At 67.9% G+C, this 54,350-nt stretch carries 58 protein-coding genes, 1 tRNA gene, 2 pseudogenes and 1 other annotated feature (2 of these 62 cut by a window edge); of the genes and pseudogenes, 27 read left to right on the forward strand and 34 right to left on the reverse strand.

The genetic code is table 11. The features are described 5' to 3' along the window. Nucleotides 1-634: the 5' portion of a M1 family metallopeptidase gene (locus GGR89_RS06055; protein WP_167712790.1), read on the reverse strand. 1,244 nt of this gene lie to the left of the window's left edge; only the first 634 of its 1,878 coding nucleotides appear in the window; its start codon is at nucleotides 632-634; its stop codon lies off the left edge, out of view. Between the two features lie 111 nt (nucleotides 635-745). Between GGR89_RS06055 and GGR89_RS06060 the strand changes: the two genes are divergently transcribed. Further along, nucleotides 746-1,729, forward strand: coding sequence for a methyltransferase (locus GGR89_RS06060; RefSeq protein ID WP_245201598.1), 984 nt, complete (start codon nucleotides 746-748; stop codon nucleotides 1,727-1,729). A gap of 118 nt (nucleotides 1,730-1,847) precedes the next feature. Here the strand turns inward: GGR89_RS06060 and aroB are convergent, their stop codons facing one another. Next, complete coding sequence (gene aroB / locus GGR89_RS06065; RefSeq protein ID WP_125978322.1) at nucleotides 1,848-2,945, reverse strand: 3-dehydroquinate synthase; 1,098 nt, start codon at nucleotides 2,943-2,945, stop codon at nucleotides 1,848-1,850. Continuing rightward, nucleotides 2,942-3,481 (reverse strand): shikimate kinase, encoded by a 540-nt coding sequence (locus GGR89_RS06070; protein ID WP_125978324.1) that lies wholly within the window; start codon nucleotides 3,479-3,481, stop codon nucleotides 2,942-2,944. The genes aroB and GGR89_RS06070 overlap by 4 nt, the downstream gene beginning before the upstream one ends. Before the next feature lie 74 nt (nucleotides 3,482-3,555). Between GGR89_RS06070 and GGR89_RS06075 the strand changes: the two genes are divergently transcribed. The 4 genes from GGR89_RS06075 (at nucleotide 3,556) to GGR89_RS06090 (ending at nucleotide 7,417) form a co-directional block, all read left to right on the forward strand. Continuing rightward, on the forward strand, nucleotides 3,556-3,693 hold the full coding sequence (locus tag GGR89_RS06075; protein ID WP_164521922.1) for a hypothetical protein: 138 nt from the start codon (nucleotides 3,556-3,558) through the stop codon (nucleotides 3,691-3,693). Further along, complete coding sequence (locus GGR89_RS06080; RefSeq protein WP_241218085.1) at nucleotides 3,674-5,497, forward strand: hypothetical protein; 1,824 nt, start codon at nucleotides 3,674-3,676, stop codon at nucleotides 5,495-5,497. The genes GGR89_RS06075 and GGR89_RS06080 overlap by 20 nt, the downstream gene beginning before the upstream one ends. Further along, complete coding sequence (locus GGR89_RS06085; protein WP_167712792.1) at nucleotides 5,494-6,405, forward strand: tyrosine-type recombinase/integrase; 912 nt, start codon at nucleotides 5,494-5,496, stop codon at nucleotides 6,403-6,405. The genes GGR89_RS06080 and GGR89_RS06085 overlap by 4 nt, the downstream gene beginning before the upstream one ends. A 64-nt stretch (nucleotides 6,406-6,469) precedes the next feature. After that, nucleotides 6,470-7,417, forward strand: a complete 948-nt coding sequence (locus GGR89_RS06090; protein ID WP_125973539.1) for an acetyl-CoA carboxylase carboxyltransferase subunit alpha — start codon at nucleotides 6,470-6,472, stop codon at nucleotides 7,415-7,417. 62 nt (nucleotides 7,418-7,479) lie between these two features. On the opposite strand, the gene GGR89_RS06095 is transcribed toward GGR89_RS06090, so the two are convergent. The 3 genes from GGR89_RS06095 to GGR89_RS06105 all read right to left on the reverse strand — a co-directional run bounded on the left by GGR89_RS06095 (nucleotide 7,480) and on the right by GGR89_RS06105 (nucleotide 8,206). Next, on the reverse strand, nucleotides 7,480-7,647 hold the full coding sequence (locus GGR89_RS06095) for a Flp family type IVb pilin (RefSeq protein WP_125973537.1): 168 nt from the start codon (nucleotides 7,645-7,647) through the stop codon (nucleotides 7,480-7,482). Nucleotides 7,648-7,726: 79 nt separating this feature from the next. Next, complete coding sequence (locus GGR89_RS06100; RefSeq protein ID WP_125973535.1) at nucleotides 7,727-7,894, reverse strand: Flp family type IVb pilin; 168 nt, start codon at nucleotides 7,892-7,894, stop codon at nucleotides 7,727-7,729. 126 nt (nucleotides 7,895-8,020) lie between these two features. Then, entirely contained in the window at nucleotides 8,021-8,206 is a 186-nt protein-coding gene (locus GGR89_RS06105; protein ID WP_125973533.1) for a Flp family type IVb pilin, read from the reverse strand. Nucleotides 8,207-8,300: 94 nt separating this feature from the next. Between GGR89_RS06105 and GGR89_RS06110 the strand changes: the two genes are divergently transcribed. Next, nucleotides 8,301-8,705 carry a (deoxy)nucleoside triphosphate pyrophosphohydrolase gene (locus GGR89_RS06110; protein WP_125973566.1) on the forward strand — a complete coding sequence of 135 codons (405 nt, stop codon included), beginning with the start codon at nucleotides 8,301-8,303 and terminating at the stop codon, nucleotides 8,703-8,705. A gap of 460 nt (nucleotides 8,706-9,165) precedes the next feature. Beyond that, the gene (locus GGR89_RS06115; protein WP_164542624.1) at nucleotides 9,166-10,305 is read left to right on the forward strand and encodes an amidohydrolase family protein; all 1,140 of its coding nucleotides are present in this window, start codon (nucleotides 9,166-9,168) and stop codon (nucleotides 10,303-10,305) included. A 358-nt stretch (nucleotides 10,306-10,663) separates the two neighbouring features. On the opposite strand, the gene GGR89_RS06120 is transcribed toward GGR89_RS06115, so the two are convergent. Beyond that, the gene (locus GGR89_RS06120; protein WP_241217831.1) at nucleotides 10,664-11,248 is read right to left on the reverse strand and encodes a class I SAM-dependent methyltransferase; all 585 of its coding nucleotides are present in this window, start codon (nucleotides 11,246-11,248) and stop codon (nucleotides 10,664-10,666) included. Nucleotides 11,249-11,265: 17 nt separating this feature from the next. Continuing rightward, nucleotides 11,266-12,093, reverse strand: a complete 828-nt coding sequence (locus tag GGR89_RS06125) for a methyltransferase domain-containing protein (protein ID WP_125973529.1) — start codon at nucleotides 12,091-12,093, stop codon at nucleotides 11,266-11,268. Between the two features lie 42 nt (nucleotides 12,094-12,135). Between GGR89_RS06125 and GGR89_RS06130 the strand changes: the two genes are divergently transcribed. The 9 genes from GGR89_RS06130 to GGR89_RS06170 all read left to right on the forward strand — a co-directional run bounded on the left by GGR89_RS06130 (nucleotide 12,136) and on the right by GGR89_RS06170 (nucleotide 19,336). Next, nucleotides 12,136-12,867, forward strand: a complete 732-nt coding sequence (locus GGR89_RS06130) for a ComF family protein (protein ID WP_125973527.1) — start codon at nucleotides 12,136-12,138, stop codon at nucleotides 12,865-12,867. Nucleotides 12,868-12,902: 35 nt separating this feature from the next. Beyond that, nucleotides 12,903-13,160: a glutaredoxin 3 gene (grxC, locus tag GGR89_RS06135; protein WP_125973525.1), complete on the forward strand. Its 258-nt coding sequence runs from the start codon at nucleotides 12,903-12,905 to the stop codon at nucleotides 13,158-13,160. Next, entirely contained in the window at nucleotides 13,157-13,981 is an 825-nt protein-coding gene (locus GGR89_RS06140) for a carbon-nitrogen hydrolase family protein (RefSeq protein WP_125973523.1), read from the forward strand. Before grxC ends, GGR89_RS06140 begins: the two co-directional genes overlap by 4 nt. Continuing rightward, nucleotides 13,978-14,415 carry a DUF1178 family protein gene (locus GGR89_RS06145; protein ID WP_125973521.1) on the forward strand — a complete coding sequence of 146 codons (438 nt, stop codon included), beginning with the start codon at nucleotides 13,978-13,980 and terminating at the stop codon, nucleotides 14,413-14,415. The genes GGR89_RS06140 and GGR89_RS06145 overlap by 4 nt, the downstream gene beginning before the upstream one ends. Nucleotides 14,416-14,449: 34 nt before the next feature. Continuing rightward, a tRNA-Arg gene (locus GGR89_RS06150) sits at nucleotides 14,450-14,526 on the forward strand. Nucleotides 14,527-14,899: 373 nt separating this feature from the next. Then, on the forward strand, nucleotides 14,900-15,190 hold the full coding sequence (locus tag GGR89_RS06155; protein ID WP_125973519.1) for a hypothetical protein: 291 nt from the start codon (nucleotides 14,900-14,902) through the stop codon (nucleotides 15,188-15,190). Between the two features lie 305 nt (nucleotides 15,191-15,495). Then, on the forward strand, nucleotides 15,496-16,461 hold the full coding sequence (locus GGR89_RS06160) for a serine hydrolase (protein ID WP_125973562.1): 966 nt from the start codon (nucleotides 15,496-15,498) through the stop codon (nucleotides 16,459-16,461). Nucleotides 16,462-16,533: 72 nt separating this feature from the next. After that, nucleotides 16,534-18,099: a DUF389 domain-containing protein gene (locus tag GGR89_RS06165; RefSeq protein WP_206434265.1), complete on the forward strand. Its 1,566-nt coding sequence runs from the start codon at nucleotides 16,534-16,536 to the stop codon at nucleotides 18,097-18,099. Between the two features lie 76 nt (nucleotides 18,100-18,175). Then, nucleotides 18,176-19,336: a cation:proton antiporter gene (locus tag GGR89_RS06170; protein ID WP_342449836.1), complete on the forward strand. Its 1,161-nt coding sequence runs from the start codon at nucleotides 18,176-18,178 to the stop codon at nucleotides 19,334-19,336. 1 nt (nucleotide 19,337) lies between these two features. On the opposite strand, the gene GGR89_RS06175 is transcribed toward GGR89_RS06170, so the two are convergent. From GGR89_RS06175 to GGR89_RS06205, 8 genes and pseudogenes are all read right to left on the reverse strand, one after another. After that, the gene (locus tag GGR89_RS06175; RefSeq protein WP_241217830.1) at nucleotides 19,338-20,378 is read right to left on the reverse strand and encodes a L,D-transpeptidase family protein; all 1,041 of its coding nucleotides are present in this window, start codon (nucleotides 20,376-20,378) and stop codon (nucleotides 19,338-19,340) included. Nucleotides 20,379-20,482: 104 nt separating this feature from the next. Then, nucleotides 20,483-20,896: pseudogene (locus tag GGR89_RS22765) on the reverse strand (L,D-transpeptidase scaffold domain-containing protein); the annotation flags it as partial. A gap of 37 nt (nucleotides 20,897-20,933) precedes the next feature. Next, a complete protein-coding gene (locus GGR89_RS06180) occupies nucleotides 20,934-22,841 on the reverse strand; it encodes a BCCT family transporter (protein WP_125973517.1) in 1,908 nt (635 codons plus the stop codon). Between the two features lie 69 nt (nucleotides 22,842-22,910). After that, nucleotides 22,911-24,407 (reverse strand): SulP family inorganic anion transporter, encoded by a 1,497-nt coding sequence (locus tag GGR89_RS06185; RefSeq protein ID WP_125973515.1) that lies wholly within the window; start codon nucleotides 24,405-24,407, stop codon nucleotides 22,911-22,913. 57 nt (nucleotides 24,408-24,464) lie between these two features. After that, nucleotides 24,465-24,520, reverse strand: a sequence feature (sul1 is cis-regulatory element that is thought to sense ions involved in sulfur or methionine metabolism; They are found in Alphaproteobacteria). A 243-nt stretch (nucleotides 24,521-24,763) separates the two neighbouring features. Beyond that, nucleotides 24,764-25,846, reverse strand: coding sequence for a YeiH family protein (locus GGR89_RS06190; RefSeq protein WP_241213296.1), 1,083 nt, complete (start codon nucleotides 25,844-25,846; stop codon nucleotides 24,764-24,766). 205 nt (nucleotides 25,847-26,051) lie between these two features. Next, nucleotides 26,052-26,942, reverse strand: a complete 891-nt coding sequence (locus GGR89_RS06195) for a LysR substrate-binding domain-containing protein (RefSeq protein WP_125973513.1) — start codon at nucleotides 26,940-26,942, stop codon at nucleotides 26,052-26,054. Then, the gene (locus GGR89_RS06200; protein ID WP_125973511.1) at nucleotides 26,939-27,541 is read right to left on the reverse strand and encodes a cytochrome b; all 603 of its coding nucleotides are present in this window, start codon (nucleotides 27,539-27,541) and stop codon (nucleotides 26,939-26,941) included. Before GGR89_RS06200 ends, GGR89_RS06195 begins: the two co-directional genes overlap by 4 nt. Then, on the reverse strand, nucleotides 27,538-28,611 hold the full coding sequence (locus tag GGR89_RS06205) for a catalase family peroxidase (RefSeq protein WP_241217829.1): 1,074 nt from the start codon (nucleotides 28,609-28,611) through the stop codon (nucleotides 27,538-27,540). Before GGR89_RS06205 ends, GGR89_RS06200 begins: the two co-directional genes overlap by 4 nt. 210 nt (nucleotides 28,612-28,821) lie before the next feature. Here GGR89_RS06205 and GGR89_RS22225 point away from each other — a divergent pair. From GGR89_RS22225 to GGR89_RS06220, 3 genes and pseudogenes are all read left to right on the forward strand, one after another. Beyond that, nucleotides 28,822-28,920, forward strand: a pseudogene (locus tag GGR89_RS22225) (hypothetical protein); the annotation flags it as partial. Between the two features lie 188 nt (nucleotides 28,921-29,108). Further along, nucleotides 29,109-29,261: a sigma factor-like helix-turn-helix DNA-binding protein gene (locus GGR89_RS22230; protein WP_167712794.1), complete on the forward strand. Its 153-nt coding sequence runs from the start codon at nucleotides 29,109-29,111 to the stop codon at nucleotides 29,259-29,261. 520 nt (nucleotides 29,262-29,781) lie between these two features. Next, nucleotides 29,782-31,005: a glycosyltransferase family 4 protein gene (locus GGR89_RS06220; protein WP_125973507.1), complete on the forward strand. Its 1,224-nt coding sequence runs from the start codon at nucleotides 29,782-29,784 to the stop codon at nucleotides 31,003-31,005. 2 nt (nucleotides 31,006-31,007) lie between these two features. Here the strand turns inward: GGR89_RS06220 and GGR89_RS06225 are convergent, their stop codons facing one another. Together GGR89_RS06225 and GGR89_RS06230 are read right to left on the reverse strand one after the other, a co-directional pair. Next, entirely contained in the window at nucleotides 31,008-32,063 is a 1,056-nt protein-coding gene (locus GGR89_RS06225; protein ID WP_125973505.1) for a hypothetical protein, read from the reverse strand. Between the two features lie 207 nt (nucleotides 32,064-32,270). After that, nucleotides 32,271-32,642 (reverse strand): acyltransferase, encoded by a 372-nt coding sequence (locus GGR89_RS06230; protein WP_125973503.1) that lies wholly within the window; start codon nucleotides 32,640-32,642, stop codon nucleotides 32,271-32,273. A gap of 84 nt (nucleotides 32,643-32,726) precedes the next feature. On the opposite strand from GGR89_RS06230, the gene GGR89_RS22610 reads away from it, so the two are divergent. Beyond that, on the forward strand, nucleotides 32,727-33,281 hold the full coding sequence (locus GGR89_RS22610) for a DapH/DapD/GlmU-related protein (protein ID WP_125973501.1): 555 nt from the start codon (nucleotides 32,727-32,729) through the stop codon (nucleotides 33,279-33,281). A gap of 28 nt (nucleotides 33,282-33,309) precedes the next feature. Here GGR89_RS22610 and GGR89_RS06240 read toward each other — a convergent pair whose 3' ends face one another. Then, entirely contained in the window at nucleotides 33,310-33,984 is a 675-nt protein-coding gene (locus GGR89_RS06240; protein ID WP_125973499.1) for an OmpW/AlkL family protein, read from the reverse strand. A 259-nt stretch (nucleotides 33,985-34,243) separates the two neighbouring features. Here GGR89_RS06240 and GGR89_RS06245 point away from each other — a divergent pair, with 259 nt between their 5' ends. Together GGR89_RS06245 and GGR89_RS06250 are read left to right on the forward strand one after the other, a co-directional pair. Beyond that, nucleotides 34,244-34,897: a Crp/Fnr family transcriptional regulator gene (locus tag GGR89_RS06245; RefSeq protein ID WP_241213293.1), complete on the forward strand. Its 654-nt coding sequence runs from the start codon at nucleotides 34,244-34,246 to the stop codon at nucleotides 34,895-34,897. Between the two features lie 79 nt (nucleotides 34,898-34,976). Continuing rightward, nucleotides 34,977-35,777, forward strand: a complete 801-nt coding sequence (locus GGR89_RS06250) for a universal stress protein (RefSeq protein WP_164542622.1) — start codon at nucleotides 34,977-34,979, stop codon at nucleotides 35,775-35,777. A gap of 115 nt (nucleotides 35,778-35,892) precedes the next feature. On the opposite strand, the gene GGR89_RS06255 is transcribed toward GGR89_RS06250, so the two are convergent. Together GGR89_RS06255 and GGR89_RS06260 are read right to left on the reverse strand one after the other, a co-directional pair. Then, a complete protein-coding gene (locus GGR89_RS06255) occupies nucleotides 35,893-36,150 on the reverse strand; it encodes an SWIB/MDM2 domain-containing protein (RefSeq protein WP_125973493.1) in 258 nt (85 codons plus the stop codon). Between the two features lie 261 nt (nucleotides 36,151-36,411). After that, on the reverse strand, nucleotides 36,412-36,807 hold the full coding sequence (locus GGR89_RS06260) for a BLUF domain-containing protein (protein WP_125973491.1): 396 nt from the start codon (nucleotides 36,805-36,807) through the stop codon (nucleotides 36,412-36,414). Between the two features lie 283 nt (nucleotides 36,808-37,090). Here GGR89_RS06260 and leuA point away from each other — a divergent pair, with 283 nt between their 5' ends. Next, nucleotides 37,091-38,749: a 2-isopropylmalate synthase gene (gene leuA, locus GGR89_RS06265; RefSeq protein ID WP_125973489.1), complete on the forward strand. Its 1,659-nt coding sequence runs from the start codon at nucleotides 37,091-37,093 to the stop codon at nucleotides 38,747-38,749. 45 nt (nucleotides 38,750-38,794) lie between these two features. On the opposite strand, the gene GGR89_RS06270 is transcribed toward leuA, so the two are convergent. The 10 genes from GGR89_RS06270 to miaA all read right to left on the reverse strand — a co-directional run bounded on the left by GGR89_RS06270 (nucleotide 38,795) and on the right by miaA (nucleotide 48,253). Then, entirely contained in the window at nucleotides 38,795-40,519 is a 1,725-nt protein-coding gene (locus GGR89_RS06270) for a methyl-accepting chemotaxis protein (protein WP_241213292.1), read from the reverse strand. Nucleotides 40,520-40,667: 148 nt separating this feature from the next. Next, on the reverse strand, nucleotides 40,668-41,033 hold the full coding sequence (locus tag GGR89_RS06275) for a dihydroneopterin aldolase (RefSeq protein WP_125973485.1): 366 nt from the start codon (nucleotides 41,031-41,033) through the stop codon (nucleotides 40,668-40,670). Beyond that, nucleotides 41,026-41,799, reverse strand: coding sequence for an SDR family oxidoreductase (locus tag GGR89_RS06280; RefSeq protein ID WP_125973483.1), 774 nt, complete (start codon nucleotides 41,797-41,799; stop codon nucleotides 41,026-41,028). Before GGR89_RS06280 ends, GGR89_RS06275 begins: the two co-directional genes overlap by 8 nt. Continuing rightward, nucleotides 41,799-42,419 (reverse strand): GTP cyclohydrolase I FolE, encoded by a 621-nt coding sequence (gene folE, locus GGR89_RS06285; protein WP_125973481.1) that lies wholly within the window; start codon nucleotides 42,417-42,419, stop codon nucleotides 41,799-41,801. The genes GGR89_RS06280 and folE overlap by 1 nt, the downstream gene beginning before the upstream one ends. Nucleotides 42,420-42,495: 76 nt before the next feature. Then, entirely contained in the window at nucleotides 42,496-43,095 is a 600-nt protein-coding gene (locus tag GGR89_RS06290) for a TMEM175 family protein (protein ID WP_125973479.1), read from the reverse strand. 64 nt (nucleotides 43,096-43,159) lie between these two features. Next, nucleotides 43,160-43,759, reverse strand: coding sequence for a YceI family protein (locus tag GGR89_RS06295; RefSeq protein WP_125973477.1), 600 nt, complete (start codon nucleotides 43,757-43,759; stop codon nucleotides 43,160-43,162). A 96-nt stretch (nucleotides 43,760-43,855) separates the two neighbouring features. After that, a complete protein-coding gene (ilvC, locus tag GGR89_RS06300) occupies nucleotides 43,856-44,875 on the reverse strand; it encodes a ketol-acid reductoisomerase (RefSeq protein ID WP_125973475.1) in 1,020 nt (339 codons plus the stop codon). Between the two features lie 50 nt (nucleotides 44,876-44,925). Continuing rightward, complete coding sequence (ilvN, locus tag GGR89_RS06305) at nucleotides 44,926-45,441, reverse strand: acetolactate synthase small subunit (protein ID WP_064309708.1); 516 nt, start codon at nucleotides 45,439-45,441, stop codon at nucleotides 44,926-44,928. A 46-nt stretch (nucleotides 45,442-45,487) separates the two neighbouring features. Next, nucleotides 45,488-47,233: an acetolactate synthase 3 large subunit gene (locus tag GGR89_RS06310; protein ID WP_125973473.1), complete on the reverse strand. Its 1,746-nt coding sequence runs from the start codon at nucleotides 47,231-47,233 to the stop codon at nucleotides 45,488-45,490. Nucleotides 47,234-47,326: 93 nt separating this feature from the next. Beyond that, on the reverse strand, nucleotides 47,327-48,253 hold the full coding sequence (gene miaA / locus GGR89_RS06315) for a tRNA (adenosine(37)-N6)-dimethylallyltransferase MiaA (RefSeq protein ID WP_425338747.1): 927 nt from the start codon (nucleotides 48,251-48,253) through the stop codon (nucleotides 47,327-47,329). On the opposite strand from miaA, the gene serB reads away from it, so the two are divergent. Then, the gene (gene serB / locus GGR89_RS06320; RefSeq protein ID WP_125973469.1) at nucleotides 48,252-49,130 is read left to right on the forward strand and encodes a phosphoserine phosphatase SerB; all 879 of its coding nucleotides are present in this window, start codon (nucleotides 48,252-48,254) and stop codon (nucleotides 49,128-49,130) included. The genes miaA and serB overlap by 2 nt on opposite strands. A 4-nt stretch (nucleotides 49,131-49,134) precedes the next feature. Here the strand turns inward: serB and GGR89_RS06325 are convergent, their stop codons facing one another. Both GGR89_RS06325 and GGR89_RS06330 read right to left on the reverse strand, forming a co-directional pair. Beyond that, nucleotides 49,135-49,929, reverse strand: coding sequence for a MipA/OmpV family protein (locus GGR89_RS06325; protein ID WP_125973467.1), 795 nt, complete (start codon nucleotides 49,927-49,929; stop codon nucleotides 49,135-49,137). A gap of 14 nt (nucleotides 49,930-49,943) precedes the next feature. Then, nucleotides 49,944-50,840 carry an SPOR domain-containing protein gene (locus GGR89_RS06330; protein ID WP_125973465.1) on the reverse strand — a complete coding sequence of 299 codons (897 nt, stop codon included), beginning with the start codon at nucleotides 50,838-50,840 and terminating at the stop codon, nucleotides 49,944-49,946. A 133-nt stretch (nucleotides 50,841-50,973) separates the two neighbouring features. Here GGR89_RS06330 and GGR89_RS06335 point away from each other — a divergent pair, with 133 nt between their 5' ends. Genes GGR89_RS06335 through GGR89_RS06345 form a run of 3 tightly spaced genes read left to right on the forward strand, consistent with a single transcriptional unit; the run spans nucleotide 50,974 to nucleotide 53,233 of the window. Beyond that, nucleotides 50,974-51,687 carry a ParA family protein gene (locus GGR89_RS06335; protein ID WP_125973463.1) on the forward strand — a complete coding sequence of 238 codons (714 nt, stop codon included), beginning with the start codon at nucleotides 50,974-50,976 and terminating at the stop codon, nucleotides 51,685-51,687. A gap of 5 nt (nucleotides 51,688-51,692) precedes the next feature. Next, nucleotides 51,693-52,013: a hypothetical protein gene (locus GGR89_RS06340; protein WP_125973461.1), complete on the forward strand. Its 321-nt coding sequence runs from the start codon at nucleotides 51,693-51,695 to the stop codon at nucleotides 52,011-52,013. Beyond that, nucleotides 52,010-53,233 (forward strand): SPOR domain-containing protein, encoded by a 1,224-nt coding sequence (locus tag GGR89_RS06345; protein ID WP_125973459.1) that lies wholly within the window; start codon nucleotides 52,010-52,012, stop codon nucleotides 53,231-53,233. Before GGR89_RS06340 ends, GGR89_RS06345 begins: the two co-directional genes overlap by 4 nt. A 4-nt stretch (nucleotides 53,234-53,237) precedes the next feature. Here GGR89_RS06345 and GGR89_RS06350 read toward each other — a convergent pair whose 3' ends face one another. Further along, on the reverse strand, nucleotides 53,238-54,350 hold the 3' portion of the coding sequence (locus GGR89_RS06350; protein ID WP_125973457.1) for a dihydroorotase. Its footprint extends 108 nt past the window's final position; only the last 1,113 of its 1,221 coding nucleotides appear in the window; its start codon lies beyond the right edge, outside the window; it ends in the stop codon at nucleotides 53,238-53,240.

Below are 54,350 nucleotides of genomic sequence, written 5' to 3' on the forward strand. Positions count from 1 at the left end.
GCCAGCCCTTGCCCGCCGGCACGCCCTTGGCGCCGTCGATCCGCGCGCCGCTCGCCACGGCGACGAGGTCGGCGGGGACGGTGAGGGTGGCCGACCAGGTCTGGCGGATGCCGGGGCTGTCCTGGGTGGGGATCCAGCTGCGGTTGTTGATCGGCTGGCCCTGGCTGAACAGATAGGGCTTCTTCTTGCCGGCGGTGAGCGCGGGGGCGAGCCATTGCAGCGCCGAGGCGCCGGGCGCGGTCGCGTAGTGGACCACGATCTTGCGCGCGCCGTGCAACTGTACGGTGAGCGGCGCGCCGAGATCGGGCTTGGCCGTGCCGATCGCGAAGGGCAGCGGCTTGCCGGCGGCGTCGGTCACCTTGGTGATCACCAGCCCGTCGTCGTCGAGCACGATCTCGGTCGCGCCGGGCGCGGCGAGGATGTCGAGCGTGGCGGTACCGCTGAGCGTCTTGCGCGCGAAATCGGCGCGCAGATCGAGCGCGACATGGGTGACGCGCGCCACTTCCGGTCGCGCATAGGTCCACACGTCCTTCGCCTCGGGCGTGGTGAGGATCGGCGCGGGGGCGGTCTGCTGGGCGAGGGCGGGGGAGACGAGCATGGTCGAGGCGGCGAGGGCCAGGGCTAGGATGCGCATGCCACCGAGCTAGGCGCTGCCGCCGCGCGGGGCAAGCGGTTGCCACGGATCAATCACATGGCGCCGGACCCTCTGCGGACCCGTAGCGTTGATGCGGGAGGTTAAAAGGGGATGCGCATGGAATGTCTGGTGGCGGAGCGGCCGGTGACGGCGGAGGACGAGGCGGCAGTGCTGCGCGACCTGATCGCCTACCTCAAGCAGCGGAAGTACCAGTTCATCACGCCGACGCCCGCCACCCATGCGCGCGTGCTCGCCCGGTCGGATCGGCAGCGGGCCGCCGACCTGCGCGACGTCTTCGGCTGGAGCCTGCCCTTCGTGCGCGATCTGCTCGATGCATCGCTGCTGGAGGCGCTGGAGGCGGCCGGGCTGATCGAGGCAGCCGCCGGGGACCAGCTGCGCAGCAAGGTCCGCGTGTCGACGCTGGGACGCGACCTGCTGGTCCATTCCGCCTATCCCACCGACGACACCGACGCGGTGTTCTTCGGCCCCGACAGCTACCGCTTCGCGCGCTTCATCGCCGACGAACTCCGCCGCTGTCCGGAGCGCGAGGGTTCTACGCTGGTCGATATCGGCACCGGGGCCGGGGCAGGGGCGATCGCCGCCGCGCATCGCTGTCCTCGAGTCGACATCGTGATGACCGACATCAACCCCGCTGCGCTGCGGCTGGCGCGGGTGAATGCGCAGGCGGCGGGCGTCGCGACGCGCTTCGTGCAGGGGGATGATCTGTCGGGGATCGCCGGCGAACTCGACCTCGTCTTGGCCAATCCGCCCTACATCATCGACCCCGTCGGCCGTGCCTATCGCGATGGCGGCGCGCTGCACGGCGCCGGGGTGGCGCTGGCGATGGCGTGCGAGGCGGTGCCGCGGCTGGCGGCAGGCGGACGGTTCCTGCTCTACACCGGCAGCGCGATCGTCCGCGGGGCAGATGCGCTACACGATCGGCTGGTGCAGATCGCCGCGGCGGAAGGCTGCCGGCTGCGCTACGAGGAGATCGACCCGGACGTGTTCGGCGAGGAGCTGGAAACCGCGGCGTACGCCGATGTCGATCGCATCGCGCTGGTGACCGCGGTGATCGAGCGGCCGAACACTTGTTAAGCCCCTCCCCTTCAGGGGAGGGGTTGGGGTGGGGCGGTGTCTCACCGAGAGCAACGGAGGTTCTGGAATCCCTCCACCCCCAAACCCCTCCTCCCAGGAGGAGGGGCTTAAGATCGTTTCACCGAACTCCGTCCAAAAACGCTGCGACCTTGGCCAGGTCCACGGTCTTGTCCAGGTACGTCTGCCCGATGCCGCGGGCGAGCAGGAAGGGCAGGGTGCTGCCTTCCATCTTCTTGTCGTGGAGCATGTGGCCGACCAGCGTCGCGCCGTCCGCCGTCACGCCGGCCGCCGTCAGCCCGTCCGGCAGCCCCACCGACCGCAGATGCGCGGCCACCCGCGCGGCATCCTCGGCCGGGCACAGTCCCTGTTCGGCCGAGAAGGCGAAGGCCAGGGCCATCCCCGCGGCCACCGCCTCGCCGTGGAGCAGCTTGTCGGAGAAGCCCGTCTCGGCCTCCAGCGCATGGCCGAAGGTGTGGCCCAGGTTGAGCAGCGCCCGCGTGCCGGTCGTCTCGCGCTCGTCCGCCGCGACGATCCGCGCCTTGGCCGCCACCGAATGGCCGATCGCATGCGCCCGCGCCGCCGGATCGCCCGCGAACAGCGCGGCGGCATTGTCCTCGCACCACGCGAAGAAGCCAGCATCGTCGATCAGCCCGTATTTCGCGACTTCGGCATAGCCCGCGCGCAGCTCGCGCTGGGGCAGGCTGTCCAGCACCTGCGGGTCGATCAGCACCACCGAAGGCTGGTGGAACGCGCCGACCAGGTTCTTGCCCGCGCGCGAATTGATCGCGGTCTTGCCGCCCACCGAGCTGTCGACCTGCGCGAGCAGCGTGGTGGGGATCTGGACGAAATTGCAGCCGCGCTTGAGGATGCTCGTCGCGAAGCCGACCAGGTCGCCGATCACGCCGCCGCCCAGCGCGATCACCTGGTCGCTGCGGACGACGCCCTGTTCGAGCAGCCAGTCGGTTACCGACTCGAGTTGCGCCCAGCTCTTGGTGCTCTCGCCCGCCGGCAGCGTCAGCACCGGCGCGGTCACGCCCGCCGCGGCGAGGCTGGACACCAGCGTGTCGCAGTGCGCCGACAGGTTGGTGTCGGTGATGATCGGCATCGCGCGACCACGCGACAGCGGAGCGAGCACTTCCCCCGCACGCGTGAGCAAGCCGGGTTCGATGCGCACGTCATAGCTGCGTGCGCCCAGGGCGACGGGGATGGTGGTCACTTGCGCAGGGCCTTCAGGATCGCTTCGACGGTGGTTTCGTGCGGTGCGGCTACGCTGGAGACGCGGATCTGCGCAAGCGCGTAAAACGGGTTTCGCACCTTGGCGAGCTCGGTAAGCGTCGCCAGCGGGTCCTTGCCGCGGAGCAGCGGGCGGGTATCGCGCCGCCGCACGCGATCGGCGAGCACCGAAGGCTCGGCATCCAGCCAGATCGCAATCGCCTGGTCGAGGATCAGCGCCCGCGTCTCGTCGTTGATGAACGCGCCGCCGCCGGTGGCGATCACCTTGGGCGTGCCGTCGACCAGTCGGGCGATCACCCGCCGTTCACCGTCGCGGAAATGCGGTTCGCCGAATTTGGCGAAGATGTCGGAGACCGACATGCCCGCCGCCGATTCGATTTCCGCATCGGCATCGACGAAGGGAAGCCGCAGGCGCTGGGCGAGGCGGCGCCCTACCGTGGTTTTGCCGGCACCCATCAGCCCCACCAATACGATCGGCTTGCCGGTCCAGCTGTTCAATTGCGCATGCGTTTGTAACATCGTGCGAAGGGCTATACAGCGAGGGACCGTCTCGGGCAAAAGGCCCGTACCGCTCAAGGAATGGACTGTTTTTCATGCCGCGTATGCTTGTCGTGTTGCTCGTGATTTTGGTGGTTCTGGTAGGCGGCATGTTCGCGCTGGCCGGCCGCAACACCGTCAAGGAGCCGGTGCGCATGGAGAAGGCGGTCGCGCTTGAAAACCTCGCCAACTAGGGCGTCGCGGCTCGCGATCGCGGCGGCCCTGCTCGCGGCGATCGGGGTTCCGGCGTTCAGCCAGCAGCAGAAAGCGCCCGAATCGCTGTTGCCGCCCGGCTTCGACCAGCCGGCGCCGCGGCCGCAGCCTTCGCCGCGCCCGAGCCCGAGCCCGGCCCCGAGCCCGTCCTCCAGCGCCGCGCCGGTTACAGCGCCGTCGCCGAGCGGTGACGTGGCGCCCGTCGGCGGCGACATGGGGCCCGACGCCTTCGACGTCGAGGAGAGCAACGCCAGCGTGGCGGTCGCGCCGGCGATCGATCTCTCGCAATATGACCTGCCCAAGGGGGTGCGTCGGCCGCTCGACCGCATCGGCATCCTGGCGGCAGGCAATGCGCCGTTTCCGGCCGATGCGTTCGGCGACGTGGCGGGTGCCACCCAGGTGACGCTGATGCGCCGGCTCGACGCGCCGGTCGCCTCGCGCTGGGTGTCGATCGCGCTGCGCCGCGCGCTGATGTCGCCGCTCGATACCCCGAGCGGGATCGACGGCGCCGATTATGCCGCCGAGCGCGCCTGGCTTCTCCTCCGCATGGGCGAGGCGACGGCGGCGCGCGGCCTCGTCAGCTATGTCGATATCGACGACTATACCAATGCGCTTGACCGCGTCGCGATGCAGGTCGCGCTGGCGACCGGGGATCCGGCGGCGGTGTGCCCGATCGTCGACGATGCGGCGTCGAACATTCCCGATCGCGGCTGGGCGCTGGCGCAGGCGATCTGCGCGGGGCTCGCCGGCAAGCCGAGCGAGGCCGACCAGCGGCTCGATGCCGCAAGCAAGGGCAAGCCGCGCAACGACCTCGATACGCTGCTCGCCACCAAGGTGGTGGGCATGGGCATCGATTCGCGCCGCGCGGTGACGATCGACTGGGTCGGCGTGCCGGCGCTCTCGGCCTGGCGCTTCGGCATGGCAACCGCGGCCGGGGTGGACATCCCCGACAATCTGTTCGCCACGGTGGGGCCGGAGTTCCGCTACTGGCAGGCGCTGTCGCCCGCGGTGGCGCCGGTCAACCGCGCCGGCGCGGCCGAGCTGGCGGCGGCGGCGGGGGTGCTCTCCAATGCGGCGCTGGTCGATCTCTATGCCGAGCTCGACCAGGCGAGCGACGTTCCCGATCCGCTGCAGAAGACGGTGCGCGACCTGCGCGGCGCCTATACCGGCTCGGCCGCCGAGCGGGTGCAGGCGATGAAGAGCCTGTGGGATGCCGCCGAAAGCCCGCGGCTGCGCTATGCCCGGCTGGTGCTCACCGCCAAGGCGGCCGCCTGGATCCCGGCGAACAAAAACGCGGCCGAGCCCGACCGGCTGATCGCGGCGATGCTCTCCGCCGGCTATGATTCGGCAGCGCTGCAGTGGCGCGGCGTGGTCGCGCCGGGCAGCGAGGGCTGGGCACTGCTCGCACTCGCCGATGCGGGCGGGCCGATCGGCTATAGCGATTTTGAGCGATATGCAGGGGCCGCCAGCCCACGCAAGGCGGCGATGCTGCTCGCCGGGCTTGCGGGTCTCGGGCGACTTTCCTCGACCGACGCGCAGCGCGGGGCCGAGGCGACCAAGGTCGCCATCGGCGGCGTCAACGCCTGGACTCAGGCGATCGACCGCGCGGGCACGGCCAACCAGCCCGGCATGGTCGCGCTTCTCGCCGGGGTCGGCATGCAGTCGCCGCGCTGGGACCAGGTGACGCCCGAGGCGCTCTACCACATCGTCGCGGCGATGCGCGCGGCGGGGATGGCCAATTATGCCCGGATGGTCGCCGTGGAGGCGGTCACCCGCGCCGAATGAGCGCCGATCGCGACCTGATCGAGCGCTTCCTCGAAATGCTGCGCGCGGAGACGGGCGCGGCGGCGAACACCATCGCGGCCTATGGCACCGATCTCCGCCTCGCCTCCGAGGCACTGGGCGGTGACTTGGCGGGTGCAGGCCGCGCCGAGATCGAGCGGCTCGCCGGCGGCTGGGGGGAACTCGCGCGCGCCACGGTGGCGCGCAAATCCTCGGCATTGCGCCGCTTCTTCGCCTTCCTGGCGGAGGAGGGGCATCGTGCCGACGATCCCGGCGCCGCCCTCCCGCGCCCCGGTGCCGCGCGGCGGCTGCCCAAGATCCTCAGCACCGGCGATGTCGACGCGATGTTCGCGGCGATCGCCGAGCGTCAGGCGCGGGTGCCGCCCGATCCGCTCGACCTGCGGCTCGCCGCGCTGATCGAGCTGCTCTACGGCTCGGGGCTGCGCGCGACCGAGCTCGTCTCGCTTCCCCGGAATGCCATCCATCCCGATCGCCCCTTCCTGATCCTCAAGGGCAAGGGCGGGCGCGAGCGGCTGGTGCCGATCTCCGATCGCGCGCGGGCCGCCGTTGCGCTGTGGCGCGGGCAGGTGCCGCCGGACAGCCCCTGGCTCTTCCCCTCGGGCAAGAAGCACCTGACGCGCGTGCGGCTCTACCAGATCGTCCGGGCACTGGCGGCGATGGCGGGCATTCCGCCCGAGCGCGCGAGCCCCCACGTCCTCCGCCACGCCTTCGCGACGCATCTGCTCGAGGGCGGGGCGGACCTGCGCGCGTTGCAGGCGATGCTCGGCCATGCCGATATCGCGACGACCGAGATCTACACCCATGTCGACAGCCGCCGGCTGGTCGAGCTGGTCAATGCCCGGCACCCGCTGGGCGAGGCGCTGGCACAAGTGCCCCACCGAAACCGGTAGGGGACCGGCCCGTGATTCCGCACCTGCGTTGACGCGAAGCGCGGCGCCCGGTAGCGCGGCGCGCATGACGACATTCCTCGACTTCGAGAAGCCGATCGCCGAGCTCCAGGGCAAGATCGACGAGCTGCGTAGCGCCGCCCAGGGCGGCGACGTGGACATCGCCGCCGAGATCGCCCCGCTCCAGGCCAAGTCGGACAAGCTGCTGCTCGACACCTATGCCAGGCTGACACCGTGGCAGAAGACGCAGGTCGCCCGCCATCCCGAGCGCCCGCATTTCAAGCACTATGTTGCGGGCCTGATCGAAGACTTCATGCCGCTGGGCGGCGACCGCGCCTTTGCCGACGACGCCGCGATCATCGGCGGGCTCGGCCGGTTCCGCGGCCGCCGGGTGATGGTGATCGGCCATGAGAAGGGCGACGACACCGCCAGCCGGCTCAAGCATAATTTCGGCATGGGCAAGCCCGAGGGCTATCGCAAGGCGATCCGCCTGATGAAGCTCGCCGATCGGTTCGGCATCCCGGTGATCACGCTGGTCGACACCTCGGGCGCCTTTCCGGGCGTCCAGGCCGAGGAGCGCGGCCAGGCCGAGGCGATCGCGCGCTCGACCGAGACCTGCCTGTCGCTCGGCGTGCCGCTGGTCGCCTCGATTCTCGGCGAGGGCGGCTCGGGCGGCGCGGTGGCGCTGGCCGCGGGCAACCAGGTGCTGATGATGGAGCATGCGGTCTATTCGGTGATCTCGCCGGAGGGCTGCGCCTCGATCCTGTGGCGCACCGCCGACAAGGCCGCCGACGCCGCCGAGGCAATGAAGGTCACCGCGCAGCACCTGAAGGAACTCAAGGTGATCGACGGCATCGTGCCCGAGCCGCTGGGCGGGGCGCATCGCGCACCGGGTCAGGCCGTGCAGGCGCTGGGCGATGCGATCGAGAAGGCGCTGGCCGATCTCGCGACGATGTCGCCCGAGTCGCTGCGCCAGGCCCGCCGCGCCAAGTTCCTGGCGATGGGCCGCCTCTGAAAACGGAAAAGGGGCCGACGCGGTGCGCAGCCCCTTTCTTCAACCGGCAGGAACAAGTCGGCTTACGACGCCTTCATGTTCGTGCTGACATTGGTGAAGGTGTTGTTGAGGCTGGAGCCCAGCCCCTGCATCGCGGCGATCGCCGCGACGGCGATCAGGGCGGCGATCAGGCCATATTCGATCGCGGTCGCGCCCTTGCGGTTCGCCACCAGCTTGCGAAGCGTCTTCATCCGAAGCCCTCCTTCTTCAAACCCGTACGGACGGAGATGCCCGGCAGCGCCTCCGTCCCCTCGTCGTCGAAACCCGGGCTTACGAAGCCTTCATGTTCGAGCTGACGTTGGTGAAGGTGTTGTTTAGGCTGCTGCCCAGACCCTTCATCGCAGCGATCGCGGCAACGGCGATCAGCGCGGCGATCAGGCCGTACTCGATGGCCGTGGCGGCCTTGGAATTCTTGATGAACTTGCGAATGTTAAGCATAGCCGTCTCCATCGTCCCAGAAACTTCAAACACCGGCCCGTCGGGGATCCGACGCGACCAGAAGACCCTAGAGAAGAGGGGTTAAGAACCGGCTAAATCGCAAGCTTACCGAATGGTTTACGCGGCTTAGTGACCGGCGTCCTGCACCTGCTGGGAAACGTTGTTCCACATCGACGTCGCGGTATTGCCGAAAAGGCTGAGCGCGCCGACCATCGCCAGCACGATCATCGCGATGATCAGCCCATATTCGACGGCGGTGGCGCCGCGATCGGCACGGGAAAGCGCGCGCAGGGCATGGATCAGGGCTCGCATCGACAACCAGTCTCAGTCAATAAACGCGGGAATTCTGTCAGGATTTGGTTGCGAAGTGATTAGCGAGTCAGGGGTGGTGCGCGAGGCACGGCCGATGCTGCTGGTGGTGGCAGCGGCGATGATCAAGGGCGGGCGGGTGCTGGTGCAGCAGCGCCCGGAGGGCACCGCGCTGGCCGGCCTGTGGGAATTTCCCGGCGGCAAGATCGAGCCCGGCGAAACCCCCGAGGCCGCGCTCGCCCGCGAGCTGGACGAGGAACTGGGCGTCACCGTCGACCCCGCCGCGCTGGTGCCGCTGACCTTCGCCAGCGCGCCGCTCGCCGACCGGCATCTGGTGCTGCTGCTCTACCGGCTGGATCGCTGGGAGGGCGTGCCCGAAGCACGCCACGCCAGCGCGCTCGCTTGGGCGGACATGGCGGCGCTGCGGCGTCTGCCGATGCCGCCGGCGGACCTGCCGTTCCTGGAGGTGCTGGCGCCGTTGCTTCGGGGTGAGGCGGTTTAGGGAGGCTGTCGGCGGCTAGCGTGGCGTCTGACTTTGGGACGAACCTGCCATCCGCAGCCGCCTCGCCGAACGGTGGGTTCATCTGAAAGCCGCCATTTGCAATTGACCCGAAAAGGATGGTTTTTTGGGAAATTCATTGGCACTTGAAACATGGACGAGGCTGGCGTTTGGCTGCCATGTATCGGTTCGCTCACTGCCAGTATCCACGGGGACCATGCTTCGACGTCGCTGTATCGCTGCATTGATCGGTCTGGCGCTGGCGTCATGTGCAACCGGGGAGGCAGAGACTGGTGACGGCAGCACTGTCATCGACCATGTGACTGTCCTCGATGGCCGTGGAAGTAATGCGCTAACCGATGCGCGCGTACTCGTGAGAGATGGGCGCATCGTCAGTGTTGGCCGTTCGATCGGTCCGCTTCCGCGAAATGCGGCGTTTACAAACGGACGGGGCAGGTTCCTGTTGCCGGGCTTCATCGACATGCACGCCCATCTCCTGTTTCCAAGATGCTCGTCGGGAGACGCGGCACCGCAGTTCGACCGCGCCTTGTCTGAAAAGGCTCTGTCCAGGCAGATCGACTTTGGCATCACGATGGTTCGCAGCCCTGCGACACCGACGGTTGAGGGCTTGAAGCTACGCGACGATCTGAACGCTGGCATCGTGCGGGGACCGCGCGCGATCGCGTCCGCCGAACTCATAAACGATGCATCGTTGACGGCCCCTCAGTTACGCCAAGTCATGCGTGATGCGCTTCCCTCTCGACCGGATTACTTCAAAGTCTATGCCCGGCTGAAACCGGAGCAGGTGGCCGTCGTCATTGACGAGGCCCACCGCCATCGCATCCCGGTCATCGGGCATCTGCAACGAACGACTTGGGCGCAGGGTGTGGACCTCGGCGTCGATCATCTGGCGCATAGCCTCGACTGGTCGATCGACGACCTCCCGGCGAACCGGCGAGCCGCCTACACCGCCGCCATCAAGGGGCGCGGCGGCTTTCGTTCTCGCATCGACTGGCTTGAAGCATTCGACCCGAACGGGATCGAGCAACGCCAACTCGTCGCAGCGCTGGCACACAAACGGGTGTCGGTCGACGTAACGCTGATCGCCTATGACGGCAAATTCTCGAAACCTGCGGATGGCCGTTTCCGCCGAAACCCCTTCCTGCGCGCGTTCCCCGAGCTTCGCAGCGACTGGGAACGATGCGGCGATGCCACCGCGGACTGGAACGCTGATGATTATCGACGTTGGCAGGCAGCAAGGCCAAAGCTCTCGGCTTGGATTAAGCGGATGAGCGACGGGGGCGTGCTGCTGGTGAGCGGCACCGACCTGACGAACGAGTGGATCGCACCCGGCGAAGGGCTGCATCAGGAGTTCGAACTGCTCGCGGAAGCTGGCCTGACGCCCAATCAGATCCTGCGCATGACCGGAGCAAACGCGGCTGAGGCCCTCCATCGAAGCGACGTGGGGATCGTTGAGGCAGGCCGGCGCGCGGATCTCGTGCTGCTTTCCGCCGATCCTCGCAAGTCGATCTCGAACACCCGGTCGATCGTCTGGGTCATGCAGGGCGGTCGCATCGTTTCCCGCGACGCACCGAAACCGTGACTGTCCTTGATCAAGCTGCGCGGCCCGTACACCTTCCCAATTGGGAATTTATTGCGAGACGCGCAGTGACAGCGCGTAGGCACGAGGATGACAGGCTGAGCTTTCCCGAATCCTGTTCCCGATTGTGTTTTCCCGAAACTGCGCATCGGAGATGGAAAAACGGGACTGTCCGCAATCCTTAAATGCCCGGTTTTAAAAACCCGTGGTGATCGACTCAACGGCAATGTGGATCGGCTGCCGTCCGGCGGGTCTAGACGCGCGCTCGGCAGGTTTCGTCAGATCCGGCCGTTCGCGCCACCAAAGGGGAATGGCGATACTTGGTCGGGGGCGGAAGCTGACACACCGGTCACGGCGAACCTCACGCCTCAACCGCTACAGCGTCAAAATAGTCGTTGCCCCCAGCATCCCGATGGCACCCCGCCATCTCCAACCCCGCCGCTTCGACCAGCGCCCCATACCCCGCTTCCCCCAGCGACCACGAACGCCGTCCGGTCAGGCTGTCCTCCCAGTCGCAGCGCTCGCGGGGGGCGCTGAACAGGAAGCGGCCGCCGGGGTGCAGCGCGGGGCCGACCCGGGCGATCACCGCCGCCTGCGCCGCCTCCGGCAGCAGGAACAGCAGCCCGATCGCGACCACGCCGTCGAAGCGGCGGTCGAAGAAGCGGCTGGTTTCCGCGGGCTCGCAGGCCGCGGTCGCCTCGGGCACATTGTCGCGGAAGGCGGCGATCATCCGCGGCGCCGGGTCGATGCCGAACAGCGCGAAGCCCTGCGCCGCCAGGCAGGTGCCGATCGGCACCCCGGTGCCGCAGCCGATATCGAGCACCGCGCCGCCGCGCGGCAGCTGGCGGGACCAGTGGAGGACGATGTCGCTGCCGACATCCGAGCGCAGCGCCGCGAACCGTTCGGCGACGGCGTCCCAGCCCGCCGAGGCGTCGTCGCTGGTCACCGACGCCTCGCCGCCGGCTAGCCCTTGGGCTTGAGCGCGTCGGCCAGCGACGCCGTCGCGCTGCCCGGGCGCGCCGGCTTGGGCTGCGAGGGGTCGGGGGCCCAGCCGGTCAGGTAGACGATCGAATATTTCTCGGGCGTGCGGCCGTCGGGATCGGCGCGCTCGGCGAAGGCGGCGGCGGTGCCGAGCAGGGTCTCGCGGCGGAGCGGCGGGGTGTTCGGAAGCAAATTGGTCGCCGCCATGCCGCGCAGGTCGCGGATCAACCCGCCCAGGCCGCCATAGCGCACCGTCAGCGTCTCCACATCGGCCACCGGCAGGGTGAAGCCGGCGCGCGACAGCAGGTCCCCGGCGGCGCGCACGTCGATCTGCGGGTGGAAGCGCGCCACCGGCCGGTCGGCCTCGGCGGCGAGCAGGCAGCCGCGCAGCGTCGCGAGGCTGCCCGCGCCGAGAAAGGCGCCGAGGAACAGCCCGTCGGGCTTGAGCGCGCGGCGGGCGAGGGCGAGCGCACCGGGCACGTCGTTCACCGTGTCGAGCACGCCGGCGGAGATCACCAGGTCGAAGCGCGCCTCGGGAAAGGGGTGCATGTCCTCGTCGGCATGGATCGCGCCGCTGGCCGCGGCGAAGGTCGCGCCGGCCTCGAGCCGGGTGACGGTGGCGCCGGGCCAGACGAAGCTGCCGTCGGCGCTGCCCAGGTCGAGGACGGTGCGGAACTCGCGCTTCACGCCCTCCAGCCGTTCGTACAGCCCGTCGAGCATATGGTCGCGCAGGAAGCTTTCATAGCTGCGGGCGGCGCGATCCCGGCGCTTGCGGCGCAGCGCGCGGTCGAAGATTTCGGAGTCGGACACGGCGCGCTTGTGCAGCGGCGCGGGGCTTGGAACAAGAGGGGCGTGGATCCGCGCGCGCCTTTCCTCCGCATCCTCGACCTGGCGCTGCCGCCGCGCTGCCCGGGCTGCGGCGCGATCGTCGAGGCCGATCATCGCTTTTGCGCAAGTTGCTGGGACAGCCTGCAATTCCTGGGGCCACCCTGGTGCGCGACCTGCCACCTGCCGTTCGAATACGACCGCGGGGCGGGGGCGCAGTGCGGCGACTGCCTCGCCCATCCGCCGCCGCATGACGGGGTGCGCGCGGCGGTGGCCTATGGCGAGGTCGCGCGGCGGCTGGCGCTCAAGCTCAAATATGGCGGGCGGCTGGCGGTGGCGGAGACGATGGCGCGGGCGATGGCGCGGCTGGTGCCCGAGGGCGCCGATCTGGTGGTGCCGGTGCCGCTCCATCGCTGGCGGCTCTGGTCGCGCGGGTTCAACCAGGCGGTGCTGATCGCGCGGGGCGTGGCGAAGCGGCACGGGCTGCCGGTCGAGACCGACCTGCTGCGCCGGGTGAAGGCGACGCCCAAGCTCCAGGGGCTGGGCCGGCGGGCGCGGGCCAAGGTGGTCGCGGGCGCCTTCGCGCTGGCGCCTGAGGCGCGGGCGCGGCTGGCGGGAAAGACGGTGCTGCTGGTCGACGACGTCCACACCAGCGGTGCGACGGGCGATGCCTGCGCCCGGCTGCTCAAACGCGGCGGTGCTTCGCGCGTTGTGGTTCTTTGCTGGGCACGCGTCCTCGCCGAGGATGCCATGGATTGACAAGCCGGGGGCCCGCGCACACCTCAGGAGGCATTATGGCAAAGGTCGAAATCTACACCAAGGCGTTCTGCCCCTATTGCACGCGCGCCAAGCAGCTCCTCACCGCCAAGGGCGCGACGTTCGAGGAGTATGACATCACCATGGGCGGGCCCAAGCGCGCGGAGATGCTGGAGCGCGCGCCCGGCCGCACGACGGTGCCGCAGATCTTCATCGACGGCCAGCATATCGGCGGGTCGGACGATCTCGCCGCGCTCGATCGCAAGGGCGGACTGGACCCGCTGCTCGCCGCATGAACCGCGCCGCGCTGCTCCAGATGACCAGCGGGATCGATCCCGCGGCGAACGCGGCCACGCTGGTCGAGGCGGTGGCGCAGGCCAAGGCGGGGGGGGCGGCGATGCTGTTCACGCCGGAAATGTCCGGCCTGGTCGACGGCAACCGCGAGCGCGCGCAACGCCACTATGCGCATGAGCGCGACGATCGTGTACTTTCCGCCGTGCGCGAGGCAGCGGCGCGACACGGCATGTGGGTGCATCTGGGCAGCCTCGCGGTGCTGCGCGAGGACGGCAAGCTCGCCAACCGCGCCTTCGTGATCGACGACGTCGGCGCGATCCGCGCGCGCTACGACAAGATGCATCTGTTCGACGTCGATCTGCCGACCGGCGAGAGCTGGCGCGAATCGAACAGCTATACGGCAGGGGCGGGGCCGGTGGTGGTCGACACGCCGCTGGGCAAGCTCGGCCTCGCCATCTGCTACGACCTGCGATTCCCGGACCTGTTCCGCACGATGAGCGACGCGGGCGCGACGATCCTCGCGGTGCCGGCGGCGTTCACGCGGCCCACCGGCGCGGCGCACTGGCACGTGCTGCTGCGCGCCCGCGCGATCGAGGCGGCGGCGTTCGTCATTGCCGCGGCGCAGACCGGCGAGCATCAGGACGGTCGCGCCACCTATGGCCACAGCCTCGCCACCGATCCCTGGGGCGACGTGCTGCTGGACATGGGGGAGGCGGCGGGGCTCGGCTTCACCGAGCTCGACGCCGCGCGGGTGGACGATGTGCGGACCCGGGTGCCCGTGCTGCGCCATCGCCGCGCCATTCCGGAGGCGATCGTCGCGTGATCGTCTTCGACCTGAAGTGCGGTGCGGAGCATGTATTCGAGGCGTGGTTCAAGTCCAGCAGCGCTTATGAGGAACAGCGTGCGCAAGGGCTGATCGCCTGCCCGTTCTGCGGCGACGTTACGGTGACCAAGGCGGTGATGGCGCCGGCGGTGGGTGCCAAGGGCAACCAGTCGCCGGAAACGTCGCCGGTCACCCCGGCGGCGTTCAAGGCCGCGCTTGCAGCCGTGGCGCAGCTCCAGGCCAAGCAGCTCGAGACTTCGACCTGGGTAGGCGGGGCGTTTGCGGAAAAAGCGCGAGCGATGCATCTTGGAGACGCGCCGGAGGCACCGATCCACGGCCAGGCGACGCTTGCGGAGGCGAAGGCGCTGGTCGACGAAGGCGTGCCGGTCGCGCCGCTGCTGGTACCCGTGGTGCCGCCCGAGGCGCGCAATTGATTTCGCGCGATCGGGTCGGTACGAGCGACCGCGTGGCCCGGTAGCTCAGCAGGATAGAGCAAGCGATTCCTAATCGAGAGGTCGGAGGTTCGAATCCTCTCCGGGTCACCACATTTCGTGCTGTTGATCGTCTTTGGATAGGGACGATCTCGCGCGTCTGTCGGGCGGCGGCACTCTTGGTCGGTCGGGCGTCGTGGTGCAGAGTTGTGCGAGCGGGAAATCCTGTTTTCAGCGCAGTAGACGTTCCGTCCTGCTTCTCGCGCGAGAGGGTTTGTCCCGCCTCGCCCGCTGGACCAGGTTGCTTGGCGGGTGGCTGAACTCTGCGCGGGTGCTGACTTCCGCAGGGTGCACCCGGGATTTATCTTCCTGCAATGGCATCAACTGGTTGTCGGGCGTATCTTTGGTTCGGCCCGGCATGTGAGGAATGCCATTCCCGCAAGTGGCGGGCCGCACGATCATCCACGGCAGAGAACCGGGAAGCGCCATGGCAGAGGATTCCAAGACCGAATTGCACCACTCGCTCAATCTTGCGGGTTTCCGCGCGCTGGCGACGGCCGCCGGGCTGTTGCAGCTGTGCCGGGAACTCGAAGCGGCGAATCTTCTCCCTTCCGCCGCGATCGACCGCGTGCGCGACGCGATGTTCGACGAGCTGATGGAGCAGGCCGCACCTGCGCGCCGACACGATGCTGCATTCGCAGCGCATCTCCGACGCAGGCTCGAAGGCCTCTTTTCTGGCGCGGAGCGGCTCGGCGACACACCCATCTTGCCGTCCTGACGCTGCGCGGCGGAAGCCCACAGCCCGTGGGGTGCCCGTCACCGCACGGCTGCGCGCGACCGGCGACGACGAATGACGGCTCTTGGACGACGAACCGAGGCGCTTCGTCCTGCATCTCGCAGCCATCCCCTGTAAGCGGTTGGCAAAGGGAGAGTTGTTTGCCGTTTATCGCCACCGCCGCCCGTCTCGGCGCATCCATCGTGCCGGTCGTCCTGCTCGCCGCCTGCGTCCCCGCGGCACCATCCGCCACCGTGAAGGCGCCGCCGCCCCCGCCGCTGCCACGCCCTACGCTCGTCGCGCCGCCGATCGACGCGACCGCTGCGAAGCCAAGGCCCAGGCGGTCCGACGAGCCCCCAGCGGCGTTGCTCAATGCGGTGCAGGCCCTCGGCGCAGGGTTCCACGGCCAGGTGGCGATCTCGGTACGGGATGTCGATCGTGGCTGGATGGTCGCATGGAACGGAGACCGACCGCATCCGCAGCAGAGCGTCAGCAAGCTGTGGGTGGCCATCGCGGTGTTCGACGCGATCGATCACGCTCGGATGACGCTCGCCACGCCGGTGACGGTGACGCGCAGCGACCTCACCGTCTTCCACCAGCCGATACGCCCGCTGGTCGGACCGAACGGCTATCGCACCACGGTCGGCGCGCTGCTCGAGTGCGCGCTGACCCGTAGCGATAACACCTGCAACGACGTGCTGCTGTGGAAGGTCGGCGGTCCCACCGCCATCCGCCGCATGCTGAAGGAGAAAGGCGTCGACGGCGTCGGCTTCGGCCCCGGCGAGCGTGAGCTGCAGGCGAAGACCGCCGGGCTGGTCTGGCGGAAGGAATGGGCAGGCGGCTGGGGCTTTCTCAAGGCCCGCGCGGCGATGCCGGCGGCCGAGCGCCGCAGGGCACTCGATCGCTATCTGGCCGCGCCCTATGACGGCGCGACCGCAAACGGCGTGACGCTGGGCCTGTCGCTGCTCGCACAAGGCAAGCTGCTCGGCCGCACCTCCACCGATCGCCTGTTCCGGATCATGCTGGCGAGCAAGACGGGCCCGTTGCGGCTGAAGTCCGGCCTGCAGCCCGGCTGGAAAATGGCGCACAAGACGGGGACGGGGCAGGAGCTGGGCAAGCTCGCCACCGGCTATAACGATGTCGGCCTGCTCACCGCGCCCAACGGGCACCGCTACGCGGTGGCGGTGATGATCGCCAGCACGCGCCAGCCGATCCCGGTTCGGATGCGGCTGATGGGCGACGTGACGCGCGCGGTGATCCGCACGGCGGAATAGGACGCGTCTTCGCTTTCCGGGTAAAGTTCGCCTAGCCTGCGCGCAACCAACAGAAAAGGGACGAGGACCGCCTTGGACGACGCCATCGAAGCACAGGATCGCCGCGCCCGGCTTCGCGAGCGCCTGTTACACCTCGCCCTGTACCGTTGGTGGCGCCAGTCGATCGTCGCGCCAATTGACCATCAAGCGGTCGTCGCGCGGATCGTGGAGGATAGCGGCTGGTCGGGGCGCTTCGCGTTCATGACGATGATGTCTGCCGGCATCGCGGTGCTGGGGCTGCTGCTGTCGTCGCCGGCGGTGGTGATCGGCGCGATGCTGATCTCGCCGTTGATGAACCCGATCCTCGGCTTCGGCTTCAGCCTGGCATTGTTCGACTTCGTCGAGCTGCGACGGTCGCTCAAGGCGTTGGCGATCGGCGCGTTCGCGGCGGTCGCATTCACCGCGCTGATCGTCACCATCTCGCCGCTGCAGGCGCCGACCTCGGAGATTGTCGCGCGCACCCGGCCCAATCTGTTCGACCTGGCCGTTGCGTTGTTCGCGGCGCTGGCGGGCACCTATGCGATCATTCGCGGGCGCGGCGAAACCATTGTCGGCGTGGCCATCGCCACCGCGCTGATGCCGCCGCTGGCGGTAGTCGGCTATGGCATCGCGACCTGGAACGCGCCCGTGGGGATGGGCGCGCTGGCGCTGTTCGTCACCAACTTCATCACCATCGCGCTTTCGGCTACGGCGATGGCGCGCTTCTATGGCTTCGGCCACCATCTTTCCAGCCGCCAGACCTGGACCCAGACGGTGATCCTGCTGCTCGTCTTCGTCGCGATGGCGATCCCGCTCGGCATCTCGCTCAATCGCATCGGTCGCGAGGCAGTGGCGGTCACCCAGGCGCGAACGCTGCTGACCGAGCGGTTCGGCGCCAAGGCGCGGGTCACGCAACTTGACCTGGACTTCACCGCCGAGCCGATTGTCGTCCGGGCCGTGGTGATCACGCCCCAGGATGCGATGCAGAAGACCGCACCGCTGCAGAAGGCGATGGCCGTGCAACTCGGCCGCCCGGTGCGCCTCAGTCTCGACCAGGTGCTGCTCGGTGCCGGCGCCGACGCGCTGGCGGCACAGCGCGAGGAACTGCGGCGGGCAGGGGAGGTGTCGACCCAGGAGACCCAGCGCGCGACCGAGATCGCGCAGCTGGTGGCGCTGATCGCGGGCCTGAAGCCCGACGACGTCACCGTCGATCGCGACCATCACCGTGCCACCGCCGCCGCGACGCCGCTGCCTGGGGCGGGAATCGAGACCTACCGCATGCTGGAGACGCGCGCGGCGCAGCGCGCGGGCGACTGGACGGTGGCGATCGTCCCGCCACAGGGGCCGCTGCCGGAGATCGGCTTCGCGGACAATGTCGATACCCTCGACGCGCGAGCGACCGAGGCTATCGCTGCGTCGATCTGGGCGGCGAAGCGATGGAACATCGGTGCGCTTGGCGTGCCGGGGCTGACCACGGGCACTGCGCCGGCGAAACCCAACCTGACGCAGCGACGTGCGCTCGCCATTGCCGAGCAACTGCGCCGTGCCGGTGTCGGCGCGAGCGCGGCCCCGGCGGCCGGGCAGCGCTTTACCCTCGTGCCCGCGCCGGTTTTGCCCTAGGATTTCCGCCCGCCCAGTCGCCCTAGGAGTCCCCGCGCTGAACGAAATCGGCCTTCCCGAACTCGGCACGCTGCTGATCGTCGCGTCGCTGGTGGCGATGATCTCGCGGCGGATCGGTCTGCCCTATACCGCCGGGCTGGTTCTCGCCGGGATCGCGCTCGCCTTCCTGCCGGTGGGCGCCAACCTGCCGCTGTCGCGGGAACTGATCTTCAACATATTTCTGCCGCCGCTGATCTTCGAGGCCGCCTTGCAACTGCGCTGGCAGCGTTTTCGCGAGGAATTGCCGCTCACCGTCGTGCTGGCGTTCCTTGGCGTCGCAATTTCGGCGCTGCTGGTTACGGCGGGCATGCACTGGCTGCTTGGCTGGAGCTGGCTGGGCGCGGCCTTCTTCGGCGTGCTGATCGCCGCGACCGACCCGGTATCGGTGATCGCCGCCTTCAAGGAGATGAAGGCCGAGCCGCGGCTGAGCATGGTGGTGGAATCGGAAAGCCTGCTCAACGACGGCGTCGCCGCAGTGGGCTTCGCGATCTTGATCGCGGTGGCGGAGGGCGGCGGGCTCAGCGCCGGCGGCGTTGCCACGTCGCTGCTCTGGACGGTGTTCGGCGGCGTGGCGATCGGCGCCGCGATTGCCTTCGTGGTGCTGACGGTGGCGGGGCGGACCGAGGACCATCTCGTCGAGGTGACGCTGACCACCGTCATCGCCTGGGCAAGCTTTCTGCTCGCCGAGCATGTCCATGCCTCGGGCGTGTTCGCCGCGCTCGCTGCCGGGATCATCGTCGGCGCGATCGGCCCGCAGGGCTCGATCTCGGTCGCCGGGCGCCAGCATGTCCAGGATTTCTGGGCCTATGCCGCCTTCCTCGCCAATTCCTGCCTGTTCCTGCTGATCGGCAGTCATGAGGCGCACCAGCCGATCGCGCTGGTGAGCGGCGCGCTGGTCGCGGGGATCGTGATGACGCTGCTCGGCCGCGCGGCGGCGGTCTATCCGCTGGCGGCGCTGTTCGCGCGCACCGGGCTGCGGCTGCCCGCCACCTACCAGCATGTCCTCGTGTGGGGCGGGCTCCGCGGGGCGGTGGGCCTTGCGTTGGCGCTGGCGGTGCCGGCGAACGTGGCCGAGCGCGGCGCGGTCGTCGTGGTCACCTTCGGCGTCGTCGCCTTCTCGATCTTCGCACAGGGCCTCACCATGCCGCCGCTGCTCCGTCGCTGGAAGCTGACCGGTGCGGCGGATGCCGAGCATTGAATCAGGGGCCGATGTCGATCGCGTCGGCCTGCGTCCTGGTGTGCGCCCCGTCGTCGAAGCCGAGCGCCCGCGCCACCGGGCCGTTCCAGTCATAGGGGTCGGTGCGGACCGTCACCCGGCCCGTCTCGTCGACAAAGGCGTTCTGGTAGAGCAGCCGCACCGGAATGCGCACCGGCAGCGGCACGAAGGTCTGCGCGCCGCTGGCGCTCGCCGCCTGCCAGCGATCGGCCACGCCTTCGTCCTCGGCGAGCAGTTGCGCAAAGCCCAACGCATCCTCCACCCGCACGCAGCCATGGCTGAGATGCCGCTGGCTGCGCTCGAACAGGCCCGGCGCACTGGTATCGTGGAGGTAGATCGCCTGGTCGTTGACCATGTCGAACTTGACCAGGCCCAGCGCATTGTCCGGCCCCGGCTGCTGGACGATATAGCCGCCCCGGCGCACCATGTTGTGGCTGGCGAGATAGTCGGCGCCGACATGCGCCAGTTCGCTGTTCTCGATGGACTTGGGAATGGTCCAGGTCGGGTTGGCGACGAGGCGGTAGATCGGCGAGGATAGGAGCGGCGTCTCCCGGCCCGGCTTACCGACGATCACCTTGCGGCTGTCGACCAGCACGCCGTTGCGGTAATAAGAGAGGTGCGCGGCCGCGATGTTGACGTCGATGCGCGTCCCCGGCGGATTGCGCGCCAGCCAGCGCAGCCGCTCCAGCGCGACGGCGATCGCGCGGGCCCGGTCTGCGGGGCCGAGGTTTAGCACCTCGAAGGTCCGGGGCCCGAGCACGCCGTCCTCCGCCAGACCATAGTCGCGCTGGAGCGATCGCACCGCATCGGCGACTGCGTCGGTGTAGAGGTTGGGAGCGGCGGTCGCCTGCGGCTGCCCGGCCACCGGGTCGAGCAGATAGCCCTCGGCGGCCAGTTGCCGCGCGATGGCCGGCACCTGATCGTCGCGGTCGCCCGGGCGGACCAGTCCCGTAGCGGTGATGGGCGTTGCGCGCCCACCGGCGGCGTGCTGGTCGGCGACCGCGGCGCGATACGCCTCGGACAAGCGTGCATAGTCCGGGTCGGCGGGTGCGAGCCCGGCCAGCCAGCTTGCAGATGTCGCCGGTCGAGCGCCTTCGCCAGCCCCTCGGTCAGGTCGATGTCGGGACGGGGCAGCGTGTAGACAGCATGCAGCGACGTGGGATCCACCACCCCCTTGGCCAGCGCACCGGCGTAGAGCAGCGCGGCGCGGGTGAACGCGACGTCGCGCGCCGCCGGGGTTTCGGCCGAACTGGGCTCGGGCAGGAGCTGCAGTCGGTCCAGCCCATGGTCGGCGCGCCGTGCGATGGCCTCCTGCAGCGCTTGCGCGGCCGCATCGGTCCAGACCAGGTGCCAGCCGACGCGCGCATAGAAGCGTTGCATGTCCGGCGCCGTCGCCAGCGCACGCAGCGAGGCTTCCGTGGCAGCGGGGGCGGGCTGTGCCGCGTCGCGCTGATCGGCCTGCGCGGCGGTGGCGGGAGCGGCAAAGGACAGGGCGGTGCAAGCCGCAAGCAGGCAACGGAAACGCGGTCTCTCGAAGTTCATGTCCTTGCCAACGCCTGGCGCCTTGCGATCGCTCCGCTCAGCTTGTCCGCCAGCGCTCCAGTTCGTTGAGCAGATCGCCGGTGATCTGTTCGGTGGAGAAACCGGTGATATCGCGCATGCGGGCGCCCTGGCTGGTCTGCACTGCCAGCGTCCAGGCGACGCTGCGCCGCGCTTCCGAGGCTTCCAGCGCGGTATAGGCGGCGAGCGGGCGGGAGCGGGGGAAGATGCGATAGGTAAACGGCTTGTCGCTCTGCTGACCGACGGTGAGCGCCAGCTGCGTCTCCTCGATCTCCAGTCTAGGATCCGTCCAGCCTTCCGCCTGCATGCCTTCGTAGACGGCGCGCAAGGCCGGCTTGCCCTTGCTGTTCATCTGGCCGAGGATCTCAGCACGCCGTGCGGGGGCGACCAGCCGTTTCAGCCGCTCGCTGATTGCCGGCATATCGTCCGAAAGTGCCACGCCGGCCAGATCGGCATTGGTCTGGCGCACCAGCCCATACGCCAACAGCAGCATGATGAAGCAGAAGGGCAGCGCCGCCAGCAGGGTCGCCGCCTGGAGCGCGCCGAGCCCGCCCGCCACGAGCAGCAGCGTCGCCGTCGCGCCCAGCAGCACGCACCAGTACATCCGCTGCCAGCGCGGCGTATCTTCCTTGCCGCCGGAGGCCAGGGTGTCGATCACCAACGCGCCGGAGTCGGCGGAGGTGACGAAGAACACCGCCACGAGCAGGATGGCGAGGGTGGAGGTGACGCTCGCCGCCGGCAGATATTCCAGGAACTTGAACAGCGCGGTGGAGAGATTGGCCTGGACCGCCTGCGCGATCCCGCCGGACGCCGCGCCCAGGTCCAGCGAGATCGCGGTGTTGCCGAACACGGTCATCCACAGGAAGGTGAAGGCGGTGGGCACGAACAGCACGCCGATCACGAACTCGCGGATCGTCCGCCCGCGCGAGATGCGCGCGATGAACATCCCGACGAAGGGCGACCAGGCGATCCACCAGGCCCAGTAGAACAGCGTCCAGTCCGCCATCCAGGCGCGCGGCTCATAGGCGTAGATCGTGAACGTGCGCATCACGAAGTGATCGAGATACAGGCCGAAATTCTGCACCAGCGCGCGCAGCAGGAAGAGCGTGGGGCCGAGTACCAGCACGAACAGCATCAGCAGCACGGCTACGGTGAGATTCAGTTCGGACAATCGCCGGATGCCGCGATCCGCCCCGCTCAGCACCGACAGCGTCGCCGCCCCCATGACCAGCATAATCACGACGATCTTGGCGGTCAGCGTATCGGGGAGCGCGTAGATATAGGACAGCCCTGCGGTCATCTGCGAGACGCCGAAGCCCAGCGAGGTGGCGACCCCGAACACTGTGCCGCACACCGCAAAGATGTCGATCGCGTCGCCGAGCGGCCCGTGGATGCGCTTGCCGAGGATCGGCGCCAGCCCCGAGCGCAGGGTGAGCGGCAGATCCTTGCGATAGGTGAAATAGGCAAGGCTCAGCCCGACCAGTGCGTAGATCGCCCAGGCATGGACGCCGTAATGGTGGAAGGTGATCGCCATCGCCTCGCGCGCCGCGGCGATCGTGCCGCTCTTGGCTTCCGGGGGCGAGATATAGTGCTGGATCGGCTCGGCGACGGCAAAATACATCAGCCCGATGCCCATCCCAGCGGCGAACAGCATTGCCAGCCAGGAGAGATAGGGGAAGTCCGGCTCGGCATCGTCCGGCCCCAGCTTCAGCTTGCCTGCCGGCCCGAAGCCGAGGGCGAGGACGACGACGAGGAACACCGCGACGGCGGCGATGTAGAACCAGCCGAACGTGTCGATGGTCCAGGCCTGTGCCGCCTTGAAGGCGAGATCGGCACTGCCGGGCATGGCGATGGTGACGCCGAGTAGCGCCAGGATGAGCGCCGAGGCGCCCCAGAACACGCGAGGGTTGATTGCACTTTTCAGCATAATTGCACGGCTGAACGCCCATCGGGCGAAAAGGTGGCCGCAACTGCCGTCGCGCGCCACCCGGGGGGCTCAATGCGGCGCCAGCCCCAGTTCGACGCCGGTCTTGTCGTGGAGTGCGAAGCGATCGACGATGTCTGCGCTCGCATGGTTATAGCCGACCACCTCGACGTCGCGGCCGTCGCGACGGAGCCGCGCGACGATCTTGTCGAGCGCGCCGACGCCGGAGATGTCCCAGAAATGGGCCGCCGTCACGTCGATCACCACTTGGCCCGCGCGATCCTCCGCCTGGAAGGCGCGGGTGAAGCGATTGACCGAGGCGAAGAAGATTTCGCCCGAGACCCGGTAGACGGCGCGCGTCCCGTCTGCGGAGAGATCCCGCTCCACCGAGAACATGCGCTGCACCTTGCCGGCGAAGAAGATGCCGGAAAGCAGGACGCCAGCGAGGACGCCCAGCGACAGATCGTGCGTCGCGACGACCACCGCGACCGTGGTGAGCATCACGATGGAGGAGGTCGGCGGGTGGCGGCGAAGGTTCGGAATCGAATTCCAGCTGAACGTCCCGATCGACACCATGATCATCACCGCCACCAGCGCCGGCATCGGCACACGCCCGACATAGGGACCCAGCACGGCCAGGAGGAAGAGCAGGAAGGCGCCCGCCACGAAGGTGGACAGGCGCCCACGCCCCCCGGACGTGACGTTGATGACGGATTGGCCGATCATCGCGCAGCCCCCCATGCCGCCGAACAGGGCCGCGACGATGTTCGCGCCGCCTTGCCCTGCGCATTCCCGGCGCTTGTCGCTGTCGGTGTCGGTCATGTCGTCCACGATCTGCGCGGTGAGCAGCGATTCGAGCAATCCCACCGCCGCCATGGTCAGCGCATAGGGCAGGATGATCCGCAGCGTCTCCAGGGTCAGCGGCACCTGCGGCAGGGCGAAGCTCGGCAATCCCTGGGGTAGCTTGCCCATGTCGCCCACCGTATGGACCGGCAGCGCGAGAGCGATGCTGATCGCGCTCAGGACGAGAATGGCGATCAGCGGCGACGGCACCGCTTTGGTGATGCGCGGGAGGCCGTAGAGGATCGCGAGACCGGCGGCGACCATCGCATAGGTCTCCCAGCCGACACCCGTGAGCTGCGGTAGCTGCGCCAGGAAAATCAGAATGGCGAGGGCGTTGACGAAGCCGGTGATGACCGAGCGCGAGACGAACTGCATGACCAGATCGAGCCGCAGCATGCCGGCCGCGACCTGGATCAGGCCCATCAGGATCGTCGCCGCAAAGAGGTATTCGACGCCGTGGTTCCGCACGAGCGGCCCGACGAGAACGGCGATCGCCGCCGTCGCGGCCGAGATCATGCCGGGACGCCCGCCGATGAGCGCGATGGTCATTGCGATCGAGACGGAAGCGTAGAGTCCCACGCGCGGGTCGACGCCGGCGATGATGGAGAAGCCGATCGCTTCCGGGATCAGCGCCAGGGCGACGACGATGCCGGCAAGCAGGTCTTGGCGAGCGGAAATGCCGTCAGTGAACCACTGGCGGCGGTACGCGGTAAAATCGAAGGTCATTGAAAATCCACAACAGGGCACAGGGCGCAATGCAGCGCCGACGGAAATGGTGCTTGTTGTTATCCGGCGGATCGGCGGCCGGAATAGCCACCCGGAATCGCACCGGGTCCTTGCGAATGCGACGGCCCATACGTGCTCGGCGCGATGGACGCAACAGGCCCGCGACAGGAAAGCCTCCTCGACGCAGGTGGCAGCCGCCGCGGTGAACGACGCTTCAGGGCAGATAGGGGTGCTTCGACCACCCCGCGCCTGGCGTCTGCCGAGTGCCGATGATCGACGCCTCGATATCCGCTTCCAGTGCCGCGCTGCCGATACGGTCGGTGAACAGCAAGAAGCTTGCCCGCAGCGCGGCGGATTCAGGCCAGTCCGAGCAAGTGGATCAGACCGAGACTGATCGCCCCGAGCACGAGGAGCGAGAGGACCACCGCGGCGGTCACGCGGCCGCCGGCATGGGCCACCGTGCGGACATCGACTCCCAGGCCCAGCGCTGCCATCGAGACGACGGTGAGCAGCGTCGCGGCCTCGTTCGCCGGGGCCAGGGCCGCATGCGGGATGAGGCCGAAGGACCGGAGGCCGACCAGGCCGAGGAAGCCGAGGATGAACCAGGGCACCAGATGGTGCAGCGCCGGCCGCCCGGCCGCCGGGCGTTCGCCGGTGGTGACATGCGGGGGCAGTTCATCGGCTTCCTCGCGCAGCTTGGGCGCGATCAGCGAAAGGATCAGGCAGACCGGGCCGAGCATCAGCACGCGCACCAGCTTGATCAGCGTACCCATCTGGACGGCGGTGGCACCACCGGGCGCAGCGGCGGCGATCACCTGCGGCACGGCATAGACGGTGAGGCCGGCAAGCGCGCCGAACTGGTGGCCGCTCAGGTGGAGGCCGAAGGCGAGCAGCGGCAGCGAGAGCACGACCACCACGCCCAGCACGGCGGTGAAGCCGATCGAGGCCGCGACGTCGTCGCCGTCCGCGCCGATCACCGGCGCCACCGCCGCAATGGCCGAGTTGCCGCAGATCGAGTTGCCGCAGGCGACGAGCAGTGCCATGCGCTTCGGCAGCCGCAGCATCCGGCCGATCAGATAGCTGCTGGCGATCGCCACGCAGACGACGCCCGCGATGCCGAGCAGCAGGCCCGGCCCGGCGGCGAGGATCGTCGCGGCGCTCACCGAGGCGCCGAGCAGGACGACGGCGAGTTCGAGCAGGAACTTGGCACTGAACGTGATGCCGGGGAACCAGCGCTTGTCCGGCGTCCAGGCGGTCCGCACGGCGGTGCCGATCAGGATCGCGAGAACCAGCGCTTCCAGCCAGGCGCGTCCGAACACCGATTCCTCGATCCGCTGCAGCACGAACGCGCCGCCGGTGACGGTCAGGCACAGCGCCAGGCCGGGCAGCAGCGTGCTGCCGGGCAGCGATGGGCGGCGGGACAGGCTCTGCGTCGTCACATTGTGTCTCCTTGCTGAGACACAGATGCGGCGCCACAACCGATCATTCCAACGATTAGTTCATATGGTTTTGATCGTCTTTGGTTGTTGGTCCGGCTAATTTGGCAGTCACGCTGGGCAGAGTTGCACCAGTTTACACGCGGCAGTCAGAGAATGTCGTTCAGTGACGAAGGGCTGCGGCGATCAGCCCGATCGCCTTTCGCGATCAGATCACCCAGTCCTGCTGCGCGTCGAAGCTTGCAATGACGTCCAGCAATGCATCGGCGGCCTTGCTGCGATACCGTTCTTTCTGCCGCAGGCCATGGAAGCGGCGCGGCGGCAGCGCGAAGGGCAGGGCGAACAAGGCGCGTGCTTCCAGGAGCGGCAGGACGACGAGCTGCGACAGCATCGCGGCGCCAACCCCTGCGCGCACAGCGGCGAGGACCGATTCATTGGAAGGCAGGGTCAGCACGACATTGAGGTGGTGCGGGTCCAGCCCGCGATCGCGGATCGCGGTTTCGAAGGTCGAGCGGGTGCCGGAGCCGGGCTCGCGCATCACCCAGGGCGCGGCCGCCAGCCAGGCGTTGGTGATCGCCTCGGCAGGATTGCTGCTGACCAGCAGCATGCGATCCTCGCCGACCTCCCAGTGGGCCAGCGACGGATCGTCGACCATGCCTTCGACGAAACCCAGTTCGGCCTCGCCATCGCGGACGCTGCGCGCGGCGCCTTCGGTATTGGCGATCGCGACCGACAATTCGATATCGGGATAGCGGCGGTGGAAAGCGGCCAGCCGCGCGGGCAGCCAATAGGCGGCGATGGTCTGGCTGGCGACGAGCCGGAGATGGCCGCGCTTCAGCCCGGCATATTCGCCGAGCGCCAGCGTTGCTTCTGCCGCCCGCGCGAGGACGGCGCGCGCCTCGCCGAGGAAGAAACGACCTGCATCGGTCAGCTCGATACCGCGACCGACGCGGTGGAACAGCTTGATGTCGTGCCGTGCCTCGAGCGTGGCGATGGCGGCGGACGCTGCGGACTGGGTGACGCCCACCGCCTCCGCCGCCCGCGTCATATGCTCGCGTTCGGCGACTGCGACGAAGATGCGAAGCTGTTCGAGGGTCATGTCGGGAGCGTAGCGGTTTCTCCGGATTTGTCATCGTCGGCGGCCGAGGGGGGCGACGATCGGTGATGCCCGATGGTCATGCTCCGCAGCACGCCGTCGCGCCGGACCAGCCCGTGCATCAGTGCCGCAGCGAGGTGGAGCAGGATCAGCGCGAAGAAGGCGAGCGCGATCGCGGTGTGTACCGCGCGCAGCAGCGCATAGAGCGCGAGGTCATGCGGCAGGATCGGCGGCAGCACGATGCCGTCCCCCAGTCGCACGGGATAGCCGCCGGCGGACAGCATGCCCCAGCCGATCAGCGGCAGGGCGAACAGCGCGGCGTAGAGCAGCACATGCGATCCCCAGGCGATGCGCTTCTGCAGCGGCGCCAGATCCTCCGGCAGCGCGGGCGCGCCGGTCGCGAGACGCAGCGGCAGGCGCAGCACCACGAGGACGAGAATGGCGATGCCGATCGGACGGTGCAGAGCGAGCAGCGTCCCATAGGCCGGGCCGCTGGTGGAAACCATGAAGACGCCGATGAACAGCATCGCCAGCACCAGCGCCGCCATCAGCCAGTGCAGCACGCGCAGGGCGGGGTTAAAATCGGGCGAAAGGCGGGTCATTGCTGCGCTCCCTTGGCCAGGTCTTCCCCCACGGCGCTGGGGTGTGGGCCTTCGGCGGCGCGGCGGGTGAAGGACGAGGAATAGCCCTTGGCGCGGGCGGCGAGCAGCGGATCGTCGGACAAGGCAATGCCCTCCGGCAGGATGGTGGGGTCGAAGTTGAAGTCGCGGCAGCTGCCGGTCTCTTCCGGCTGGGTGGCGCGGATCGTCAGCGTGCCGGCATCGATCGTGCGGTGCGGGCCCTGCCAGGCAACCGTGGCCTTGTCGGTCACATCGCCCGGATTGGCCTCGACCAGCAACAGGTGCCAGCGCGACGGTCCCTTGGCGGTCCGGGCGATCATCTCCTGGAACAGCGCGTCGCGGGGGAGTTGATCGAGGTGCTGCTTGTCGAGACCGGCGAGCGGCGCCTCGGGCACGAACTGCCATCGGACGAAGCGTGTCGTCCCGCCGGCATCGGTGAAGCGGAAGGCATTGATGCTGTAATAGGTCGCGTTGGCGAAGCTGTTCGGCAGCACCGCCTTCGCCATATAGCCCTGGAAAGCCTTCACTTCGGGATGCGCCGCCAGGAGGGCCTTGAGCACGGCCGGATCGGGCTTGCCGGTCTTCGGATCGGGTGTCGTCGCGCGTTGGAGCGTGATGAAGGAAGCGACATCGGCGACCGGGAAGATCGGAGTGTGGTCCAACGCCATGCGCCATTCCTGCCCGTCGGGCGTCTTCAGCAGCAGCGCCATCGAATGGAACACGTTGCGCCCGTCGCCCGCCAGCGGATTGCCGCCTGCCAGCGAAAAGCGCCCGAGCACCGGTAGCGTACCGGCATGCAGCGTTCGCGCCGTGCTGAGGGCGCTGCCCCTGCCGTTTGCCGCGAAATCGCCGGTGAAGCAAAGTCCCTTGGCATGGGCGCGACGATAGCCGGGCTTCACGCCGCCGCTATTCGCCTCGAGTGCGGTCGTGATGTCGCCGCCGCTGATGCGACGGGGGCCCAGCCAGCCGGCCGCCCAGGCAAAGCCCGTGAGCAGTGCCAGCACGGTTGCGCCGATCAGGGCGAAGGCGCTTATCGTGCGCCGGTCGAACATGGGCATATCGATTCCGGTTCAAACTGATGTCGCGGGAGTAGACGACGCAGCGCCGGCAATATTCCCGCAGTCCGGAAGAAAAAATTAGACACTGGAATAATGGCGCGCCTCGCGCGTCTCGCGCCTAGGATGGTGTCGATGTCGGTCAGCGCGGAGATGATCGCTGAAGTTCAGCCGCTGATACCGGCGTTGCGGCGCTATGCGCGCGCCATGCTGCGCCATCGCGACGATGCCGACGATCTGGCGCAGGACGTTCCGGAGCGTGCGCTCGCCCATTGGCGCAGCCGCCGTGGTGCTACCAGCCAGCGTGCTTGGCTGTTCACCATCCTGCACAATCTTGCGCTCGATCGGCTGCGTCGCCGCCCGCGCCGGGGCCCGGAAGCGGCGATCGACTCCGTGCCGGAGCAGTGGTTGGCGGTGCCGGCGGAACAGGAGCGCGCTATCGCGCAGCACGATTTGCTGGCGCAACTCGCGTTGCTGCCGGAGGATCGCGCGCGGTGCTTCTGCGCGTTGGCGTGGAGGATATCAGCTATGCCGAGGCCGCGGCGGTGCTCGGCGTGCCGCTGGGCACGGTGATGTCCCGGCTGTCCCGCGCCCGCGAGCGACTCCGCCGGCAACTCGAAGAGGGGGTCGTGCAACCCACGCACTGAGGGTGGTATGATGCGCGGCGCCGATAACTGAAGCGGAACTCCAGGCCCATGTGGATGGTCGCCTTGCTCCCGAGCGGGAGTTGGAGGTTCGTGCCTGGCTTGCAGCGCATCCTGAAGACGCCGCGCGGTGCTCCGCCTGTCGCGCCCAGAAGGACGCGCTTCGGGAAGCACTGCGCGGCGTGACGGAGGAACCCTTGCCTGCCGCGCTGAACCTTCGGGTGCGGGTAGCGCGTCGCGCGCGGTGGACAGCACTGAGTCCGGCAGCCGTTGCCGCAGGTGCCGTCTTCGGGACGGCACCGGAGGCCGATCTGCACGGCGCCGCCAACATCGTTCGCTCCCCGCTTGCCCGCATCTAGGCGAACACGGCTCAGCGGCGCCCGCGGCGGCTTTTTCGCCAAGGGCCCCGGCGCCCGATGCTTCGCGACTGCAAAGCCTGCGGAAATAGGATAGACGGCGGGCGAGCCGTATCGAGGGGGAAATATGATGGCTTCGGGGTGGGGTGGGGCCCGCAACGCAGTTGATGCATCCGCTATCCGCGCGGACAGCGGGCCACCACCAGCATGGCATGCTGGGGCGCGGGATGGGCGGTGAAGCGATGACCCCCGCTACGGTCCTGCATATCAGCTTCGATTTTCCGAGTCCGTTGGCGGCGCCGCACATGACCCGCGCGGTGGAGCGCCTGGTCGACAGCGCCGACGGCTTTCGCAACATCGTCTACAGCATGACGCGGGTCGGGAACCTCGGTCGCGAGATCGCCGCCCTGCGCTATGCACCCGATCGAGTCGCCATCGCCTATCGCGCGCTTCCCAAGGGGCTGGGATTGCGTCATGCGATGGCGCGGCTGGTGCGGTGGATCGCCGCAGACCTGCGCGACCGGGGTATCGCCATCGACCTGATCCATGCGCACAAGTTGACGACGGACGGGATCGTCGCGAGCCAACTCGCCCGCGAATTCGGCGTGCCGTATCTCTGCAGCATCTGGGGCGATGCGGACGGCTGGGTTTGGCGCGGGAGACCCGACCTGCACGGCCATTGGCGCGAAATCGCCGCCTCCGCGCATGCGCTGATCGCCACCGCGCCCTGGGCAGCCGAGCGGTTTTCGAAGATGCTCCGTCTGCCGCTGCGAGCGATCGCGGTGCTGCCGGTGATGGGCGGGGTGGCGGAGCCGACCCCCTCGAGCGTGTCCAGCGACCGGATCGTGTCGCTCTTTCATCTCGCCCATTGGCGCCGCAAAGGGATCTCGAAGCTGATCCCGGCAATGCAGGAGGTCGCCGAGACCGGGGCAGGGTGGCACCTCGACATCGTCGGCGGTGGCAATGCGCGGAGCCATCTCGAGGTGGACCGGCTGATCGCGCGTGCCGGCGCGCGCCGGCAGGTTCGTCTGCTTGGGCCGGTGCCGAATGGGTCGGTACGAGAGCTGCTCGGCGGCAGCGCGATGCTGGCGCTGCCGAGCCAGCAGGAGACTTTCGGCATGGTCTTCGTCGAGGCGCTGTTCGCTGGAATCCCCGTGCTCTACCCGGCCGGCTGGGCGATCGACGGGTATCTGCCCCCGGATCGGATCGGCTATGCCTGTCGCGCGGACGACCCTGCGGATATCGCCGCGGGCCTGCGGCATGTCATGACCAACCAGCAGGCACTGAAGGAGTCGATCGCGCGGCTACAAGCCGAGGGCGCGCTGGCGCGGTTTGCACCGCACAGCATCGCCCTCGACTATCGCCGCCACCTGTCAGCGGCGCTGGGCTGACGTTACTTCAGCGCAGTGCACCAGGTGCGCAGGCACGGGACGAGATGTTCGAGATAGGGGCGCAGCATGCCGCTGGCGCCGCCCGCGCGCGCCGCCACATTCTCGGTGAACTCCGCCATCATCGTCAGATAGTCGGCAGGCGCGACCTCTGCCGAAAGGCTGAAGATCTCGATCGCTTCCTGGTTGACCATATGCGCGATATGCTCCTGCCAGATATTGCGCTGCATGTCGCCGGCCTTGCGATGTCCGATCATGGGGGCGCCGACGGTCAGCGTGTCGCCCGCGCGATCGACCAGCATCTTCAGGATGAAGCCGCCCCAGATGTCGCCATAGCGGTCGATCATCCAGTGCGGCAGCACCGGCACGTGCATCGGCAGCTGGTAGACCGCAGGGGTGACCTTGCGCCGGAACTGCATGTTCATCGAGCAGACCGACACCAGCGCGCCGGGGGCGATCGCCGCAGAGGGGATCGCGAGATCGACTTCGGGCCAGCGCCACTGCGGGCCGTTGATCTTGTCGATGCCGTTGACGTCGAACGCGTCGGTCCACAGGCCGAGGTTGAAGATCGGCGCCTCCCCGTTGGTCGCGTCGCCGATGGAAGCGCGCTGATAGGCGCCGCGGCATTCATAGGGAAAGCCGCGCGGGAACAGGTTGTCCGGCGTGCCTTCGTAGAGGTCGAGGATGTTGAGGTGGCGCAGGCCTTCGCCGAGCACCGGGCGCGGCTTGGCGGTGAGCGCCTCGGTCACCTCGGCGAAGAAGTTCTGCGACGTGACCTCGCAGTCATCGTCCAGCGCCACGATGATTTCGTCGTCGTCGCTCTCGTGCCAGGCGACGTAGAAGCCGAAATCGCGGCAGGCGCCATTGCGGCGCGGGAACCACGCGTCGGCATCGCCCAGCATCCGCTTCCGGTCTTCCCAAGTATAGATCCGGAAGCTCGGATGGTCGACGGTGACCGTTCCAGGTGAATCGTCGACCACGACGAAGCGGGCGCCCGCGTCGATCAGCGGCGCCAGGTATTCCAGAGATACCGAGCGATTGGAGGGAACCACTATGATCATGGTTTCTAGGCCTTTATATCGAACGAGATGAATGGGAGGTACGCATACTGATATTTGCGACCCTGCAGCTTTGTTCGTGCAGTTATCAGTTTTTCAGCTGTGCGCTTGAGCGCGCGCCGTGAAGAAGATTGTGATGCCAGTGATGGCTGTATCGATGTCGGCCAAGGCACTATCGGGAGGAGTCGGCGGCGGTAGGCGCCGTGGAGGTCAAGCCGCGTAGCTACTTGGCGCGATCAGCTTTCCCGGATTTCCACGGACCGTCGCTCCGTCCGGCACGTCCTCGGTCACCACGCTGCCGGGAAGCACGACCGCGCCCTTGCCGACCTTGAGCCCAGGCAAGACGATCGCTCGGGCGCCGAGCGTTGCGCCCTCGCCGATATAGGTGTGCTGCCAGACCCTGGTGGCGATGTCGTGGGTCAGCACCACGGCCTGTTCGCCGATGACTGCGCGGGCAGCGATGTGCACGCCTTTTGGAAAGGTGCGGTCGATGAGCGCGCTGTCCGCGATGACCGCGCTTGGATGAATATCCATCCCCCAGATGCGCGTTCGGACAAAGCGCCGCCATATGCGAGCGAACATGGTATCTGGCCCCCCTCCAGACTATTCGCCAATCGACTAAGCCCCTTCCCGATTCGCCTCAACCCATAATATACTGCCCGCATCATGTTGCGGTCGCTCGATCAATTGGATTTCATCCGCCTGCCACTGTATGCCTTGCGGCGTTGGTGGCTGCAGCGTCGTCACGGCATTGTGATCCATCCGAGTTCGCGCATCTCTTTGCAGGCCAAGATTCTCTCCGGCGGACCCGGCTGCATCCTGATAGGCCGCGACACGATGATCGCGTTCAAGACGCTGCTCGTCGCGCGCGAAGGCAAGGGCTTCGTTCGACCGATCATCATCGGCGATCGCTGCCTGATCGGCGGGGGTGCAATGATCCTGCCGGGTGTGACGATCGGCGATGGCTGCGTGGTCGGCGCGGGCGCGGTCGTCGCGGACGATGTTCCGCCCGGCTGCATCGCTGTCGGCAATCCCGCACGGGTCGTCAGGCGCGGGATCGAGACCGCAAGATTTGGGCGCCTCCAAGGCGTGGTAGGCAACGAAGGCCGTGATCCGCTTGCGATAGGGGACCGGGCCCGTGATCGGCGCTGTTCCAACGAAGAAGGGGAGCCGAGCGCCCTAGCGTTCGGCTCCCCAGTCGATCCCCCGCTAGAGGGGTGAGCGGTCGCAAGCGGGGGAACTGCTTCGATCAGAAGCGGGTGCCGACGCCGAAGCCGAACACCAGCGGGTTGATGTCGACGCTGGTCTGGTTGATGGCGCCGCCGGTGTTGAGCCGGGCAGTGGTGCTCATGTCGATGTACTTGACGTCGAGGTTCAGGAAGAACTTCTTGTTCAGATCGATGTCCACGCCCGCCTGCAACGCATAGCCGAAGCTGTCCTTCAGCGAGAGGCTGGTTTGGCCGAGCGCCTTGTTGAGCGAGTCGCTGGTCTTGGCCGAATAGAAGGTCGTGTAGTTGACGCCAGCACCGACATAGGGACGCACCGCGGCCTTGGGCATGAAGTGATACTGGAGCGTCAGCGTCGGCGGGAGCACCCAGGTGTGGCCGACCTTGCCGAGCGACGAGATCGCCTCGCGGCCCTGAATGTCGTGGCGGGTGCTGGAGACGATCAGCTCGGCGCCGATATGGTCGGTCGCCATGTAGGTGAAGTCGACTTCAGGCATCACCGCGTCGCCGACGCCGACCTTGGCGGTGGGGAGGGCAGGCGTGATGCCGCTCGACGATTCATTCGGGGCGACGACGATGCCGCGCAGGCGGACCAGCCAGTCGCCGGCCGTGATGCCCGCTCGGTCCTGTGCCTGGGCGCTCGCGGTCGAGGCCAGCAGACCGGCAGCGGCCAGACCGACAAAAAGCGAAGTACGCATGGTTCATTTCTCCTCGTGTTCGACGAGGCACCGGGTAGCCGCAACTTTCCGCCACGGTTTTGATCGGGCGCAACGTTGCGCGTAGGTAATGTTCCCAAGGTGGTCCCTTCGCCTGCCTGGGACCAATACGTAACGACACGCCGTACGCGCGCGATGCATGCCACGCGCGGAGGCGGATATGTTCATGGATCGAAACCAGCCGGATCTGGGTGCTGCGGAGTGGAGCCTGCCGGCGCGTTGTGCGGCTTGCGGTGTGCGAATGGCCTCCTTGTGCGGCGGCATCTCGGCGGGCGCGCTGGAGGCGCTCAACCGTATCGGGCGCAAGCGCGTGCTGCGCCGCGGCGAGGCGCTGATCTGGCAGGGCGACATCGCCGAGCAGGTCGGCATCCTCCATCACGGGCTGGTCAAGCTTTCCGCCTCGCTGGAGGACGGGCGCGAGCAGATGCTGGGGCTCGCCTTCCCGGCCGACTTCGTCGGCGCGATCGGCGACCGGCCGTCGAGCCACTGCGTCACCGCGCTGACCGAGACCGAGCTCTGCGTCTTTCCGCGCAGCGCGCTACCCGGGCTGGTCGAGGCGTATCCCGAGATCGGCCAGGCGCTGCTGACCCGCGCCTATGACGAACTCGACCAGCTCCGGAAATGGATGCTGCTGCTCGGCCGCAAATCCGCCGAGGAGCGCGTCGCCAGCCTGCTGCTGCAGTTTGCGGCGCGTGGCACCTGCAGCCCCGGCGCGCCGGTCGCGCTGCCGCTCACCCGCCAGCAAATGGCCGAGCTGCTGGGGCTGACGATCGAGACGGTCAGCCGCAAGCTGACCGCGATGAAGCGCGACGGGGTGATCGCGCTGCCCGATCTGCGCAGCTTCGTGATCCTCGATGCACCGGCACTTGCCGTGCTCGCGGCCGAGACTCCGTAACTAACCGCATGTCGGCGCGCAGTGCATCTGTCTAGCTTGCTTTCATCCAAGAAGAAGATCGGATGAAATGGAGGCGACCATGAAGAATGTACTCGTTCTGATGCATGACGACGCCGGACAGGAAGCACGGTTCCAGGCGGCGCTCGATTTGACGCGCGGGCTGGAAGGGCATCTGCGCTGCGTCGATATCGCGATGGTGCCGGCCTATGTCGGCGATTACATCGAATTCGGCGGCGGTGCCGCATTGCTCGCCGACGAGCAGACCCGCGAGGCGGCCAACCGCGTGCGGATGGAGGGGCGGCTCAAGGCCGAAGACGTGCCCTATGACTGGGTGGACGCCACCGGCTTTGCCCGCGAATGCCTGCGCGACGCTACCGCGCTAGCCGATCTGGTGGTGCTCAACCGCGAGCTTGACAAGATCGACTATCCCGACATGCGCGACCTGATCTGCGATACCATCCTCAAGACCGGCAAGCCGATCGTCGCGGTGCCGGAAAAGACGCTGGGTTTCGATCTCTACGGCCATGCGGTGGTCGCATGGGACGGCTCGCGTACTGCGGAAGCCGCGCTGCAGGCGACGGTATCGCTGCTGAAACATGCCGGAACGGTGACGATCCTGGTGGTCGACGAAGGGGCGCTGCGGCTGCCCGCCGCCGAGGCCGCGGAATATCTGTCGCGGCACGGCATCCGGCCCGAGGTGCGGGTGGTACCCAAGACCGATACGGTGGGCGGCGCGATCCTGGGGGTCGTGGAGGCGCTCAAGGCGGCCTATCTGGTGATGGGCGGCTTCGGCCACAGCCGCTTCCTCGAGGCGGCGTTCGGCGGGGTGACGCGGCGGATGCTGGCGGAAAGCCCCGTGCCGCTGCTGCTGGCGCACTGACGCGGGCGAATCGCCGGCGATTGCGATCGGCCTGAAAAAGAAAAGGGGCAGGCAACCCTGGGTGCCTGCCCCCTTTTACTGTTCGCACGGCCCCAACAGGCCGCAGCGACCTCGCTTACTTGACGTGCTTGGCGAGGTGCTTGTTCATTTCGAACATGGTGCACTTGTCGCCGCCGAAGATCGGCTTCAGCGTATCGTCGGCCAGGATTTCGCGCTTGTTCGCAGGGTTCTGCAGGTTGTGCTTCTTAATGTATTCCCACACCTTGCTGACGATCTCGCTGCGCGGCAGATCGGCGGTGCCCACAATCTTCGCCAGTTCGGGCGACGGGGTAACCGGCTTGGCAATGCCACCGCGTGCTTTGGTCTCGGCCATCGTGTCTAACTCCTGTTCGTACCCCTTATCGGGGCTATTCCTTCGTCAGCGCCTCGGGATTGAGAGGCTTCCTCCCCCTTGTCGCAACCAACGATGTACTGCGGTTCGTGCGGTGATGCACGCCCCTGTACGCCTTTGACTGCGGGAAAGGGCTTCTGTCCAGCGCAGACCGCATAGAAGCGCGGCGAACCGCTGCTTTGCGGCGCTGCGGTGGTGCAGCCGAGCAACACTTTAGGGCAAAAACGTAGCAATATTGCGCGTTCAGGCCAAGACTCGGGTCTGGACCAGCCCTTCGAAGGTGCCGCGCACGTCCGGTGATGCATCCGCCGTCAGCCGTTGGACATCGGCCAGGAAGCTCGCGGCGTCGGCGCCGGGGGCGCGATGCGCCATTTCCCAATGGCCGAACTCGCGGCGGTCGACGATCCGGCGGGACAGCAGCACGATCGCACGATGCCGCGGATCGCACTGGATGCGCGTGAAAGCGGCCTCCACCGCAACCTCGGGACCTTCCAGCGCCTGGAGGAAACGTCCGCCATCGGCATAGAGCAGGCCGCTGATCCGGTCGCGCGCGTTGTTGCGGCGGGAGACGGTCAGGATGTCCTGGGTAGGGCAGGGCGCGGCGGGGTTGGCGGAACTGACATAGACGAGCTGCAGCATGGAAATCCTCTCCTGCGAGCGCGCGTTTTCGGCGTCGACTGGTTAATAGCAGATTAGGACGTCGATGCTCGCTTGTTTTTCAGCTATTTAGTCCAAGCTGGACAAGATCGTATAATTCCGGCATCAGGAGGGCGTGATCGACGCCCTGCGCCTTACCCTGCGACTTATCCGCCCTTAGGGGCCGATTTCGCACGCGCGCGTCTCCCCTAAGGGCAAACCGGAACTTCCCTATCGCATCACGGCTGCGCTAGGCGCGGCCAGACCTTGAAGAGAGACACGGCCCATGTTGCGCGACCCCAGCGTCAAATATCGTCCCTTCCCGCAGGTGGATCTGCCCGATCGCCAATGGCCCAGCCGCACCATCACCAAGGCGCCGCGGTGGCTCTCCACCGACATGCGTGACGGCAACCAGGCGCTGATCGATCCGATGGACGGCGAGAAGAAGACGCGCTTCTTCGAACTGCTGGTGAAGGTGGGCCTCAAGGAAATCGAGGTCGGCTTCCCGAGCGCCGGCGCCACCGAGTTCGACTTCATCTCCGGCCTGGTGCGCGAGGGCAAGGTGCCCGACGACGTGATCGTCCAGGTGCTGACCCAGTCGCGCCGCGATCTGATCGAGACCAGCTTCCAGTCGCTGAAGGGCGCCAAGCAGGCGATCGTCCATCTCTACAATGCCGTCTCGCCGGCCTGGCGCCGCATCGTGTTCGGCATGAGCCGCGACGAAATCCGTCAGATCGCCATCGAGGGCGCGAAGGTGCTGCGCGACGAGGCGGCCAAGCAGCCCGATACCGCGTGGCATTTCGAATATAGCCCGGAGACCTTCTCCACCGCCGAACTCGATTTCTCGGTCGAGGTCTGCGAGGCGGTGATGGACATCCTGCGCCCGACGCCGGAGCGCCCGCTGATCCTCAACCTGCCGGCGACCGTCGAGGCGGCGACGCCCAACATCTATGCCGACCAGATCGAATGGTTCTGCCGCAACATCCGCAACCGCGAGAGCGTGGTCATCAGCCTGCATACGCATAACGATCGCGGCACCGGCGTCGCCGCGTCCGAACTGGGCCTGCTGGCGGGCGCGGACCGCGTCGAGGGCTGCCTGTTCGGCAATGGCGAGCGCACCGGCAATGTCGATCTCGTGACGCTGGCGCTCAACATGTACACCCAGGGCCTCAACCCGGGCCTCGACTTCTCGGACATCGACGAGGTCATCCAGACGGTGGAATATTGCAACCAGCTCCCCGTCCATCCGCGCCATCCCTATGCCGGTGACCTCGTTTTCACGGCGTTTTCGGGCAGCCATCAGGACGCGATCAAGAAGGGCTTCGCCTCGCAGGCGGCGCGCAACGACCAGCTCTGGGACGTGCCCTATCTGCCGATCGATCCCAAGGATCTCGGCCGCGATTACGAGGCGGTGATCCGCGTCAACTCGCAGTCGGGCAAGGGCGGCGTCGCCTGGGTGCTCGAGCAGGACAAGGGCCTCAAGCTGCCCAAGCGGATGCAGGCCGAATTCTCGAAGCACGTCCAGGCGTTGGCCGACGAGACCAGCCGCGAGCTCAACGCCGCCGACATCTGGGGCCGGTTCGAGCGGGTATATTTGCCCGGTGACAAGGATCGGATCACGCTAGTCGATTATGAGGAAACGGGCGCCGCGGGCAGCCGCGTGTTCGTCGGCCGCATTGCGATCGACGGTGTGGCGCAGTCGATCTCGGGGCGCGGCAACGGCCTGATCTCGGGTGTGGTCGATGCGCTGGCGGGCTCTACGGGGCCGCGCTTGGACGTGGTGGACTATAGCGAGCATGCGATCGGCGGCGGCGCCGATGCGCAGGCGGCGGCCTATGTCGAGTGCCGCACCGAGGATGGCCGGACGGTGTTCGGCGTCGGCATCGATGCCGATATCGCGACCGCCTCGGTGCGCGCGGTACTTAGCGCAGCGAACCGGGCCTGAGGCAAAAAGCCCCTGTCCTCGGAAGGTCAGGGGCTTCCTCTCCTATCAGTGCAGGGTCGCCAACTCGCCCGTGTGGACGGCGGCGCGCGTGCCGGCGGTGCGATCGAAGCGGAAGGCGCCGGCACGCTGCGCAAGCGCGTTGACCTCGCTCGACAGGTTGCGGATCGCCGCCGAGGTTTCCTCGACCATCGCCGCGTTCTGCTGCGTCACCTGGTCCATGCCCTTCATCGCAGTCGAGACCTGGCTGACTGCCGCCGACTGGGCGTGGTTGTCATGGTCGATGGCCGCGATCAGGTCGTGCACCGCCTCGACGTCGCTCGAGATGGTGTCGAGTGCAGTATCGGTGTCGTGCACGGCATCCGCAGCCTGGAGGATGTCGGCCTGGGTCTCGCTCAGCATGTCGCGGGCCTGCTTGGCCTGGTCCTCGGCGCGGAGTGCCAGCGCGGCGACGAGGTCGGCGACGACCATGAAGCCGCGGCCCGCCTCGCCGGCGCGGCCGGCCTCGACCGCCGCGTTCATCGCGAGCACCCGCGTCTGGAAGGCGATCTTGTCCAGGCCTTCGATCACGCCGTCGATATTCTTGGCGCTGCCGCTCGCGCGGTCCATCGCCTGCACCGCGCGGGCGGTAGTGCCGCGGCCGTCGCGCAGTGCCGTGGTCGCCTCGCCGGCGCGCTTCACCGTGTTGTCGGCTGCGATCATCGTGGCGCGCAGGCGCTCTTCGATCTTCGCCAGCGCCTCGGTCGCCTGGGCGAGGTTGGCCGCGCTCTTCTCGGTGCGGTGCGCCAGATCCTCGGAGCCTTGCGCAACCTCGGACGAGGTGTTGCGGATATTGTCGGCGCTTTCGCTGACCAGTTGGACGCGGGCGCGCAGCGAGGCGATTGCCTCGTTGATGTTGTGGCGCAGCACTTCATATTCGGCCGGGAAACGCTGGTCGATCGTGCGGCTGAGATCGCCCTCGCGCAGCGCTAGCAGGCCGTTGCCGAGCACTTCGGTGACTTCGCGCTGTGCCTCGAGCTTGCGCGCATCGGCCTCGCTCTGCGCGGCGGCGGCGGCGCGGTAATGCTCCAGGCCGCTGGCGATGCGGCCCATTTCGTCGGTGCGATCCTGATAGGGGATCGTCGCCACTTCGCCCTTGGCGAGGCGGTCGGTGAGCGCCGACAGCGTGCCGACCGGCTCCAGCACCCGGCGATACATGGTGATGTAGAAATGCGCGGCCTGGCCGCCGACGATCAGCGCCAGCGCCAGCACGATGCCGATCGCGAGGTAGAATTCGAATGCGCCGTTCGCAGCGACGCGCTGCTGGTCCGCCAATGCCATGGTGACGAGCTTGTCCACTGCGGTGCGGTGGGCGTCGTACAGGCCGGTCAGCTTGGCGTAGCTGGCCTCGATCGCGGCGCGGTCGCCCTTGCGGGCGGCGGGCAGGAAGCCCTGTTCGAGTTCGTTCCAGAAGGCCTGGGCGGCAGGGTGTGCCTGCTGGAGCAGCTGGCTGCGCAGGCTCTCGTCCACCCGCGCGGTCTGCCAATATTGGTTGCGCTCCAGGTAGAGCTTCTTGAGGCCCTCCAGCTTCTTGGCACGGGTGCCCACGGTGTCTGGATTACGGGCGATCAGCGTAGCTTCGAGAAACGGCTCGATGATATATTCGGGGGGAGGAAGGATATCTGCGATGAGGTCGGCATTGACCTGCTGGTGCAACTGCACCTCGCCGCCCATGCGGATGCGATCCAGCCGCCAGGCCGCCAGCGAGCCGCCGACAACCAGTAGCGCCATCATGGCTAACGCGCTGTTGCGAACGAAACTTGCAATCGACATCCACGATCCTCTGGTGACAGGCGCACGCGTCCCCCAAGCGGGCCTCCGGCGAGGAAGGCCTTTGGTAGATTATAGGGGGAGGATCGGGACGCGGTGCCTCGAATCGGGATTATTGCTGCATATTCGTAAGAATACGGACCACCTCGCAGCCGACGCGGGCGTCCGGGTAGATGTCCTGCTTGGCCGAACGGACGCGGACCTGGATCACGCGCGGATCGCGCATCGCCAGTGCGGCAACCTGCTCGCACAGCACTTCCTGCAGCTCGAAATGGCGCGAGCGGACAAGGGCGTGGATGCCCTCGCGGAGAAAGTCGTAATCGACCACCGCGTCGATCCGGTCCTCGGGCACGTCGGGGTAGCGGCAGGTCATCGCCACGTCGATGCGGACGCGCTGGGGGGCGGCGCGCTCTTCCGGGTGGATGCCGAGGCCCATCGAGACCTCCAGCGCTTCGAGATGGATCACATAGTCAGGCATCGGGGCGGTGCTCGCGTCCTTCGAACATCACGTCGCTGTCGCGCGCGAGGAAATGCTGGCCGCAATCGACATAGACATTCTGTCCGGTGATGCTGCGGCTTTCGAGCAGGTGCGCGACCGTGGCGGCGATGTCGGCCGGGTCGACCGGGCGGCGGAGCAGGTTCTGGGTGCCGGTGCGGGCGAACTCCTCCGCGCTCTGGTCGAGGCTGGGAAGGGTGAGGCCGGGCGACACCGCGTTCACCCGCACCCGCGGTGCCAGCTTCTGCGCGAGCATGTGGGTGGCGCCCTGGAGCGCCAGCTTGGAGCAGGTGTAGCTGAAGAAGTCCGGGTTGAGGTTGCCCACCTTCTGGTCGAGCAGGTTCACCACAGCGCCTTCCGCCAGATCCGGCTGTGCGGCCAGCGCCATGGCGAGCCCGACGGGTGCGGCGAGGTTCACGTGCATGTGACGGTCGAGCAGCGCGTAATCGGCGATCGGCGCCTGATCATAGGCGAACAGCGATGCATTGTTGACCACTGCGTCGAGCGGGGCACCGAAGGCCGTGCGGCACGCCTCCACCAGTGCAGCGGGGGCCGCAGGATCGGCGAGTTCGGCGCAGACGATCGCGGTCGACGCGCCTGCCGCGCGGAGCTGGGCGGCAAAGGCTTCGGCTTCGTCGGGCGAGTGATGGTGGTGGATCGCCACGGCCCATCCGCGCGCGGCCAACCCCCGGCCGATCGCTGCGCCGATCCGCCGTGCGCCGCCCGTGACCAGCACCCGCCCGGGCATCAATAGCCCATCAGCTTGAGCACTTCGGCCCGGCTTCGCTCGTCCTCGCGGAACACGCCCATCATCCGGCTGGTAACCATGCCCACGCCCGGCGTGCGCACGCCGCGGCCGGTCATGCAGCCATGCTGTGCCTCGATCACCACCGCGACGCCTTGCGGGTGGAGATGGTTCCAGATGCAGTCGGCGACTTCCGCGGTGAGCCGTTCCTGCACCTGCAGGCGGCGGGCGAAGGCATGGAGGACGCGCGCAAGCTTGGAGATGCCGACAACATGGTTCCTGGGCAGATAGGCGATCGATGCCTTGCCGGTAATCGGCGCCATGTGGTGCTCGCAATGTGACTGGAAGGGAATGTCCTTCAACAGCACGATCTCGTCATAGCCGCCGACTTCCTCGAACACGCGCGACAAATGGTGCGACGGGTCTTCGCCATAGCCGGCGCAATATTCCTTCCAGGCGCGAGCGACGCGCTGGGGGGTGTCGAGCAGGCCCTCGCGATCGGGATCGTCGCCGGTCCAGCGGATCAGCGTGCGGATCGCCTCGGCGACATGCTCGGGCACGGGGATCTTGGGCGGGGGGGCGACGATGTCACCGTCTACAGGGTCATGGTGAGGATCGTGCATGTCTGTCTGTCCTTTCGCCGCGCGTGGCGGATTCGGACTGCAGAAACAGCAAAGTGGCTACAGGTGCAACCCAAGGTCAGCGTTCGAACAGCCGATCGAGCGGGCCGTCGGCCAGGCACCAGAGCAGCGCGACGAGCGCGGCGCAGGCGAGGCCGGCGGCGGGCGACGCGATCGCCACGGCGACGCCCGCCAGGTAGAGGCAGCAGGCAAGCATGCTCTTGCGCAGCGTCCGGCGGTGGTAGCGCTGGGCTTCGGCCGACTGGGCGCCGGTGCGCCGGATCACCCGCTGCAGCCAGTTATACGCGAAGGAGGGGAGGAGCATCACCAGCATGTACAGCAGCGTCGCCTCGCCGCTGAAATGCTGCTCGCCCAAATAGGCGGTGGCGAAGGGGACCAGGGACAAGGTGAACAGCAGCACGATGTTCGACCAGAGCAGCGCGTTGCCGGCGCGGGTGGCGAACTGGAAGAGCTTGTGATGGTTCACCCAGTAGATCGCCACATAGACGTAGCTGAGTGCATAGGCGAGGAAGACCGGCCACTGCCCGGCCAGTGCACGCAGCCCCGGCGCCTCGGGCGCGTGCAGTTCCAGCACCATGATGGTCACGATGATGGCGATCACGCCATCCGAAAACGCCTCGACGCGCTTGGCACCGTCGCGGCCTTCCTGGTCCTGCATATCCGTCCTCCTGCCCGCGGCCGTGGTGGCGCAGGCAGGAGGACAGGGCAATCAAACCAAGGGTTTACTTGGCCGAGAATGCCGCGTTGATGTGCAGCTTCACTTCGTCCGAGACGAAGGGGACGTATTTGTCCATGCCGAAGTCGCTGCGCTTGATCGCGGTGGTCGCCTCGAAGCCGAAGTTCAGCTTCTTCGACATCGGGTTGGTGCCGGCGCCGACGAGCGTGGTGTCGAGCGTGACGGGCTTGGTGACGCCGTGCAGCGTCAGGTCGCCGGTGATCTGCGCCTTGGTGCCGGTGACGACGACCTTGGTCGAGACGAAGCGGATCGTCGGATATTTGGCCGAATCGAAGAAGTCCGGCGAGGCGAGGTGCTTGTCGAGCGCCGCGACGGTGGTGACGATGCCGCTGGTGGGGATGGTGATGTCCAGCTTGGCGTCGTTCGGCTTGGCCGGATCGATCGTCAGCGAACCGGTGGTGCCGCCGGCCTGGCCGGTGAACTGGCTGAAACCGAAATGGTTGACCTGGAAGTCGACCTGGGTGTGACCGGTGTCGACGACATAGGTACCGGCGGGAACGCGGCTGGCGTCGGCTTGGCCGGGAAGTTCCTGGGCGAAGGCGACCGGAGCGGTCGCGAAAAGAGCGAGGGCAATGAGAGCGCGCATGACTGTTCCCCTTGGGTGGTTGCGTCATGCACGTAATGCGGCCGCCGGCTGCGCAAAGCTAGTGCGCAGCCGGCAACCCACGGTTTCCGCTCGTGATCAGTTCTTCGACTGATCGACCAGCTTGTTGGCGCCGATCCACGGCATCATTGCGCGCAGTTCGCTGCCGACCTGCTCGATCTGGTGGCGCTTGGCGGCGATGCGGCTGGCCTTCAGCTCGGGCTGGCCGGCGCGGTTGTCGAGCACGAAGTCCTTGACGAAGCGGCCCGACTGGATGTCCGCCAGCACGCGCTTCATTTCCTTCTTGGTCTCTTCGGTGATGATGCGCGGGCCGGTCTTGATGTCACCATATTCGGCGGTGTTCGAGATCGAGTAGCGCATGTTGGCGATGCCGCCTTCATACATCAGGTCGACGATGAGCTTCAGTTCGTGCAGGCACTCGAAATAGGCCATTTCGGGAGCATAGCCCGCCTCAACCAGCGTCTCGAAGCCGGCCTGGACCAGCGCGGTGGTGCCGCCGCACAGCACGGCCTGCTCGCCGAACAGATCGGTCTCGCACTCTTCGCGGAAGTTGGTCTCGATGATGCCCGAGCGGCCGCCGCCGACGCCCGACGCATAGGCCAGCGCCACGTCATGCGCGTTGCCCGAGGCGTCCTGGTGGATCGCGATGAGGCAGGGGACGCCGCCGCCGCGGACATATTCGCTGCGCACGGTGTGGCCGGGACCCTTGGGCGCGATCATGATCACGTCGATGTCCGCCGGCGGCTCGATCAGGCCGAAATGCACATTGAGGCCGTGCGCGAAGGCGAGCGCCGAACCCGGCTTCATGTTGCCCTTGAGGTCGGCGTCATAGATCGCGGCCTGGTGCTCGTCCGGCGCCAGGATCATCAGGATGTCGGCCCAGGCGGCGGCTTCCTTGTTCGGCAGCACCTTGAAGCCGGCGGCTTCCGCCTTGGCGGCCGAGGTCGAACCCGGGCGGAGGGCAATCGCGACTTCCTTGACGCCCGAGTCGCGCAGGTTCTGTGCGTGCGCATGGCCCTGGCTGCCATAGCCGAGGATGGCGATCTTCTTGTCGGTGATCAGGTTCAGATCGGCGTCGCGATCATAATAGACACGCATGGTGGTATTCTTCCCTTTCAAATCAGCGGTGCGCGGATGCGCGGAAAATGTCAGGCGGCTTCGCGCCCGCGCGAGATCGCGACGATACCGGTGCGGGCGACTTCGATCAGCCCCACTTCGCGCATCAGCTCGACGAACTTGTCGATCTTGTCGATCGTGCCGGTGACCTCGAACACGAAGCTGGAGATGGTCGCATCGACCACGCGGGCGCGATAGACTTCGGCGAGGCGCAGCGCCTCGATCCGGTGATCGCCGGTGCCGACCACCTTCACCAGCGCCAGCTCGCGCTCGACATGCTCGCCCTTGGTGGTGAGGTCGACCACCTTGTGGACCGGCACCAGCCGCTCGAGCTGGGCGATGATCTGCTCCATCACCGGTGCGGACGCGAAGGTGACGATGGTGATCCGGCTGATCAGATCGTCGTCGCTGATCTCCGACACGGTGAGCGACGAAATATTGTAGCCGCGCGCCGTGAACAGGCCGGCGATCCGCGCGAGGATGCCGGGCTCGTTGTCGACGATGACCGCCAGCGTATGGCGCTCGATGGCTTCTTCCTTGATGTGCATTTCTACCCCTTCGATCCTGCCCGCGCGGGCAGGATCCAAAATCCGGTCAAACCAGCGCCTTGGCCTCGTCGTCCATCTCGCCGGAGACTTCGCTCGCCTGGAGCAGCATCTCGGTATGGGCCGCTCCGCTCGGGATCATCGGGAAGCAATTGGCGAGCTTCGCCACGCGGCAATCGACCAGCACCGGGCCGTCATAGTCGAGCATCGCCTGGATGCCGTCTTCCAGCTCCGCGCGCTTTTCGATGCGGATGCCCTTCCAGCCATAGGCCTCGGCCAGCTTCACGAAATCGGGCAGCGCATCCGAATAGCTCTCGGAATAGCGCGACTGGTAGGTCAGCTCCTGCCACTGGCGGACCATGCCCATATATTCGTTGTTGAGGATGAAGATCTTCACCGGCAGCCGATATTGCGTAGCGGTCGCAAGCTCCTGGATGTTCATCTGGATCGAGGCTTCGCCTGCGATATCAATGACCAGCGCATCGGGGTTGCCGAGTTGCGCACCGATCGCAGCGGGCAGGCCATAGCCCATCGTGCCGAGACCGCCGCTGGTCAGCCACTTGTTCGGCGCTTCGAAGCCGAAATGTTGGGCCGCCCACATTTGGTGCTGGCCGACCTCGGTGGTGATGATCGGCGCCCGGTGCTTGGTCGCCTCGTACAGCGCGCGGATCGCCCGCTGCGGCATGATCGCCTCGCCCGCCTCCGGGAAGTCGAGGCAGCGGCGCGCACGCCAGCCCTGGATGCGGCTCCACCACTCGCCGAGATCGGGCTTGGGATGGGCGCGAGCCTTCCAGCTCTCGACCATCGCGTCCAGCGCCCGCGCGCAATCGGCGATGATCGGCAGATCGACGCGGACATTCTTGTTCACGCTCGACCGATCGATATCGATATGCACCTTGCGGCTGTTCGGCGCAAAGGCATCGAGCCGCCCGGTGACGCGGTCGTCGAAGCGCGAGCCCACCGCGATGATCAGGTCGGCCTGGTTCATCGCCATATTGGCTTCATAGGTGCCGTGCATGCCGAGCATGCCCAGCCACTGGTCCGACGAGGCGGGCAGGGCGCCCAGGCCCATCAGCGTCGAGGTGACCGGCGCGCCGGTCAGCGCCGCCAGCTCGCGCAGCAGGCGCGTGGCTTCGGGCCCCGAATTGATCACGCCGCCGCCGGTGTAGAAGACCGGGCGCTCGGCCGCCGCCAGCATGTCGACCGCTTCCTGAATCTTCGCCGCTTCGGGCTCGGTGGTCGGGCGATAGGTCTTGTGCTGGATCGGGCCCGGCGCCTCGTAGCGCGCGGTGGCGACTTGGACGTCCTTGGGGATGTCGATCACGACCGGGCCGGGGCGGCCCGAGACCGCGATATGGAATGCCTCATGGACGGTCGCGCCGAGCAGTTCCGGCCGCTTCACCAGATAATTGTGCTTGGTGCAGTGGCGGGTGATGCCGACCGTGTCCGCCTCCTGGAAGGCGTCGGTGCCGATCAGCGTCGTCGGGACCTGCCCGGTGATGACGACCATCGGGATCGAATCGAGCAGCGCATCGGTGATGCCGGTAATCGCGTTGGTCGCCCCCGGACCCGAGGTGACGAGGACGACGCCCGGCTTACCGGTCGAACGCGCATAGCCTTCGGCGGCGTGGGTGGCGGCCTGTTCGTGGCGGACGAGGATGTGCTTGATCCGGTCCTGCTTGAACAGGGCGTCGTAAATCGGAAGCACGGCACCGCCCGGATAGCCGAACACGACTTCCACCCCGAGGTCGGTCAAAGCCTCGATCAGGATGTCTGCGCCGCTTTTCTCGGTCACCTTTGCCTCCACGCATTCGAAAAATGGTATACAGTGCGGAAAGTGCTCCGCCGGAGAGAGGCTGCTACTCGCACGAATATGATGCGTCAACCCCTATTGAAATAATTTCCTTTCAATCTTGCTCAAATTTTCGTACGTATCTGTCTCCGCTGTCACCTCCCACCCCCCTGGAGGCTGGCGGCGGAACCAGGTGTACTGGCGTTTGGCATATTGGCGGGTGGCGGTGGCGCCCGCTTCCTGCGCCTGGTCGGCCTCCCATTCGCCCCGCAGCATCCTGCCGATCTCGTCGACGCCGATCGCGCGCAGCACCGGCGCGTCGGCGGGCACGTCGGTGCGGGCGAGCAGACCGCGCACCTCGCCCTCGGCGGTGGCGAGCATGGTTGCGAAGCGGCGATCGATGCGCTCGCCCAGCCAGGCGCGATCGGGGAGCAGGATCATCGCGGCGAGCCGGACCTGGTCGCCGATCCCGCCCTCGCGGCGATCCTGCCACTCGGTGAGCGTGCGACCGGTCGAGCGCACGACCTCGAGCGCGCGGGCGACGCGGGTGGTGTCGGTCGCATGCAGCCGCGCGGCGGCGGCCGGGTCGGCGAGCGCCAGTGCGGCATGCGCTTCGGCGACGGGCAGGGCGCGGATCCCGGCGCGGATGGCGGGGTCGATCTCGGGGATTGGCGCGATACCGTCGATCAGCGTACGCAGATACAGGCCGGTACCGCCGACCAGGATCGGCAGGCGATCCTCGGCATGCGCCTCGGCTATCGCGGCGCGGGCCTCGGCAGCCCAACGCGCGGCGGAGCAGGCCTCGGCGCCGTCGATATGGCCGAACAGCCGGTGCGGGGCGCGGGCCTCTTCCTCTGCGGAGGGGCGTGCGGTGAGGATGCGGAGATCGGCATAGACCTGCATCGAATCCGCGTTGATCACGGTGCCGCGATGCTTTTCGGCGAGCGCCAGCGCCAGCGCGGACTTGCCGCTGGCCGTCGGCCCTGCAATGAGCGCGACGCGCGACAGCCCAGGGGAAATCATGTTCATTGCCACGCTGATAGCAGAAGGTCTCACGTCAGGGCAGCTGGAGGCGGCCAAGGATCGCCTTTCGGCGGCGGGCTGCGCGGCGGGCGCTTGGCGCTGGCTCGACGAGGGCATTGCTGCGGACCTGCCGTTCGCTAGTCAGCCGGACGCCGCGCGTGCTGCGCTGGAAGGTGCGATCGCCGGGGCCGACGTGATCGTGCAGGCAGATGCGCATCGCGAGAAGAAGCTGCTCGTCGCGGACATGGATTCGACGATGATCACCGTCGAATGCATCGACGAGCTGGCTGATTATGCCGGCATCAAGCCGCAGATCGCCGAAGTGACCGAGCGGGCGATGCGCGGCGAGCTGGACTTTGCCGAGGCGCTCGATGCCCGCGTCGCGCTGCTCAAGGGCCTCCCCGAGAGCGCGATCGACCAGTGCCTCGCAGAGCGCGTGCGGCTGATGCCCGGCGCCCAGGCGCTGGTGCAGACCATGCGCGCGCGGGGTGCTCACACGATCCTCGTCTCGGGCGGCTTCACCCGCTTCGCCGAGCCGGTTGGCACGCAGATCGGCTTCGACCGCCGCATCGCCAATGTGCTGGAGATCGACGGCGGCAAGCTCACCGGCACGGTCACCAAGCCGATCGTCGACAGCAGCACCAAGGAAACCACGCTGCTCGGCGCGATGGCCGAGCTGGGCCTCGCCCCGGAGCAGACCATGGCGGTGGGCGACGGCGCCAACGACCTGGCGATGATCCGCAAGGCCGGGCTGGGCGTCGCCTACCACGCCAAGCCGATCGTCGCCGCCGCTGCCGGCGCCCGGATCGACCATGGCGACCTGACGGCGCTGCTTTATGCTCAGGGCATCGCCCGCGCCGACTGGGTCACCGCCTGAGGCCTCAGCGTACCCCGCGGCCGAAGGTGTAGCTGAGCGCGAGGCCGCCCGAGAACTGGTTCTTCGAGCCGAGCCGTTCGGTGACCGGCGACCGCGATGCGTCGCCGGTCAGCCGGTCATAGGCAAGATAGCCGTACAGGCCCCAGCGCTTGCTCAGCTGGCGGATGGCGGTAGACGCGAGGCCGACGCTGTGCACGACATTGTCGCCGACCCGGTAAACCGGAATTCCCACGGCGGCGGCGTCGCGCTGGGTCACGCCGAAATAGGCGCGGCGATATTTGGCGTCGGACAGGTTCACGCGCGGCCCGACTGCAACCAGCCAGCGATCGCCATCGCGCTGGACATAATCGAGCGCGAGCATGCTCACCACGCCCTCATGCCCGCTAACGCCCTTGCGCAGTTCGCCATAGGCACGGAGCTGCGGCGTCAGATAATAGCCGGCGAACACACCGGGTTCGACGGAGAAACCAACCTTGCTCAGGTCGGCGCCGACTCGCTTCTGGGTGCGGGCGCTTTGCAGACCGATGGCAATGCCGGCCTCGAAGCCGTGCCGGTCGTACAGCGTGATATTGGGGCTTTCGTCGGCCGCCTCATATTCGAACTGGGCATCGCCGCGCGCGGTGGCGAAGTCGAACAGCGGCCGCACCGCATTGTGATCGGCGCCGGGATAGCTCGGCACCGCCTGCGCGCCGATCGCGATGCGGTACCGACGGGGGGCCTCTTCGTCCGTGTCGGACTGCGCATGGGCAGGCGGTGCCAGCGCGAGCAGCAGGCCCGCATACATCATGGATCGTTGCATGTATTTTCTCCCCGTCAGCGCTGCACTGCCATGCAGGGCTTGATCGCGCCACAGGCTTTTTCCGCCTCGGCCTGGGAGGGGAAGGGTCCGATCAGTAAGCGCGTGAGCTGGCCGGACTTGGAATAAGTGGGCTGGCGCCCGGGGAAGCGGGTGCGGACCTGTCCCCAGAGCCGCTCGGCATTGCCCGGCGTGGCAAAGGCGCCGAGCTGAAGCCGCCAGCTGCCGGTGGCGCGCGGCGGTGGCGGTGCGGCCGCGACGGTCGGCTTGGCCGCGCGGGCGACGGCGACCGGCGGTGCTTGGCGGGCAGGGGTGCTCTTCGCGACCGGGACGGCGGCCGTGCGCGTCTCCTTGGCGTAGCGCTGCGCCAGGGCCTGCGCCTGCTGGCGATCGAGAGCCGGGATGTGCTGGTCCATCTGCGCCAGCGTCCGCGTCGCGGCGTCGAGCCCGCCGGCCGAGGCGCGGAGCATCAGCGCATAGGCGCGCACCCAATTTCTGGCGACGCCGTCGCCGTTGAACAGCATCACGCCGAGCAGATACTGCGCGCGCGGCTCGCCGTTAGCGACGGCCCGCTCGAGCCACGGCACCGCGGCTTCGCGCTTGCCGTTCTCGAACAGCATCATGCCGTAGTTCGCCTCGCCCAGATCATGCCCCTGCAGCGCGGCGAGGCGATACCATTTCTCCGCTTCGACCATGTCGACCGGGACTCCGCGGCCGAGCTTGTAGATCTGGCCGACATTATACTGCGCGTCGGCGTCGCCCTTCTCCGCCGCCGGGCGCCAGGCCTGCATCGCGCCGGCATAGTCGCCGCGATTATAAGCATCGACGCCCGCCTTTACGGCGGCGTCCTGCGCGAGCGCCGGCGCGGGGAGGGCAAGGCTGGCGAGGAGCAACAGGGCGGCAGTCAGGCGCAAGGCGAATCCCCTTTTGGTCGGCCGTTCGGAAGCGGCGCCCGTGGCTTAGCGGCTTAGAAGGCCCTCGTTAACTCGATCTTATCCGCGGCCGTGGCAAGCGAGTTGCGAGTTTCCGTCGACGTCGAGAGGGTAGATGCGCGTTCTGGCGCTGGCTTCGCAAAAGGGTGGATCGGGCAAGACGACCTTGTCCGGCCATCTGGCGGTGCAGGCGCAACGCAGTGGCGCCGGCCCGGTGGCGATGATCGACCTCGATCCGCAAGGCTCGCTGACCGACTGGTGGAACGAGCGCGAGGCCGAACTGCCGGCGCTCGCGCAGACCAGCGTTGCCCGGCTCGCCGCCGATCTCGAGCTGCTGCGCCAGCAGGGGTTCAAGCTGGTGGTGATCGATACCCCGCCGGCGATCACCCCCGCGATCCTCACCGTGATCCAGGTCGCCGAACTGATCGTCATCCCGACGCGGCCGAGCCCGCACGACCTGCGCGCGGTGGGCGCCACCGTGGAGCTGTGCGAGCGCGCCCACAAGCCGCTGCTGTTCGTGGTCAACGCCGCCACCCAGAACGCCCGGATCACCGCCGAGGCGGCGCTGGCCCTCTCGCAGCACGGCACCGTCGCGCCGATCATGCTCCACCACCGTACCGATTTTGCGGGCTCGATGATCGACGGGCGGACGGTGATGGAGGTCGATTCCGGCAGCAAGTCCGCCGCCGAGGTCGAGAGCCTCTGGGCCTATGTCTCGGACCGGCTGGAGAAGAATTTCCGCCGGACAGTCTTTGCTGCCCCCGCGGCGGCGGCCCCGTTCGCCGCGGCGCGGCCAGCGGGCGGCTTCGGTCGCCGGGTGGTGAATTGAGCGCAATGAACAAGCCGATCGCGTCGCTGAGCGCCGGGCTGCTGGCTCGCAAGGGATTCGCCCGCAAGCCGGTGCTGACGCTATCCGATGGCGATGCGATGGCAGCGCAGCTGGCCCGCACCGCGCGGGCGACCAAGGACAAGGCCGCGTTCACCCTGCGCCTCGATGCCGATCGCCGGCTGCGGCTGCGGCTGGCGGCGGTGGTTACCGGCCGCTCGGCGCAGCAGCTGGTGACCGAGGCGATCGACACGATGCTGGCCGACATGGTCGAGCTGGAACCGCTGGCGCGCCGGATCGGCGCGACCGAAGGACAAGACACCGCATGAAATCCTGCAAACTGCTTTCGATCGGCGCGGCGTTGCTCATGCTCGGCGGCACCGCCGCGACCGGGGTGATGGTGCACGGCGCCGCCTTCGCCACCGTTGCGCCCAATGCCAAGAAGGCGGCGCGCGAGGCCCGGGCGGCGCAAAAGGCGCTTGCCGCGCACAAGGCCGCCGCCGCCGTCGTCCATGCCGAACAGGCGGTGGCGAACGATCCGCAGCGGGGCGACTATCGTACGCTGCTCGGCCAATCCTATCTGCTCGCGGGCCGTTTCACCTCGGCTGCGCAGGCGCTGCGCGACGCGCTGGCACTGAACCCCGAGGATGGCCGCGCGGCGCTCAACCTCGCGCTAGCCAGCATCGGCACCGGCGACTGGGGCGGCGCACGCACGCTGCTTCAGGCGCATGCCGCGCGCATCCCCGCCGCCGATCTCGGCCTCGCGACCGCACTGGCGGGCGATCCGAACGCCGCGCTGGAGATCCTCGCACCCGCGGTGCGCGCGCCCGAGGCGACGGCCCGGACCCGGCAGAATTTCGCACTGGCGCTGGCGCTGGCCGGCCGCTGGGGTGAGGCCAAGGCGGTCGCGGCGATGGACGTCGCGCCCGACCAGCTCAATGCGCGCATGCTGCAATGGGCGAGCTTTGCCCGGCCTGCCAATGCCTATGACCAGGTCGCCGCGGTCCTCGACGTGCAGGCGGTGCAGGATGCCGGCCAGCCGGTGGCGCTCGCGCTCGCCAAGCAGCCCGATTTCGCGGCGATGGTCCCGGAACCCACGCCCGTGGCAACGCCGGAACCCGAACCGGAGCCGATCCCGGTCAGCGATCCCGTACCTACGCCCATGTTTACGCCCGCTCCGGTGCGCGTGGCGAAGCCGAGGTCGATCAAGCCGCTGGCGTCCAAGCCGGCACCTGTGGTGGCCGCCACCGGACCCTATGTCGTCCAGCTCGGCGCCTTCGCCAATGCCGGCGTTGCTCGCGATGCCTGGCAGAAGCTGCGGAGCCGAGTCTCGGCACTGCGCCCCCTCAAGCCGCAGGGCGCCACCGTGCCGAGCGGCACAGCGACGCTGTATCGCCTCTCGGTGGGCAGCTTTGCTCGCAAGGATGCCGAAGGACTGTGCCGCACGGTCAAGACCGGTGGCGGCAATTGCTTCGTCCGCATGGCGGCGGGCGACGCGGTGGCGAGCTGGTACAAGCCCGCGTCCCGCGTCGGCCTCGCCGCCCGCTGACGGCTCAGACCAGCGTGCCGCCCTTGTAGAGCTGCAGCACCCGGCCCTGGGTCGGCAGGCGATCGAACGGCGTGTTGCCGGCGCGCGCGTTCATCTTGCGTGCGTCGATCACCCAGGGCGTTTCTGGATCCAGCACGATCAGGTCGGCCGGCAGGCCCGGCTTGAGCGCACCGCTCTCCAGCCCGAGGATCTTCGCCGGATTGGCGGCGAGCAGCGCGAACAGCCGGTCGAGGCTCAGCTTCTCGTCGCGGACCAGCGTGAGCGACAGCGCCAGCAGCGTCTCGGCACCCGCCATGCCGGGCTCGGCATCGGCGAAGGGAAGGCGCTTGGCCTCGGGCCCGCGCGGATCATGGCCGGAGGCGATCACGTCGATCGTGCCGTCCGCTACCGCTGCCAGTGCCGCCTGGCGATCGCTCTCGTCGCGCAAGGGCGGCGACAGGCGCGCAAAGGTGCGGAAGTCGCTGACCGCGATATCCGACAGCAGCAGGTGCGCCGGCGTGATGCCGCACGTAACCTGCACGCCGCGACGCTTGGCGGCACGGATCAGGTCGAAGCCCGCCGCCGTCGTTACTTGGCGGAAGTGGAGCTTGGCGCCGGTTTCCTCGGCGAGCATCAGGTCGCGCGCGATGGCGAGCGGCTCGGCGATCGAGGGCGCGCTCGGCAGGCCGAGGCGGGCGGCGGTCTCGCCCGCGGTGGCGACGGTGCCGTCGGCCAGCCCGCCATCCTCGGCATGGGCCACGACGGTGAGGTTCAGGTCGCGTGCGTAGAGCAGCGCCTTGCGCATCGTGCCGGCGTTGGCGATCCAGCGGCGGCCGGTGGCGATGGCGCGGGCGCCCGCCGAGGCGTTGATCGCGATTTCGGCCAGATCCTCGCCGTTGAGGCCCTGCGTGGCGGCAGCGAGCGGATGGACCCAGAGCTGCGGCTTGCCCGAGACGGCGGCGCGGCGGACGATGCCGGGATCGTCGAGCACCGGCGACTGGTCGGGCATCAGGCCGACGCGGGCGATCCCGCCGAAGCGGCAGGCGCCCTTGTCCACCGCGAATACGCCGAGGTCGATCAGCGCGGGGGCGAGGACCTTGCCGGCCACGTCGACAATCTCGGTGTCGGCAGGCGCATC

Origin of the sequence: Sphingomonas trueperi (assembly GCF_011927635.1) — a bacterium.
GTDB classification, from domain to species: domain Bacteria; phylum Pseudomonadota; class Alphaproteobacteria; order Sphingomonadales; family Sphingomonadaceae; genus Sphingomonas; species Sphingomonas trueperi.

Excerpts from the sequence above, each read along its gene's own strand:
- GGR89_RS06060 (WP_245201598.1), top strand. The coding sequence starts at position 746 with ATGCGCATGGAATGTCTGGTGGCGGAGCGGCCGGTGACGGCGGAGGAC.
- GGR89_RS06070 (WP_125978324.1), bottom strand. The coding sequence starts at position 3,481 with ATGTTACAAACGCATGCGCAATTGAACAGCTGGACCGGCAAGCCGATC.
- GGR89_RS06075 (WP_164521922.1), top strand. The coding sequence starts at position 3,556 with ATGCCGCGTATGCTTGTCGTGTTGCTCGTGATTTTGGTGGTTCTGGTA.
- GGR89_RS06085 (WP_167712792.1), top strand. The coding sequence starts at position 5,494 with ATGAGCGCCGATCGCGACCTGATCGAGCGCTTCCTCGAAATGCTGCGC.
- GGR89_RS06090 (WP_125973539.1), top strand. The coding sequence starts at position 6,470 with ATGACGACATTCCTCGACTTCGAGAAGCCGATCGCCGAGCTCCAGGGC.
- GGR89_RS06095 (WP_125973537.1), bottom strand. The coding sequence starts at position 7,647 with ATGAAGACGCTTCGCAAGCTGGTGGCGAACCGCAAGGGCGCGACCGCG.
- GGR89_RS06100 (WP_125973535.1), bottom strand. The coding sequence starts at position 7,894 with ATGCTTAACATTCGCAAGTTCATCAAGAATTCCAAGGCCGCCACGGCC.
- GGR89_RS06105 (WP_125973533.1), bottom strand. The coding sequence starts at position 8,206 with ATGCGAGCCCTGATCCATGCCCTGCGCGCGCTTTCCCGTGCCGATCGC.
- GGR89_RS06110 (WP_125973566.1), top strand. The coding sequence starts at position 8,301 with ATGCTGCTGGTGGTGGCAGCGGCGATGATCAAGGGCGGGCGGGTGCTG.
- grxC (WP_125973525.1), top strand. The coding sequence starts at position 12,903 with ATGGCAAAGGTCGAAATCTACACCAAGGCGTTCTGCCCCTATTGCACG.
- GGR89_RS06140 (WP_125973523.1), top strand. The coding sequence starts at position 13,157 with ATGAACCGCGCCGCGCTGCTCCAGATGACCAGCGGGATCGATCCCGCG.
- GGR89_RS06155 (WP_125973519.1), top strand. The coding sequence starts at position 14,900 with ATGGCAGAGGATTCCAAGACCGAATTGCACCACTCGCTCAATCTTGCG.
- GGR89_RS06180 (WP_125973517.1), bottom strand. The coding sequence starts at position 22,841 with ATGCTGAAAAGTGCAATCAACCCTCGCGTGTTCTGGGGCGCCTCGGCG.
- GGR89_RS06185 (WP_125973515.1), bottom strand. The coding sequence starts at position 24,407 with ATGACCTTCGATTTTACCGCGTACCGCCGCCAGTGGTTCACTGACGGC.
- GGR89_RS06195 (WP_125973513.1), bottom strand. The coding sequence starts at position 26,942 with ATGACCCTCGAACAGCTTCGCATCTTCGTCGCAGTCGCCGAACGCGAG.
- GGR89_RS06200 (WP_125973511.1), bottom strand. The coding sequence starts at position 27,541 with ATGACCCGCCTTTCGCCCGATTTTAACCCCGCCCTGCGCGTGCTGCAC.
- GGR89_RS06205 (WP_241217829.1), bottom strand. The coding sequence starts at position 28,611 with ATGTTCGACCGGCGCACGATAAGCGCCTTCGCCCTGATCGGCGCAACC.
- GGR89_RS06220 (WP_125973507.1), top strand. The coding sequence starts at position 29,782 with ATGCATCCGCTATCCGCGCGGACAGCGGGCCACCACCAGCATGGCATG.
- GGR89_RS06225 (WP_125973505.1), bottom strand. The coding sequence starts at position 32,063 with ATGATCATAGTGGTTCCCTCCAATCGCTCGGTATCTCTGGAATACCTG.
- GGR89_RS06230 (WP_125973503.1), bottom strand. The coding sequence starts at position 32,642 with ATGTTCGCTCGCATATGGCGGCGCTTTGTCCGAACGCGCATCTGGGGG.
- GGR89_RS22610 (WP_125973501.1), top strand. The coding sequence starts at position 32,727 with ATGTTGCGGTCGCTCGATCAATTGGATTTCATCCGCCTGCCACTGTAT.
- GGR89_RS06240 (WP_125973499.1), bottom strand. The coding sequence starts at position 33,984 with ATGCGTACTTCGCTTTTTGTCGGTCTGGCCGCTGCCGGTCTGCTGGCC.
- GGR89_RS06245 (WP_241213293.1), top strand. The coding sequence starts at position 34,244 with ATGGCCTCCTTGTGCGGCGGCATCTCGGCGGGCGCGCTGGAGGCGCTC.
- GGR89_RS06250 (WP_164542622.1), top strand. The coding sequence starts at position 34,977 with ATGAAGAATGTACTCGTTCTGATGCATGACGACGCCGGACAGGAAGCA.
- GGR89_RS06255 (WP_125973493.1), bottom strand. The coding sequence starts at position 36,150 with ATGGCCGAGACCAAAGCACGCGGTGGCATTGCCAAGCCGGTTACCCCG.
- GGR89_RS06260 (WP_125973491.1), bottom strand. The coding sequence starts at position 36,807 with ATGCTGCAGCTCGTCTATGTCAGTTCCGCCAACCCCGCCGCGCCCTGC.
- leuA (WP_125973489.1), top strand. The coding sequence starts at position 37,091 with ATGTTGCGCGACCCCAGCGTCAAATATCGTCCCTTCCCGCAGGTGGAT.
- GGR89_RS06270 (WP_241213292.1), bottom strand. The coding sequence starts at position 40,519 with ATGATGGCGCTACTGGTTGTCGGCGGCTCGCTGGCGGCCTGGCGGCTG.
- GGR89_RS06275 (WP_125973485.1), bottom strand. The coding sequence starts at position 41,033 with ATGCCTGACTATGTGATCCATCTCGAAGCGCTGGAGGTCTCGATGGGC.
- GGR89_RS06280 (WP_125973483.1), bottom strand. The coding sequence starts at position 41,799 with ATGCCCGGGCGGGTGCTGGTCACGGGCGGCGCACGGCGGATCGGCGCA.
- folE (WP_125973481.1), bottom strand. The coding sequence starts at position 42,419 with ATGCACGATCCTCACCATGACCCTGTAGACGGTGACATCGTCGCCCCC.
- GGR89_RS06290 (WP_125973479.1), bottom strand. The coding sequence starts at position 43,095 with ATGCAGGACCAGGAAGGCCGCGACGGTGCCAAGCGCGTCGAGGCGTTT.
- GGR89_RS06295 (WP_125973477.1), bottom strand. The coding sequence starts at position 43,759 with ATGCGCGCTCTCATTGCCCTCGCTCTTTTCGCGACCGCTCCGGTCGCC.
- ilvC (WP_125973475.1), bottom strand. The coding sequence starts at position 44,875 with ATGCGTGTCTATTATGATCGCGACGCCGATCTGAACCTGATCACCGAC.
- ilvN (WP_064309708.1), bottom strand. The coding sequence starts at position 45,441 with ATGCACATCAAGGAAGAAGCCATCGAGCGCCATACGCTGGCGGTCATC.
- serB (WP_125973469.1), top strand. The coding sequence starts at position 48,252 with ATGTTCATTGCCACGCTGATAGCAGAAGGTCTCACGTCAGGGCAGCTG.
- miaA (WP_425338747.1), bottom strand. The coding sequence starts at position 48,253 with ATGATTTCCCCTGGGCTGTCGCGCGTCGCGCTCATTGCAGGGCCGACG.
- GGR89_RS06325 (WP_125973467.1), bottom strand. The coding sequence starts at position 49,929 with ATGCAACGATCCATGATGTATGCGGGCCTGCTGCTCGCGCTGGCACCG.
- GGR89_RS06335 (WP_125973463.1), top strand. The coding sequence starts at position 50,974 with ATGCGCGTTCTGGCGCTGGCTTCGCAAAAGGGTGGATCGGGCAAGACG.
- GGR89_RS06340 (WP_125973461.1), top strand. The coding sequence starts at position 51,693 with ATGAACAAGCCGATCGCGTCGCTGAGCGCCGGGCTGCTGGCTCGCAAG.
- GGR89_RS06345 (WP_125973459.1), top strand. The coding sequence starts at position 52,010 with ATGAAATCCTGCAAACTGCTTTCGATCGGCGCGGCGTTGCTCATGCTC.